This is a genomic window from Shewanella sp. SR44-3 (genome assembly GCF_014163735.1).
In the GTDB taxonomy this organism is placed as follows: domain Bacteria; phylum Pseudomonadota; class Gammaproteobacteria; order Enterobacterales; family Shewanellaceae; genus Shewanella.
Genome location: NZ_JACJDV010000003.1, coordinates 115344 through 173014 on the forward strand (window position 1 = coordinate 115344; position 57671 = coordinate 173014).

The following is a 57671-nucleotide window of genomic DNA, read 5'->3' on the forward strand; positions in this document are numbered from 1 at the left end:
CCTTTCGCAATGGCTTGGCCCATGGCGACACTGGCTTGTTCATCGGGAAGATCTTTTATCAACACTGTCATTTTCTTCTAGGCTCATTACCACTAAAAACTAAAGTGGCTAAATATACCAGAAACCCACAGTTAAAACCCACAGCAACAATGGATATTTCCCTCCGATATCCTTTCTTTAAAGTAAATAGACAAAACCAATTGCCATCTATTAATTATCTAATCACGCTGCGGGTATGCAAAGAGGGATTAAATGTCTTCCATCCGCTGCACGTTATGAACTAAGCGTCGCTGCTGGTTTTTTTCCACTGCGACTAATTCAGATAAGGCGCTACGAATTTCTTGAGTTGGGGCTAAGTCTGCTCCCTGTTGCAACAAAGCTAATAACCGATTTTCTAAATCCAAGTGTAATTCCAACACATCCTCATCGTTAGCGTTAGGCGCAAGGTTTATGGCTTTACAGCGCTTGGAAAAATCTTCAAACACAACGCCATCATACCAAGTACCTAAAATACGTGTAGGTGCCTCTGCGAGATAACGCGCCAGTGCATCATGGGCTTGCTGTTGGTTTTTTCCCAAATAGTCTAAAACCATTTTTACTCGAGTCGAATCCACATGCTGACTTAGGCGGCGATATAAAGTTTTCATCTCCAATCTACCGCTGGCAATAAGCTTAAGCAGTTCACTGAGCTGTTGAATACGCATGATTATGTTCTCATTAAGTTAAACTCAAAGGCGGACGTAAAACTCTTATCCTGCCTAACATCTCGTCCCCTTAAGTATCAGTGATTGCTCACATAATTGATTTGAAGCCGATCACGTTTAACCTACCACAAATCTAACCAACATCATCGCCATAGCTTTCACCTTTAGCATCGGCTGGCGACAAGCCTGGCCGCTACTCACATTTGCCAGCACAAGTGCTATTACCAAGTTCATTATCATCAACTTATTTCGCAGGGGCTTAGCCAATAAACAGGCACAACAACGGCGATTAACGTTCACGATTGAGAAATAGATGGAGCAGATTAAGTGTTAACTGAAGAAGGGGCTGAACTAATCTTGTGTATTTGGCAATTTAGATTAAAGGTTGTACTGAAGAAGATTGGAAACATAAGGGATTTTACATAAGACTGGAGCGACCTGCTCTTGTAAAGAGTGGTTCGAACTGATGACCTATGCCTTAGCAAACAGAAATGGTATCGACTATTTCAACAAACTCAACTGAGCTAATGACGTTTAACAGTGGTAATTAACATAGGAGATTAACATAAGATTGAGCGACCTTCTGTTGTAAAGAGTGGTTCGAACCGATGACGCTGTTATCACTTCTAGCTTGGCAAGAAAGAGGGTATCACACTTACAACAAACTCAACTGAGCTAATGACTTTTAACAGAGGTAATTAACAGAGGCAATTAACAAGAGATTGGAGCGACATATCGGGTTCGAACCGATGACCTATACCTTGGCAAGGTATCGCTCTACCAACTGAGCTAATGTCGCATAAAACTTGGTATTTTGGTGCGACCAGCTCTTATAAATAGTGGTTCGAACCGATGACATGAAGATCACATCATTAAAATTTGGAGCGACATATCGGGTTCGAACCGATGACCTATACCTTGGCAAGGTATCGCTCTACCAACTGAGCTAATGTCGCAGATCTATCTATTTTCTAAAATTTGGAGCGACCTTCTCTTATTAAAGAGCTGTTCGAACCGATGACGCCGTTATTACTTCTAGCTTGGCAAGGTATCACTCAACCAACTGAGCTAATGTCGCGTATTTTTTGCTTTTTTAACTAATTTGCAAGGTATCGTCTTACAACCTATGCCAACTGAGCTAATGTCGCAGATCAATTTAACTTTCTAAAATTTTGAGCGACCATCCCTACTAAAGAGTGGTTCGAACCGATGACGCTTTTTATCACTTCTAGCTTGAAAAGAAAGTGGGTATCGGCACTTATAATCAACTCAACTGAGCTAATTATCGCTTTCAAAATTTGGAGCGACATATCGGGTTCGAACCGATGACCTATACCTTGGCAAGGTATCGCTCTACCAACTGAGCTAATGTCGCCTATCTTTGCTTCATTTATAGCAATTCGCAAGGTATCGTCTTTCAACCTATGCCAACTGAGCTAATGTCGCATTTCAAACTTTCAAACTTTCAAACTTCAGTTTTCTATTATTCAGAGTTGCCACTCTGTAGAAAGTTGAGGCCGCATTATAGGGAATATTTACTTTGCTGCAACCCCTAATTTTAAAAAAACTGTCTGATTGGTTAAATTTTAAATACTTCCTTGCGATAAAACTGCAATTCGGCGATAGACTCTTGGATATCTTGCAATGCTTGGTGAGTGCCCTGCTTGGTAAAGCCTTTCATGGTTTCTGGTGACCAACGCTTAACCAGCTCCTTAATCGTGCTTACGTCCACATTGCGGTAATGGAAGTATTCTTCTAGCTCGAGCATGTATTTGTTCAAGAAACGTCTATCTTGACCAATACTGTTACCGCACATAGGTGAGGCGCCTTTTGGCACATACTGGGCTAAAAATTCAATGGTTTGTGCAACAGCGTCAGCTTCAGAGAACTGACTTGCTTTAACTCTATCAATTAAACCTGATTGACCATGGTGCTTTTGATTCCAGTCATCCATTTTCGCCAACGTTGCATCGCTTTGATGAATCGCTATCACTGGACCTTGGGCTAAGATATTAAGTTCAGAGTCTGTCACTATTGTGGCAATTTCTATGACAACATCTACCTCAGGCTCTAAGCCTGTCATTTCAAGATCAACCCAAATCAGATTATTTGCATCCGCTGTCATAAGTCCGCCTATATATGTCTATGCCTAAATTCAGGCTTTTTTACCAAAGAGGGTGTATCATACTGTTTTTTTGAAGCACAAAAAAACCTATTTGGTGAAGATTAGCCTGTGAGTAAAAAGAAACCCCTAAGCCAAGGCCAACTGCGACGCATGCGTGATAATCAAAGCAAGCGACTTAAACGCAGCCAAACTCAAGATAGCACCAGTGAATTGCAAGACAATTTGCTAGGTCCTGAGCAGGCTGGCGTTGTTATCTCGCGCTTTGGCCAACACGCCGATATTGAGACTCAAGATGGTGCAACTGCGCGCTGTAATATTCGCCGCGCTGTCACCAGTTTAGTGACTGGCGATAAAGTGATTGTGCGTCTTGCGACTGAGCAACATTCAAGCTCAGGCATTGGCGGCATAGTTATCGCCGTGCATCCGCGAACCTCTTCACTGACGCGCCCCGATCTCTACGACGGCGTTAAGATTATCGCTTCAAACATCGACCAGATTTTAATTGTCTCGTCTGTGTTACCAAGCTTTACCACTCAGATCATCGACCGCTATTTAGTTGCCTGTGAAGATACCGATATTCCTGCGGTAATTATCTTAAATAAAACCGACTTGCTGACCGATGAAAACCGCCCTGAAATCGAAGCGGCCTTAGCAAGATACAAGGCCATTGGCTATCCGGTGTATTTCATCAGTAGTCACACAGGTGAAGGCGTCGATGACATAAAAGATTTACTCAAGGATAAAGTCAGCGTCTTTGCGGGGCAATCCGGTGTGGGTAAATCATCGCTTATCAATGCTCTCATGCCAGATGCCGAGCTAATAGTGGGCGATGTGTCAGGTAACTCAGGTCTGGGTCAACACACGACCACCACGGCTAAATTATTGCATTTCCAAAGTGGCGGCGATTTGATTGACTCCCCAGGGGTGCGAGAATTTGCCCTGTGGCACTTACCTGCGTCCCGCGTTGGCTGGTGTTTTGTAGAGTTTCGTGATTTTATCGGCACTTGTAAGTTCCGTGATTGCAAACACGGCGACGATCCCGGTTGCGCCCTGCAAGAAGCCCTTGCTGCGGGTAAAATCACCCAAGACAGATTCGATAATTACCATAAAATCATTGCTAGTTTAGATGAACAAAGACATGCAAGACATTTTCGTAATGCCGACGAATAATACTTAATCTCAATTTAAAAGATAGAAAGGGGATCCAATTGGACTCAGTAAAAATTGCATTGCAGTACATAATGCCAAAACACTTAGTGTCTCGCCTTGTAGGTAAATTCGCCGCAGCCAAAGCAGGCGCCCTGACTCAAGCCTTTATCAACTGGTTTATCAAGCAATACAAAATTGATATGTCAGAAGCAGCTCAGAGCGATCCTAAAGCCTACGCCAGCTTCAATGAATTTTTTACTCGTGCCTTAAAAGACGGCATTCGCCCTCTTTGCCAAGAAGACGGCATCATGGTGCATCCCGTTGATGGCGCTGTAAGCCAACGCGGTCCCATTGAAGCGGGCCAAATCGTGCAGGCTAAAGGTCATCAGTATTCATCGGTTGCGCTATTAGGCGGCGATGAGAAAGATGCGATGCGTTTCGACAACGGCGACTTTGCTTGTATCTACTTAGCACCGAAAGATTACCATCGTATCCACATGCCAATCACTGGCACCCTGTCTAAGATGATTTATGTCCCAGGTGAGCTGTTTTCGGTTAACCCATTAACGGCGCAAAATGTGCCAGGGTTGTTTGCCCGTAACGAGCGCGTGGTGGCGATTTTTGAAACCCAAGTGGGCCCACTTGCCATGGTATTGGTCGGTGCGACTATTGTTGCCAGTATAGAAACTGTGTGGGCTGGCACTGTGACGCCGCCTGCGGGTAAGCAAGTCTTTACTTGGGAATACCCAACCACGGGCACTGAAGCACTAACCTTAGAAAAAGGCGCCGAAATGGGCCGCTTTAAACTTGGCAGCACAGTGGTAATGTTATTCGCCCAAGATGCTATTGATACCTTCGCCCCAGGCGTTGCCCCAGGTGAGACCACTCGCATGGGCCAAAAATTTGCCAATCTAAATAAAAGTAAGTAAAGGCTAATTAAGCTGTTCACACCCCGCAGCCGCTGTGGGGTGTTTTCATTCTCACGTTAACTCCCACTGAAACTCCGATAATTAATACTTTGGCTTTTGTTTGCCAGTACTAAGCACTTCACTTAGGATAAGCAAATACCTTCATTAATCTAACTCATATTATGCTGATATTCGCCCATCGCGGTGCCAGTGGTTATGCACCTGAAAACACTCTCATCGCCTTCGATAAAGCCCTCGCTCTTAATGCTGAAGCCATAGAGCTCGATGTGCATAATGTTGAAGGGGAATTGATGGTATTTCACGATCGCCACTTGGCAGGGAAAAGTAATGGCAAGGGGTTAATACATCAGCAAACCTTAAAAAATTTAAGCAAACTCAGCGTGCAAGGCGAGCCAATCCCTAGCCTGTGGCAAGTGCTAACCCTTGTTGCAGCCCGTTGCATAGTCAATATTGAGCTTAAAGGGATAGGCTGCGTTGGCCCTTTTATTGCCATGTATACCAAGGCCATCGAGGAGCTTAATTTCAAGCCAGAGCAGCTGCTAGCCTCTTCTTTTAATCATTTGTATCTTGCCCAAGTGAAACAGGCCCTGCCTCAGTGTCACGTTGCCCCGCTACTTGCTGGCATTCCGCTCAATTTAGCCCAAGTCGGCACTGAGCTTAACGCTTACTCCATCAATCTCGACATTGGCTTTATCAATCAAGCTTTAATCGCTGACGCCCACGCCAGAGGACTTAAGGTGTACGTGTATACCGTCGATGATGGCGATGATATTCGCGCACTCAAACACTTAGGCGTCGATGGTATTTTCAGTAATTACCCCGATAAGGCCAAACTTGCGCTAACGCAAAAAACACCGGCTGATTATCGCCACTGGTTTGAATAATCTCAATTTCAATTAAGGTTAATTCAAACTTATGCTCAAAAAGTTCACACTCAAAAGACTCATGCTAAATCATCAGTCCTCAGCCGTTTATACTTGGTTATTGCGCTGCGCCCATGCACCAATGGCAATAAAGGTAGCCAGGATAACCAATCCTAACCATTGGCTCGGTATCGACTTTAACTGTCCTGCTAACATTGGACTCAGTGCCACAATCGCCACACCATAGCCAAAGGCATTAACCAAGATAAACACTAACGTCCGCACCATAAAGCCCGAACCCGCAAGGGAGCTTCTCAATAGACGGTTTATTCTGCTGCCAAAAATCACAATCAAACACGCCACAATCGCCACTGCGATATCATTCATGTACGGATATAAAAATCGTCCAAACTGGCTTAACAACCTGATCAAACTGTCAAACATACTGCTGCTTCCCCTATTTTTTATTCAAGCCAATACTAATAACCGCTTTATGACAAAAAGTCGCGTTTTCTACCTAAAAAGTTATTAGCAATGATAACTGTTTTCATTTAGAATGCCATTACTGTCAATAAGCGCTTATTTAAAAACCGTTTATTATCACTTGTTACCTATGTTTAAGGACCTGATATGTACGTTTGCCTTTGCCATGCGATAACTGATACTCAGATCAAACAAGCCGTTGGTCAGGGTGACAGTTCATTGGCCGATGTAAAAAAACGTCTAGGTGTTGCCGATCAATGCGGCAAATGTGCTCGTATGGCGACGCAGATCATCCAAAACCAAGTGGCAATCGAGCCTCACTTCTACGAAGTCGCTTAAGGTTTACCCAAACAATCAAATCGCTCGCTTTGCTTTAATGGCTTCTAAATATCTCCAAGCTTCATTGTCTCCACGCCCATCCCCCACAGTAACGATGATATTATCGACTCACGTTGCTTTATCAGGTATTTAACGTCACTCTTGCATGCCATGAACTCAGATTTATTCCAATAAAAATGCTGCCTTAGGCAGCATTTTAAGTGTTCAGCAAAGAGCTGAATAAATCTTAGCTTGGGCTATCATCGCTAATGTGTGGCTCGCCGTCTTCAAGTTCAATGGATAGCGATGACGCTTCAATATCCACACTATCGACTCGCTGTAAGCCTCTTGGCAGTTTAGCGCCTCTTCGGCCACGTTCGCCGCGATAATGCTCTAAATCACTGGGTTTCAAGGTGAGCTTGCGCTTACCTGCCCACAAGGTCACGCTGCAATCTGCAGGGACTAAACACAGATGCGCTAATAGCTCCTCACGGTTTTTTGAGCGCTCCGATGGAATGCCGATAATTTTATTGCCCTTGCCTTTAGACAACTGCGGCAATGCATCCAGCTCAAACATCAACATCCGCCCTTCATTGGTGATGGCTAAGATACTCGGTGATTGACTGCTATCGATACGTTTTGGCATCAAGGACTGGGCATTTTCTGGCAATGTCAGTAGTGCCTTACCGGCTTTATTGCGGCTAGCCATATCGGAGAAGCTACAAATGAAACCATAACCTGCATCTGATGCCATCAAATAGCGCTGGTCGTCATCGCCCATGAGAACGTGTTGCATGCTCTCACCTGGCGCCATATTAAAGCGGGTGGTGATCGGCTCACCTTGGCTTCTGGCGGAAGGTAAAGTATGGCTGTCTGTCGCGAATGAGCGGCCGCTGGAGTCAATAAACACCGCAGCTTGATTACTCTTACCTATGGCGCTGCCGAGATAACTGTCACCACTCTTATAGGACAGCGCTTGGCCGTCCACATCATGCCCCTTGGCACAGCGCACCCAGCCTTTTTCCGATAACACTACTGTGACCGCTTCTGTTGGCGTAAGCTCCTGCTGGGTTAATGCCTTTGACTCACTGCGCTCGACTATGGGTGAGCGTCTGGCATCGCCATAGGTTTCGCCGTCAGCAATCAGCTCTTTTTTCACTAAGGTTTTTAGGCGCCGCTCTGAACCTAGAATAAGCTGCAATTTGTCTCGCTCTGCGGCTAATTCTTCTTGCTCAGCAGTAATCTTAAATTCTTCAAGCTTGGCTAAGTGACGCAATTTTAAATCTAAAATAGCCTCAGCTTGCTTGTCGGTTAAATTAAAGCGTGCCTTAAGTTCACTCTTAGGATCTTCTTGATGACGAATAATTTCTATCACTTCGTCTATGTTCAAGAAGGCAATCAATAAGGCATCAAGAATGTGCAGTCGAGCCAGTACTTTCTCTAAACGATATTCCAGTCTGCGGGTGACAGTAGCCACACGGTAAACTAGCCATTCGCTGAGCATTTCCTTAAGGCCTTTGACTTGCGGACGGCCATCTAGGCCCAGCACGTTAAGGTTGACTCTAAAGCTTTTCTGTAAATCCGTGGTAGCAAAAAGGTGCGCCATCAGTTGTTCACAATCAACCCGATTTGAGCGTGGCACTATCACTAAGCGTACAGGGTTTTCATGATCTGATTCATCACGTAAATCAGCCACCATAGGCAGCTTTTTGGCGATCATTTGGTTGGCGATTTGCTCGAGAATCTTACCGCTACCCGCCTGATGTGGCAGTGCAGTAATAATGATTTCGCCTTGCTCTAAGGTATATACAGCGCGGGCTTTAATAGAGCCGCGGCCTGTCTCATAAATCTTGGCGATATCAGCACTTGAGCTGATGATTTCAGCCTCTGTGGGATAATCAGGCCCAGGGACGATTTCCAATAAACGGGCAAGCTCTGTCCTAGGCTCATCCAGTAATTCAACACAGGCAGCTACCAATTCACGCACATTGTGTGGCGGCACGTCAGTTGCCATGCCTACGGCGATGCCGGTAATGCCATTGAGTAGGATATGCGGTAAACGTGCCGGTAAGGTCTTAGGCTCTTTCATGGTGCCATCGAAGTTATCACCCCAATCCACAGTGCCTTGGCCTAGCTCGCTGAGTAACACCTCTGAAAATTTAGACAACCTGGCTTCGGTATAACGCATGGCGGCGAAGGATTTTGGATCGTCCGGTGCTCCCCAGTTACCTTGTCCGTCTACCAAAGGATAGCGATAAGAAAACGGCTGCGCCATCAACACCATGGCTTCATAACAAGCACTATCACCGTGAGGATGATATTTACCCAATACGTCACCAACAGTTCTAGCGGACTTTTTATGCTTAGATTGTGCCGATAACCCCAGCTCACTCATGGCATATATAATACGGCGCTGCACCGGCTTTAGGCCATCACCTATATGAGGCAGGGCCCTATCCATGATGACGTACATGGAGTAATTCAGGTAGGCTTCTTCGGTAAAACGGCGTAGTGGCATTTGCTCCACGCCATCAAGGCTTAAATTTATCGCATCACTCATTTTCTATTTCTTCCTGCGGTGCGTCTGAACCTTTGTAATACAAGCGATAGACATTGCCTTTCAGATCGTCTGAAATAAACATAGCACCATCTGGTGCGGTCAATAACGCGTAAGGCCTTGCGACTGGGAATTCACCATCTAGAAAACTGACTACAGTTTCTCGAGAGCGAATAAGCCCATCTTCCATATTTAACATCACAATTTGATAACCGACTTTGCTGGAGCGGTTCCATGAACCATTCTCGGCGACAAAAAGCTTACCTTGGTAACGTTTAGGGAATTGGGTGCCGCGGTAAAAATGCAGCCCTGTAGGGGCGACGTGAGCGGGCAACTCAAATTCTGGCAAACTGATATTGAGGTTTTCGGGTTTATCGTAAGCAGGCTCAACCACGTTTTTACCGTGCAGATAAGGGAAACCAAAATGACTACCTGTGACTTCAACACGATTAATTTCATCAAATGGCAGGTTGTCCCCCATCCAATTGCGGCCTTGATCGGCAAACAATAACTGCCCTGTGCTCGGTGACCAATCAAAACCTGTCACAGTACGAATGCCTAAGGCGATTTGTTCACTGGCACCAGAGTCGACATTGACCGCAATAATACTGCCAAAAGGCGCTGGCGACTCACACACATTACAAGGTGAACTGATGGCAATATATAAGCGGCCATCTGGGCCAAAGCCCATGGCCCTGGCGTGCTTTTTTTCCATGCTTGGCAAGCCAGAATAAATTTCTCTTGGCCTTGCGGGACGGCGCAAGCGGCTTTCAATATCTTCAAAGCGCAGTACTCGCTCTTCATTGGCAACATACAAGTCACCTTTATAAAAAGCGATTGCCTCTGGGTATTCAAGTCCCTTAGCTATCACATAACGTTTATCGACTTGACCATCGTTATCGCTATCTACCAGTGCGTGTATGCTGCCATCTTTTTGTGAACCCACAAACAAAGTGCCTTCATCACCGAGCGCCATCTGCTTAGCATCACCAATATCTGAGGCATACAAAGAAAGCCCGAAACCTTTAGTGACGGTTATCATCACAGGTTGCGAGGCTAGGGCTAGACTGCTCTGAAATAGACCCAATAACAAACAGGTGACACTGGTATATATTGTATGCCACTGGTTATGGTCTTTAGTCGTTCTTTGACCCATATGAATATTCTACTACCTATATAAAATTCTGTTTTTATTAAGTTAATTAGGGGATTATTAAACCTTGCTGAGTAATATTTGAAAAATCAACAGGCCCTAATTAATCAGAAAAACACTTATACCTGCGCCAAATCGCCCTTATTCTCTAACCAGAGTTTGCGATCAGACGAGCGCTTCTTCGCCAACAGCATATCCATCATGGCGTCAGTCTGCAGCGGCTCATCTATGGTCAATTGCACCAAGCGACGAGTATTGGGATCCATAGTGGTTTCCCGCAGTTGCAGAGGATTCATCTCACCTAGTCCCTTGAAGCGAGTAACTTGAACTTTACCTTTTTTCTTTTCGGCGGTGATCCTGTCTAAGATCCCCGCTTTTTCGCCTTCATCTAAGGCATAAAACACTTCTTTGCCGATGTCGATACGAAACAATGGCGGCATGGCAATGTACACATGGCCTTTCTCAACCAACACCCGATAATGCTTTAAAAATAAAGCACATAACAAGGTAGCAATATGAAGTCCATCGGAGTCAGCATCTGCAAGTATGCAAATCTTACCATAACGCAGCTCTGAAATATCATCGCTATCAGGATCGCAACCAATAGCAACTGAAATGTCATGGACCTCTTGAGAAGCCAGCACTTGTGAGGCATCGACTTCCCAAGTATTTAAGATTTTACCTCTTAGGGGCATGATAGCCTGAAACTCACGGTCTCTGGCCTGTTTGGCGCTGCCGCCAGCCGAGTCACCTTCCACTAAAAATAGCTCACCACGCATGGGGTCTTGACCGCTACAGTCAGTGAGTTTACCCGGTAGTGCGGGACCCGAAGTCACCTTCTTGCGGGCGACTTTCTTAGCGGCTTTTAAACGTTTCTGCGCACTGCTGATGCACAACTCTGCCAGTTGCTCAGCCAGTTCAATATTGCTATTGAGCCACAGCGAGAAAGAATCGCGCACTATGCCTGAAACAAACGCCGCACATTGACGACTGGAGAGTTTTTCTTTGGTCTGCCCGGCAAATTGCGGGTCTTGCATCTTGATAGATAGAACGTAAGACACCTTGTCCCAGATATCTTCTGGTGACAATTTAAGCCCGCGAGGCACTAAGTTTCGGAACTCACAAAACTCGCGCATCGACTCAAGTAAGCCCTGCCTAAAGCCATTTACATGGGTGCCGCCAAGAGGTGTCGGAATAAGGTTTACATAGCTTTCAAAGATACTTTCGCCGCCTTCTGGCAGCCAAGTTACCGCCCAATCTGCGGCTTCCAAATCACCTTTAAAGCTGCCAACAAATGGGTCAGGCGGCAATAACACTGAGCCTTTAACCGCTTCTTGCAGGTAATCTGTTAAGCCACTTTCATAGCACCACTCGTGGATCTCACCATTTTGCTTATTGGTGAACTTAATTCTAAGTCCAGGACAGAGCACGGCTTTAGCACGCAATAAATAGATAAGTTTAGTAAGGGAGTAGTTCGCAGAATCAAAGTAGCTTGGGTCTGGCCAAAATTGCACCCTAGTACCAGTATTGCGCCGTCCACAGGTGCCCGTAATCGTTAGCTCTTCAACTTTAAAGCCATGTTCAAATGCCATCTCATAGACTTGAGCATCACGCCTAACAGTGATTTCCACTCGTTTAGACAAGGCGTTCACCACAGAGATCCCTACTCCGTGCAAACCACCTGAAAACTGATAATTTTTATTGGAAAATTTACCGCCAGCATGAAGCTTAGTTAAAATCAGCTCAACCCCTGACATGCCTTCTTCTTGATGAATATCCACCGGCATGCCACGACCATCATCGGTAACTTCTAAGGAATTATCGCTGTGAAGTACCACTTCAATTTTGCTGGCATGACCTGCTAAAGCCTCATCGACGCTGTTGTCTATGACTTCTTGGCCTAAGTGGTTAGGACGAGTGGTATCTGTGTACATACCTGGACGGCGTTTTACAGGGTCAAGTCCATTGAGGACTTCAATAGCGTCAGAGGTATATTGATTGGTCATAGTCTACACATTCGCTCGTTAGGGAATTAGGTCCCTGGGTTAATGCTTAGTCAAGCTGTAAAAACTGACATATTTTTTTAAGATGTTGCTGATAGCCCACGAAACTGTGATCGCCGCCGGGCTGACAATATAATTCACAATGATGATATTTATGTAATGCTTGACGGTAATCTAACACTTCATCGCCAGTTTGTAATAACACTAAAAAGCGCTCAGGGTGACAAATTACTGCAGTATCATACTTGGCGACATCATCTTTATCATCCATAGACAGATAATAATGCTCATCGGTATAAGGATTATATTGAGGGCCGACAAACTGTTCAAACAATTCAAAAGGTTTTATCGCGGGATTAACCAATACCGCCCTTCCCCCAAAACGTTCAGCCAAATAAGAACTGAAATACCCCCCCAAAGAAGAACCAATAAAGGCCAAAGGCTCACCTTTTGCAATAGCGCTAAGGCAAAGACTTTCTAATAGTGCCATGGCCGCAGTGGGGGATGAAGGTAATTGAGGTTGATGCAAGGTCAACTGCGGGTAATGTGTACTTATATATTCAGCGGTAACTCTGGCTTTATCAGATTGAGGAGAGCTATTAAAACCGTGAATATACAACAGCATACTAATTTAACCTAGCTCCAAATTGGCGTTAATAAACTTCCCGAATGGAAATGTTAACTCGATTGTTTAGCACTTAACAGAGGCGAAATCTGCAGTTATTGCCACCGGCAACGATTAGATTTAGTAGCCGTTGGCGTGATTATCCGCTGAAAAATCATCGCCTTCTAAGCGGTAAACTTGAGTGTGAATGCTACCATCACTGGCTAAATCCAGCAAACGATAACCCGGTTGCAAACCGTCAAGAGCAAAATTTGCCGACTGAGGCTTGAACTGGATACATGTAGAAGGGGTGGCCATAAGTTGAAGCGGCCCAAATCGACCAGGAACTTGACGGTCTAAGGCTTGGTGCACATGGCCCCAAACTAAACCTTTGATTTGCTTGAATTGGCCAGCAAATTCAATTAAATCTTCACCGTTTGCCATGCAATGTTGATCAAGCCAAGTGCTGCCGACTAACACCGGATTATGATGCATAGCTAATAACACATGTTTATCGGGTGTCTGAGCTATAGCTTGCTCAATCAGTTCAAACTGGCGTTGACCTAAGTAACCACCAGGCTTTCCAATCAAGGTAGAGTCGAGCATCAAAATCTGCCATTTACCTATGACAATTCGCTGCTGACCAAAAACGTGGTCACCTTGAACACTGAGGTTCATTAACCTAGCATCATCATGATTACCGGGTAAATAATGGCAAGGCACGGGAACACGTTTCACGGTATTGGCAAAAAGCTGATAAGACTCTGGGGAGTAATCTTGACTCAAATCCCCCGTGGCCAACAGTAAATGCTGACCATGGTTAGCTTGATTGATCATCGCCAAAACGGCACTGAAACTCTGATAAGTGGTAACACCTAACAATTGTGCTTCGAGATCGGCAAACAGATGAGGATCAGTCACTTGTACCAATCTCACTGTGTCACTTTCTGCTATCGAATAAGATACAGGCTCGTTAAGCACGCTTTTTTCCCAAAAAAGATGATGTAATCACTGTTACTCTAGGTCCATAGATGCCATTGGATGGCAGCCTATTTTAAGAAGTTCCTCTAAAAATGCATTGATGCGATATTTCTCATCAATTTGATGCATATCTGAATTCGGATAATTATATACTGGTTTCAAATGGCAAATCTGTCGGCTAGTTAACACTTCTGCTAATTGAGCATCATGATAAATACGTACTAACACCTTAGGTGGGTTTAGAAAAAAGCTTGAGGGTACATCGCGAGATATCTCAACTAACTGTGTATATTTAGTATTTTCTATAATACTGACAGCTAATATACCGAACTCACCTTGCACCAGCCAGGGCACAATGACATCATCATTGGGTAACCATTTGAGAATATATGCATAATTTCGTCCACACAGGGCCAAAAAAGCACTGATATTGGGCTGATATTTAGCTTTCTTACTGGTGTCTAATCTAGCCAATGAGCTACTGCCTTTTTCTACCACTCACTTGAGCCTTCATCCCCTTGGGGAGTGCCCAGTTAATCACCTCAGATACTCGTCAATTTATGACGATTCAACGCTAACCATTGTAAACCTATCACTGTGGAGGCGTTATCGACCAAGCCCTGCTCTAACAAGTCTAAGGCATGTTGCCGAGTTAACACTCTCACGCGAATATCTTCATTTTCATCTTCAAGGCCATGGATCCCACTCGCTTGACTGGCATCAACTTGAGCCCAATAAAAATAAAATCGTTCAGTGGATCCCCCAGGACTTGCAAGATAAGAACTGACTTGATGCAATTGCATTGCCTTTAAGCCGGTCTCTTCAAATAACTCTCTTGCGGCCACCTCTTCGGGTAATTCTCCGGGCGCAATCATACCTGCCACCAGCTCAAGAAGCCAAATTAATTTAGTAGTTGCTAATGCAGGCAGCCGAATTTGCTCAATTAGCACCACTTGATCTGTGACAGGATCGTAAGGCAGAACAGCAACAGCATGACCGCGTTCAAACACTTCACGCTTAATTTCACCGCTCCAGCTACCATCAAATAAGCGATGCTTAAAGCGGTATTCATCTAAACGAAAGAAGCCTTGGTACAAGGGATTGACTTCAAGTAACTCGACATCATCTTGACCATTAAGTTCAGTTAATTGTGCTTGGGTATCCATGTTTTATCCTCGACTTCTAAGGCAAACTCATTGCCATACAATGTTTATAGTCGCCATTTGAAGAATTATTTTACTCAAATTCTTGCTTAAGTTCATTTACACTCATCCCGACTAGGGATGAACACCACAGAGCAGGCTAATTAGATTTAATTTTAAACAGATTTAAAATAGAATCTGTTACACTTCAAATTTGACTTAAAAATGAAAGTCTTCGTACTATCTAGCCTAGTTTATTCTCGTTATCAGGCTAGACTTGCCTAAGCTGTTATTGTGGGCATTTAGTTAATTGGCACAGCCAAGTTTATACCTTAAAACGCCCCAAAATGGGGAGCATTGTCGAAAAGGGCAGAACATGAAATTCAAAATAGGTTCTTTATACGCAGCATTGACGCTAGCAATAGTAGCGCCAAGCACTCAAGCTGATGATCTAATGCAGATTTATCAACAAGCACTCACCAGCGATCCTATCGTACTGCAAGCACAAGCGCAGCGTAATACCTTGTATGAGCAAATCGAAGAAAACCGCGCACCATTACTACCTTCTTTAAGTGCTAATGTTGGCTACTCCAAAAGCTGGCATGATCTTCAAGGCGACAACGATGGTTTTTCTGGTCGTTTATCATTATCACAACTTATCTATGACCACAGTGCATGGGTAGGTTTAGACTTAGCAGAAAAAGCCGCCTCACAAGCTGACTCTGCTTACGCTTCTGCAATGCAAAGCCTGATAACTCGTGTTACCAGTGCTTATTTTGATGTGCTAACGGCCAAAGATAACTTTGAATTCAAAGGTGCTGAAAAACGTGCCATTGAACGTCAACTTGAGCAGACTAAGCAAAGATTCGCTGTTGGTTTAACTGCGATTACTGATGTGCATGAAGCTCAAGCTCAGTACGATTTAGCCTCAGCGTCAGAAATCTTAGCTGAAAACACTTTAGCCAATAGCTATGAAGCGCTACGCGAAATCACAGGTATTGATCACAAGACCATTAATGTTCTTGATACTGAGCGTTTCTCTGCCAGTGCGGTGAGCCCAGCAAGTTCAGCGGACTGGTTAAAAATGGCAGAAAGCCGCAGCATAGATTTAATGACACAGCGCATTGCCAAAGACATAGCTCAAGAGACTATTACCTTATACAAAGCTGGCCACATGCCTACGGTTAGCTTAGATGGTAGCTACACCAAAGCCTTTGAGCAGTCACAGACTCCAGATTTTGATAGCAAAGAAGTTGGCATCAGCATCAAGGTGCCTATTTTTGAAGGTTTCAAAATTGACTCTAAAGTTAAGCAAGCACAATACCAATACATTGAAGCCAGTGAGAAGCTAGAACAGACTCACAGAGCTGTGGTGAAAAACGTGCGTAACAACTTTAACAACGTTTCTGCCTCTATCAGCTCAATCCGTGCCTATGAGCAATCGGTGGTATCATCTGAAAGTGCGTTAAAAGCCACTCAAGCAGGCTTTGAAGTGGGTACTCGTACTATCGTTGACGTGTTAAACCGTACGCGTGATTTGTATGACTCTAAGCGTCAGTTGTCTGATGCCCGCTATGGTTATATCAAATCAATATTAGCCCTTAAGCAAGCGGCTGGTACGATTAACGAAGACGATATTATCGCCATTAACAGTGGCCTAAAAGCCCCTGAATAATCGCCGAGCTTAACGATGAAAAATAAAAAACCGCCAACTTGGCGGTTTTTTTATTGTTTACTATTTGTAATTAAAAGTCTAACTCAACCCCAGCGAATACACCGCTAAGCTGAGTATCTTGTGTGACGCCTGAGAAGCGGCTGACATCAAAACTCATGTCGCGATAACCGACACGGACTTTAGTATCCACAGCCACCCCATCAAATACCCAGCCAAGGCCCACTGAGTAGTCATGTACATTTGATTCACTCACGCCATGAAGCAGTTCAGCAAAGGCGAATAATCCCATGCCAGGTATGCCCACTTGACCACTGGCGTAACCCATAGCAATACCACTATCTATATCGATTTCCTCAGGGTGGCCGGCATCACTTACTCGCAATGAACCATTCATCTTCTTATACGCAGCTCCCACATCAAGCTCGGCTAAGTCGCTGTCTAGAAGCTCGTAGTACAACACAAAATCTGTGTTGTTAAGCGTATTATCGATGGCGACCTTGCCAGAAAAAGCATGACCATTGAAGTTAAAGCCAGCGCCATCTAATGCCGATGTCGCAGAAATACGGTTTTCACGGATTTTAACATTGGGCACCAAAGGCAACATGTGCTCGACTGCAAACCATAGGCTTCCTTGGGCATCAGCGTCTAAATTACTGTTCACTTTAGCGCCGCGGTCATCAGCAAAATAACCACTGGCATCGCTATGCCAATAGTCTGCGCCCACTTTAAAACCGGCAAACGTGTCACTATGAGCTGAGCTAGACACAGCCATTAAACAAGCGGCAGCGAGTAAGGTCTTTTTCAAATGAAACATATATATCCTTTATAAAATAAAAACTTAACATCTATAAATACTACTGGTGCTGAGACATTTTAACAGTAAAATTGAAAGCGTTAGCCTTGAGATAGTAAATTCGTCAAATCAATCACAGCAGCATTAGCACGAGAAATATAGTTAGCCATCACTAAAGAATGGTTAGCGACGACCCCAAAACCACTGCCGTTGAGAATAACCGGACTCCACACCGTTTGTTGGGTAGCTTCCAATTCACGAATAATTTGTCGTAAACTCACTTCGGCATTTTTCTTCTCAAGCACATCTTTAAAATCCACTTCGATGGCACGCATGAAATTTAATAATGCCCAAGCAGAACCGCGGCTTTCATAAAACACATCATCAATTTGCCACCAGCTGGTTTTCACTTCACTGGAGGATGAATTGGGTGTTGATTGTCTGGCAGCTGAATCACCGGCTAAATCTGTGTTGACTCGCTCCTGGCCAACGCTGGCCGATAAACGCTGTGACATACTGCCTAAGCGCTTTTGGATTTCTTTAAGCCACTCATTCAAGTTATCGGCTCTGGCATAAAACTGCGCATCACCTTGGTTGGTGTCGCTGATTTTAGCGCGGTACAATTTTAAGAGTTTTACTGCATCGCTATATTCACTCTCAGCACTTGGCACAAGCCAGCTGGTATGGGTAATATTGAGCTTTGAGTGGGCAGCAAGTAAGTCAGTGTCAGCGGTGGACTGCGATTGTGAACGGCTAAATTCTTTACGCATAATCAGGGCTAAATCTCGTACCTGTTCAAGGGCGCCAAATTCAAACGCTGGCATATTATCCATAAATAATGACGGTGGCAGCACATCATTAGATAACCAGCCGCCTTGCTTGTCGAGCAAGCTATCTAAGGTATTAATAAGTGAGCTAGTTGTAGCATAACCCACAACCATACGGCCGTTGTCAGCTTCAAAATACACAGGTTCTAAGCTATCTGGCTCAACACTCCACCAAACGCTGATGCCATAACCCATTAATGCAACGGCCGCTAAGCCCCCTATGAGTTTATTTTTGGTCATTTGCATCTATATTATCTCCTAGTGGTGATGATGGTGCGTATGGGACGAGTCTTGTTTCTCTGACTTGTCGGCACCTTGGACTTGCAGTTCAATTTGCTGAGACTCACCTTGTTCAAAAATGAGTTCTAATGCGACTTTGTCGCCGATAGCGAGGGGCTTTACTAATGAAAGCAACATAAGATGGTCCCCTGTTGGCGCTAAAACTAATTGCGACTTAGCCTGGATATCAAAACCACTGACCTGGCGCATTTTTACCATGCCATCTTCTTCAAGTAAGGTATGTAACTGGGCTTCTTTAGCTGCAACTGTCTTAACGGCGACTAAGCGCTGCAATTTATCCGTTGGGTTCGCTAACACAAAATATGCGGCGGTATTGGGCACGCTAGCTGGCATGGCGCGTACGTGGCCTTCGATGAGCACCACCTCTGCAACGGCAGTGAATGATAATGATGATAGCACTAAAAAATTAAACAGATGTTTGAATATTACTTTCAATGTCTTAAACTCCATGTAATACCCTATCGTGTCTATAAGGAAACAACGAATGAGTCATATTCAGGTTCAGGATGATCAAGGTGTGCGTATCATCAGTTTTAACCGCCCTGAAAAGCGCAATGCCTTTGATCTTAGTATGTATCTTGCACTAACAGAATACCTGATCCAAGGTGAGGCCGACAATGACATTCGCGCCTTTATGCTTCGCGGTACGGATAATTGTTTCACTGCCGGTAATGATATTAGCGATTTCTTAAAAAGTGGCAGTTTAGGGCCCGAGCATCCAGCGGTTAAGTTTCTCTATTTATTACTCGAATTAAAAAAACCTGTGGTTGCTGCCGTTGCAGGCTCTGCTGTAGGTATTGGCACCACAATGTTGCTGCATTTTGATTTAGTCTACGCCGATAGCAGCGCTAAATTTCAGCTCCCCTTCGTTAACCTGGCTTTAGTGCCTGAAGCGGGTGCCAGTTTATTGCTCCCTCAATTAGTAGGGCCACAAAAAGCTGCGGAGCTGATTTTACTTGGCGAGAGTTTTGATGCTAATACTGCCTATGAACTTAAGATAATTAATAAGATCATTGATGCTGAGCTTTTATATGATTTCGCCTTATCTCAAGCTAAGAAGCTAGCCGCCCAGCCGCCACAATCACTGCAAGCGTCACGCAAATTACTGCGCAGCAATAGCGACCAAGTCAGATTGCAAATGCAAACTGAGTTAGCTTTATTCGATGAACGCTTAGGAAGTGATGAAGCTAAGGCAAGATTTCAGGCTTTCTTAAAAAAATAATCTGTATTGGTTTTTAACAACTGTCTGAGCCAACTTTTTGAGCCATAATGTTAGCCTACTCAAAGTGGATATAAACAAGGCGGCAAGTGCCTTTGCCGCGATTACACTTTGGGCTTATTTTTAATCAATAGTGCAAGCACAAGGTAGACCAAGCCGCCAATGAAAGGGTTAAACACCACGACCATTGTGCCTATGACTCGAGTCCACAACAAAGACCAGTTAAACTCGCCAGCAATATGCGCCGCCACCCCTGCAATAATCGTCTCATGCGCTGATAATCTATCAATAACCTTATCCATTTAAACCTCCACATTCTTAACTTAAATGACACTCAAGTGGGCTAACCCGCCACTAATTCAGCGTCATTCTGTTGGGTTTCACTTCTTCAGAGTGATAACGGCGCTCAAACCAGCTAACACATGATGCACACACTGCAAAACTAACCACAGGCAGTAACAACAAAGACATCAACGGCAGCGCAAGCTGGGTTAAGGCTGCCCACAACATCATTTAGCCTCAGAGCGTTGAGTCACAACTAGGTTTTGCTCATTAATCTCAAAGGCGATAGCCGCTTCATCAATCTCAGTGACTGAGTACAACTGTTGCGAAATTTGCTCTTGCAAAGACAAGATTAATTCTTGCTTCGCATTAATCAGTGCATCTTGGCTGGCTTGAGTGATATTTTGCTCTACCGCGACTAAAAGCTCTGATGCATCGATTTCAACCGCTTGGCTTGAAAAACTCGCTAAGGTTAATGTCGCAGCAACTAAGCCAGTTTTTACTAATGAACTTGATTGCGTTGTTAGTCGTGATGTTAATTGAGTTAAGTTGAACATGGTGCTTTCCTTTTCAGTAGTGAGTTACATCTAAGGTATTGCGAACAGCGTGCCAACTTTTCAAAAAAGCAATTTAACAATTAAATATCAGCAACTTAAAAACAAAGCATTAGTGTTCCCAAGCATTATTTGTGTGTTCGATAAACATACGACAGCTAGCTATTAGTAAAAATAACCACTGCGATGGCGAATTTCACTAACCCTGTTATTTATATCTTACTCTAGGGTTATTTACGCTAAAAATAATGGCCATAGAAACAAAAAACGCCCCGAGGGGCGTTGTTAGCAATAAGTCATTTACCTTGATTTAATCTTGCATCGACTCTGCGGTAGTCTGCATCTTAACCACGGCCTCGCGCACCACTTCAATCCCCGCATTAGGCTTGTGGGCATTCTCACTTAAATGACGGCGCCATTGGCGAGAACCCGCCAAGCCTTGATATAACCCGATCATGTGACGAGTGATGTGATTCAAGCGGCCACCGGCTTTTAAGTGGGCCTCAATATAAGGCAGCATCTTCTCAATCACCTGCTCACGACTGATGATGTCACTCTCTACACCATACAATTGTGTGTCCACCTCGGCCAATAGGTATGGATTCTGATAGGCTTCGCGGCCCACCATCACCCCATCGAGCTGAGCTAAATGCAGTTTGGCTTCGGCTAAGGTTTTAATGCCGCCATTGATGCCGATATTAAGCTTAGGAAAATCACGCTTTAACTGATAAACCCTGTCGTAATCTAATGGCGGAATTTCACGATTCTCTTTTGGACTCAGCCCCTGTAGCCAGGCTTTACGAGCATGGATAGTAAAATCATCACAGCCTTTCGCCGCCACGGTTTCAATAAATTTCGTTAAAAACTCATAGCTGTCCTGCTCATCGATACCGATCCGCGTTTTCACTGTCACAGGGATATCAGCCACTTGTTTCATCGCATCGACACACTCAGCCACGAGCTCAGGCTCTGCCATTAAGCAGGCCCCAAAGCGGCCGTTTTGCACTCTGTCTGACGGGCAACCCACATTCAGATTGATTTCATCATAACCGCGATCAAAAGCAAGCTTAGCGCAAGCAGCAAGATCCACAGGATTTGAGCCACCCAATTGCAACGCCAGCGGGTGTTCCTCGGTGTTATAGGCAAGATAGTCCCCACGGCCATGCAATATCGCCCCAGTCGTCACCATCTCAGTATAAAGCAACGCCTTAGTAGACATGATACGAGCAAAGTAGCGGTAATGTTTATCCGTCCAATCCAGCATGGGCGCGATGGAGAAGGTTGAATCTGGTGTCTTGGTGGTTTTAGTCATATGACGTGCACAGGCCTATCTTAAACAGGAAGGAAAACTACAAAAGGAATATTTATCGCTATTTAAACACGCAATGCTTAGCGTAATCAGCGGCTTCATTTACAGTCCAGTCGCCCTTAGGCTTTTCTTCCATTTGCTTACACCAAGCATCACTGCCCACTTCCGGTGCGCAAGCTGACAAGAATACTAAAGCTAACAGCGCGGCATAAAATTTAGTTGAAATGTTCACTATGAGTGCTCCTTAAATGAGATAAAAAATAATGGCTAAGCTTGCGAGCGCTTTGCGACCCAAGCTATGGCTTCTTGTTTGCGCTCTAACGGGAACCACGCGACTTCGCCTTGCATGAAAGGGCCTAACAAACGTACTGAGTTACCCACCCAATCTGGCCCACCCACGAGCACTAGCGCATCAAATGCAGGCAGTTGTACTTCTCCGCTACCTGTCAAGGAGCCAAACTCCCAGCCTTCAAGCAAGACGTCGGCTTCAATATAAAGGCACACCTGACCCCAATCATTGCGATAGCTTTTTATCGCTGGCTGTAAACGAATGCGGTAATCTTGTGCAGATAAGCGGCCACTGGCAAATAAACTAATAACGCCTTTCGCAATATCTGGAATTTGGCATAACATAAGGGGAACTCCGAGCCGAATAAGGGCTGAGTGCGATAGACTAAGGCAATAAATAGTCGATGCAACTCAATAATGGCAAGGATGATAGCAAATCTCTGCCCGAACCATAAAGCGCTTAATCGCAATCTTGTCAATAATCAGGCTAAATAACTGGCCTACATCACAACCAAGTCATAGGAAATTATCACCCGAATCAATGATAAAAATTTCATATAAAGTCGAGTTACTAGATAACGAAATTGAATGGCAGTTTGTACGCTCAAGCGGTGCTGGCGGCCAACACATCAATAAAGTGTCCACCGCAGCGCAATTAAGCTTTGATATTGCAGAGTCATCCTTGCCTGATTTTTATAAAGAAAAACTACTCGCCAAGGCGGATCACCGGATCACCAAAAGCGGTAAAATCTTAATCAAATGCCAACAAAGCCGCAGCCAAGATTTTAATCGCCAGCAAGCCTTAGCTCAGTTTATAGAATTAGTTGCCAGCGTTGCCCATGTGCAAAAAAAGCGCGTGGCAACGAAAGCCACTAAAGCCAGCCAAAAACGTCGCATTGAAGGTAAAAAACAGCGCGGCGCCACTAAAGCGATGCGACAGAATAAAAGTGACTATTAGTTCGTAGTAAACCTTATTTTTTCTAGCATTAATCTCATATAAACAGCGAATTAAACATGCTAAATTAACAGAAATAATTTCTCTAAGGACTGCACCATGAGCGCCACAGCTAAAATCCTATTACTCAACGGCCCGAACTTGAACCTACTTGGTCGCAGAGAACCGGGTCTCTATGGTCACCAAACATTAGAGACTATAGTCAGCGAACTTAACGCTCAGGCCCAACAAGCGAGCGTCACCCTAGAACACCTGCAATCTAATGCCGAGCACGAGCTTATTGATGCTGTTCATGCAAGTGATGCTCAGTTTATCATTATTAACCCTGCGGGCTTTACTCACACCAGTGTTGCCCTGCGTGATGCTCTGCTTGGCGTTGCGATTCCTTTTATTGAAGTGCATTTGTCTAATGTCCACGCCCGTGAGCCATTTAGGCAGCATTCGTACTTTTCAGATAAAGCCGTTGGCGTGATTTGTGGACTTGGGCCTCAAGGCTACAAGTTCGCCTTACAAGCCGCATTGAGTCATCTCAGCGATAAACAGCTGCAAAGCTAACCGTTAACCAATCAGATAAGCTCAAGCACTAGCGAGCTCAGCGCCAAGATGGGGCGCGCTGGGAGGTCAATTTTGCTATACTCCCCCGCCTACCCGCTTTGGGGTCCATAGTTAACATTAATAGTTAAGAGCAAGCATACATGTCAGTACACTCTTTGTTAGTCACAGCGTTAAGCCAGCGTGCAGCTTTTTTATCTCAAGCCAAGCTTGATAATACAGATTGCTATCGCGTTTTTCATGGCACAGTTGAAGGCGTCAGTGGTCTTAACATCGACAGATATGGCAATGCTTGGTTAATTCAAAGCTTTCATCAAACGTTGACCGCTGATGAACTTGCGCTTATCACCCAGGTTTTGCAGCAAGCCATATTGTTACCAGTTATCTATAACGATAGAGCCACTAGCCATTCGCGCATCGACAATGAATTAACCCCAGAGCTGCTAGACATAGCCACAACTGAGCAAATTATGCATGAAAATAGCATTAAATTTAGCTCTAAACTCCGCCATGAAGGTCAAGATCCTCTGCTGTTTTTAGACATGCGTATTGGCCGTGAATATGTGCGCCGCCACAGTAACAACAAAACGGTACTCAACTTGTTTTCTTATACTTGCGGCATAGGAACAGCTGCGGCCATGGGCGATGCCAGTCACGTTGTGAATGTGGATTTTTCTTCATTTGCTTTGGCTGCGGGTAAGAGAAACGCCGAGTTAAATCAAGTGGATAACGTCTGTGAATTTATTCAAAGTGACGCCTTCCCAGCACTTAGGCAGCTTGCTGGACTTAACGTTGGCGGCAGACGTAATCAAAAGCTTCCCAACTACCCAAAACTCAGTGCAGCCCAGTTTGATTTAGTGTTTTTGGATCCGCCAAGGTATGCCAAAAGTCCTTTTGGCATTGTCGATTTAGTTAATGATTACCAAGGTTTATTCAAGCCTGCCATGTTGGCCACTAAAAGTGGCGGCACCATAGTGTGTTGCAACAATGTCGCCAAGGTCGAGCGCCAAGAATGGTTTGCAAGCCTAGTGCGCTGCGTTGAAAAACAAGGCCGTAGTGTAAACAAGATAGAATGGCTCGATTGCCATCCTGACTTCCCTTCTTTTGATGGTAACCACCCATTAAAAATGGTCGCGCTGACATTAAGCTAGCCACAAAATAAGACATGAAACAGCCAATAAAAAACAGCTCAAATGAGCTGTTTTTTATTATCCTGATACTGGCGTGCTAAACAGAAGTAATACTAGGCACACCGATTTTAGTCACTGCACTATAACTTCTGTCACTGGCAAGTTTAAAATCTTTGCTGAGTATGCTATCCACATAGTGCCAGTCACTGCGCACTTCTTCAGGAGTGAACGTCAGCATCATGTAACCCCTGTCTTTGAGATTGGCATACTTCAAATGTTCTACCATGCCTACAATTGCCGCTTCTGTCGCGGGGATTTGCTCAAGGGGGATGTTGAGGTAGTACTCAAGTCCAGGAGATGATACTGAACTGGTCGCAAATTCGACACCAATGGCATTGCCTTTATAATCCTTAAGCTCATTTGCCCAAGCATTATGGGTATCGCCAGCAATCACTACTAAGTTGTGGTTCGCAGCTTTTGCAGTGCTTAGAATCACTTCACGCTCGTAAAAGTAACCATCCCAAGAATCCAAGTTATAAGGAATCGCTGGAAGCTGTAACTGCGCCAGCACTTCTGGTGTTAACTTAGCTTGATTGGCTTGTAAATAGGTCAATTCCTCTACAGTCAAACTTGGATCACCCGCCTGCGCGCGGCCAGCTAACTGCGCCAATGCGCCTAATTCGGCGAACTGTGGAATAGATAATTGCTGAGTCGCAATTGCCGCAGGCAATGACATCTGCCCCATCAACACTTGCTGGCCTAATACCTGCCACTTAGCCGTTGCCTGCAATAAGGTGCCTTGCAACCATTCAAGCTGAGTTTGACCTAACATAGTGCGGTAGGGGAAGGTGACATCGGCTTTGAAGGCTTTATCGTTAAATGCGCCTGTATCTGGGTGCATATAATCGGCGTAATCAAGCTGCTTATCACGACCAACAAGGCGAGTATCAAGCATGTGTAAATCAACTAAATCACCGAAGCTGAAACTTCTGTAAATGTCTTCATGATTACCTTCACGCCATGGACGAATAGGCAACCATTCAAAATAGGCTTGCAGAGCTGATTGTTTACGAAGGTCATAATCCCCTTCATCAGCTTGATGATTTTCAGCCCCTTCACGCCAGGCATCGTTAGCCACTTCATGGTCATCCCACACGGTAATAAAGGGGACCTTGGCGTGAAGTTTTTGCAGGCTAGCGTCCTGATGGTATTGACCATAACGAGTACGATAATCCGTAAGTGAGATTAGCTCGTTAGCAGGCAGTACTTCACGATTAAGTGAAGCTGCGTGCTCGCTGGCATAACCGCCTCTGGCGTATTCATATAAATAATCACCAAGGTGAACCACCGCATCTAAATCATCACGCTGCGCAGCCAGTTCATAGACATTAAAATAACCGGCTGGAAAGTTAGCGCAAGACATAACGGCCAATTTAACTGAGTCCACGGCGCCTTCTGGTAGGGTGCGGGTTTTGCCTACTGGGGATAGCTTATCGCCACATTTAAAACGGTAGAAATATTGCTTGCCTGCTTCCAGCTGAATGGCATCAACTTTAACGGTATAGTCACGACCAATATTAGTCAGCATACTGCCAGTCTGGACTAAACTACTGAAAGCATCATCTGTGGCCAACTCCCAAGAAACCAAGACTTCACCATCATATTCAGGGGTTACACGAGTCCAGAGGATCACTTCTTTGTGAGTCGGATCACCACTGGCTACACCATGCAAAAATTCACCTGGTGTTTTTTTTTCTTCGCTACCGCAGCCCATTAGGCCATAAGAAATAGCTGCAGCACCAACACCTTTGGCGGACATGGCCAAAAAATCACGACGAGAAACACTATAAGTCATCATTAATCCTTTAAATTATTATTTCACTTGATTTGTTGAATTTATTATATTTTTTATTCACCCCTAGCTGAGGAGTTAACAGGTTAACGCTAAGATCATCTGGTATGAGGTCTAATGAGAGGATCCTGCAACAAGAGTATTACAATTTAATGACAAAATGATAGTGTTAAATCCATCACAATATTAGTTATTGTTTACATTCATACTGTTATAAATATATTTACGACAAACATTGCTAGCTATGTTAAATAGTTTTGATTAATATTTCAGCATCACCAGTTCAAGGAGCGATCGAATGAAAGTCAGCGACATCATGACCCCCAATCCAGTGTGCATCAGCAATGAGGCTAGCCTTAAAGATGCCCATCAATTAATGCAAAGTCGTAGCGTACGCCATTTACCTGTCATATCTGAACTAGATGGCACCCTAGTGGGCATGCTGACACACAAGAAAATGATCGCCAGCGTATTGAGCATGCTCAATAAATACGGTCAAGGGGCGCTAGACAGAAAAGAGCGCTACAAACCCATTATTGAAGTAATGGAAACCCAAGTACAAAAATTGGGTCTAGATGAACCATTATCTGTTGTAGTGCAGTATTTTATTGATAATAAATTAGGCTGTTTACCGGTTGTAGATGGCAATAACAAAGTGATAGGAATAGTGACTTCATCGGATTTTGTTAAGCTGTGCCAGCGCTTACTACTCAAGCATCCCTCATAAGTAAATCAGTTATTAAACAAAAAAATCCAGCCTAGGCTGGATTTTTACACATCAATTAACTAAAAATTTTTGATGTTTAGTTGCATGAGCTGCTGTACAGCGCCTCTGCCCACATTGGATTATCAATGAAGGGGTTGCGATTTTTCTGCCATTCATAAATACGGTTGTTGCGGCGACGCTCCCAATCACTGACGGGATCTTGGATATGCCAACTTAGCAGAGTACATAAGTCACCTAACAGCGCTTCACCAGTGCCAGTGATGCCTTTAGCCACGACTAAATTAGGTGTACCACTATTATCCCCCCCCTCATAACGCACGTCCATGTAGAACACCATACGCGCAACGTCACCTTTGACCATATTCGCTGGCTCAAAGCTGTCACTGTCAGATTTGTTATTCGGCGCTTCAGCCAATACATCACCGCCCATAGCGAAATCTTTATTACCACGGGTACTATTCACAGTGACATCTGCTGGACGCAAATGATGCAAATCAGTGTAAGCATGTTGGCCACTGTTTGGGAAACCATGGCTCTTAGCCCACACGTGTTCACGGTTCCATGCATCTAACGAATTACTCATACCAGCACGGTTAGTTTTAGGCTCAGAGCGGCCAGTATAGAGTAAAATCACATTGCTAGTGTTAGCTGGATCTTCATCTGCATAGTTAAGGCCATCCCAAACTTGATCGTAACTGAAGCGAGTGTGATCGCGAATGATCAGATTAAGGCTCGCCTTTAAGGCTGCACCTGTTTTGCCATTAGCGTTAGCATAATAGGTATCGAAGGCATAATCACCTGAGTTTCCCGTTCCACCAGTTCCGCCAGTACTTGCTGCGGTATAGCTTGCAACAAGACTTACGCCGCTAAAGCCTTGATAAGCTGTGATATTTACAAAGTATCGGCCAGCAACGACTGCCGCAATAGGACACTGCTCATTATTACCTGTTAAGTATGGACGACAATCCGATACGCTCGCGGTAGGCTCTTTACCCTGACTCACGTACAGATCAGCATCCCCTGTGCCGCCACTCATGGTAAAGCTTAAGTTAGTCGCCCCCGCTGGTACATCTGCCACAAACTTCAATGTTTGCCCTGTGCTGGCGCTAAGGCCTGTCTTAGCTTGACCATTTTCTAGTAAGTTTTCACTTACTGGTGGAGGAGTTGGGGTGGCGCAGCCAGTGCTTAAACTGCCAACACCAGGATTACCTGCAGAACTACCTACACTCCAATCTGCTTGCGAATGAGTATTGGTGCTAGTAGTGCGCACTAACGATACATTAGTGGCATTGAGTGACCAGCCAGAGATCCCACCTTCCCAGGCGACCACATCAAGCTCAGTAGTCCCCTTAAGTAACTTGACATAATCACCTGAGTTACCCAAAGACAACGACATTGGCGCAAGATCGGCCTGACGAGAAAACAAACTATTCAAGCCTGCCGCATCTTTAGCGACAGTAAAATATTGACCAGAAGCTAAAGTGCCAGTTAACCCATAGCTGGCACCATTATCACTGATTGAATATTGGCTTAAATCAATTGCAGAGCAACTTGCGTTAAATAGCTCGACAAATTCTTCAAGATTATCATTATTAGGTGCATCATAGAGGACTTCACTTATCATTAGTTCAGCATTGGCTGTAAATGCCAAGCCGACCAAAGCTAAGGTAATTGCTATTTTTGATTTATTTATCATCAACATAACTCTCATTAATTATTATTTTTAGGTACTTTCATGGATGACTTCCACAAAAGTCCGACCCCATTCAATTCCCTTTGAGTTTTGTTAAAGCGCGCGGAGTATGCCATAGAGTGAGTGACACAATTGTGATGAAATTGTTATTTCTGAAATAAAGACAATGTTTTTAAATGATATGGATTGACATGAAAAACATAAGCACATGTTAATAAACAGATTACTACTATTCACAATGCTAACACCTTAGTGTTTCGCTCTAGAGAAACCCTATGATTGCTCTGATAAACAGGTCTTATTGAGGCAGCAATATCCCTATAACGCAATCTGCTTTAACATCTAGATGAGCAATAAATTCATCTTTCCACAATAAAGCTAAGCTGTAATAGCTACAATAAGGATTAGCCTGAGGTGATATAAGCAGCAAAAAAAAGAAAGACAAGCACCATAGCTGTCTTTCTATTCGGTTAAAACGGTAAATGAAGCCAAGGTTAAGCGTGGATCCACACCAATTTAGGTAGCTTATTAAGATCTAAACAATCTTGGTGCCCTGCGATGGCTGCAGCTTGTGGAGCCGTTGCCGCATGTTCACTTAAGGCTTCAATGAGCACAGCTTGCGCTTCTTTTTCGCCATGGACCAACACCACTGGTGGCGCATTATCAAAATGTTGATACCAGCGCAACAATTCAGCTTGATCTGCATGGGCCGACAGCCCACCCACAGTATGAAGCCGCGCTGCAACTTTAACTTTTTGGCCATGAATAGTAAGGTCTGTAGCACCATCCACCAAAATACGCCCGGGGGTACCCACAGCCTGATAGCCACAAATGATGACATCAGCATCCTTACGCCACAAGTTATGGGCTAAATGATTGCGAATTCGACCACCGTTACACATGCCGCTACCGGCGATGATAATGAGTCCTTCATGGATATCATTAAGCTCAATCGACTCCTCTGTGCTACTGATAAATTCCGCGCTAGCCAGCAGTGGATGCTTGCCTGGAGACAGCTGAGTAAAGCGTTTAAAGTCTTCATCCATTAAAGGGTAATTATTGACATAGACTTGAGTGGCTTTTATCGCCATAGGGCTATCCAAGCAAATGCGCCAACGGGATAAATCCCACTCTTTGGCGTACAAATGAAACAAATATAATAACTCTTGTGCACGTCCAACTGAAAATGCCGGCAATAAAATATTACCGCGGCTTTGCTTAATCGTAGTGGCAAAAATAGCTTTAAGTTCGGTTAAAGTATCGTCCCAACTGCGATGTAATCTATTACCGTAAGTACTTTCCATCAGCACCAAATCTGCACTATCAATGAGCGTAGGATCATCAAGTATAGGCATACCTGCACGACCCAAGTCACCACTAAACACCAGTTTCTTGGCCTCTTTCCCCGCCCCTAAGAAAAGCTCTACTATCGCCGAACCAAGAATGTGGCCCGCATCGGACAAGCGAATACTCACATGGGGGACAAGCTGTGTTTGCTGACCATACTCAAGGGGAGTAAACAATTTAAGCACAGCTTCAACATCATCTTCATCAAACAATGCCTCTATAGGTTCAAGATCCTGTTTGGCGCGCTTACGATTTTTACGATCTGCATCTTTTTCTTGTAACATAGCCGCATCTCTTAACATGATGCCGCACAATTCAGCTGTGGCCTTATGGGTAAAAATAGGCCCCTTAAAACCTTGCTTAACTAATAATGGCAAGCGCCCAGAATGATCAATATGGGCATGACTTAAGATCACGGCATTTATACGAGATGGTTCAAAATCAAATGGCTCGTGATTGCGAAGCTCGTCAGCTTTACCTCCTTGAATGAGGCCGCAATCCAGTAACAATTGCTGACCGTCGACTTTGAGTAAATGGCAAGACCCAGTCACCTCTTGAGTCGCCCCTAAAAACTGTAAGCTCATTTCCATAACAGCATCCTTGTTTATCATCAAGCTAACACTCAAGCACAATACTTGAGCTATTCACTTTAGATTATGCTGTTTTAATGCTCAATAATGGAACCCAGATCAAATAAACGCCTATCGCACAAATTTTGCCATCAGGCTAAATACTTTTTATTGCAACACTTTGTATGAGCATTTATTTTTTTGCTCTTTTGCAAAACAGTAAATGTTTCCTACACTCAATGAACGCCGCTGATAAAACACGCACATAGCAATAATGTTATTCACTTGACGTTAATGCCAGCGTTAAACAGCGCAATTTATCAGAAATAATCACAAATATTTAGTCAAGCGATTAATTACGCCCTCTCGATAAACACAATAAAGGGTCAAGGAGTGTTAATGCGTACAGGAGTTCATATTTACCCCCCATTATTGGGTCTGCTAGGCAGTATATTACTGCTATCTTTTTCCCCAATTGACACCAGCAGTAGCTTAGCGGCTTTAGTATTGTCCGCCTTAGGTGTACTTTTCGGCTATTGGATAAATCAAAATCAAAAAGAACTCACAGAGCAATTAGCTCAATCACAGCTAAGCTGCAAACTACTCAAAGATGCAAATCAGAATGTCAGTCATATAGACGCCCTTTGCTTGCAAGTATTTCCCATTTGGCGCCGTCAGGTGGAAACCACTCGGGTGCAAACCGAAACCGCCACCACTGACTTAGCGTTGAGTTTCAGCAATTTGGTCGAAAGATTAAATCACTCGTTTTCCAGTAGCACTGGCGGTAATAAAGAAAAAAACACCATAGAAAGTACCTTCGATTTTGCTGAGAAATCCCTCCAGAGCGTCATAGGCTCTCTGCAAACAACTCAGCATGACAGAGCCGCTATTTTAGATGAAGTGCGTATGCTTACCTCTTACACAGAAGAACTAAAACGTATGGCCGCTGAAGTGGATGCTATCGCAGGGCAAACTAACTTATTAGCATTAAATGCCGCCATTGAAGCCGCCCGAGCTGGTGAAGCTGGCCGCGGGTTTGCGGTCGTTGCCGATGAAGTGCGCAAACTATCGTCACTCTCTAGCGCCACAGGCAAAAACATGACGGAGAAAGTCAACGTGATTAACAATGCCGTTAATAATGCTTTTGCTGTCGCAGAAAAAGCCACATTAGATGACGATGGCATAATGGATAGAGCAGAAAACTCTATTAAAGAAGTACTTTCAAGCTTTGGCACTACAGTCAAAGAGCTCGCCCAATCAAAGAGTGTGATGCAAGAAGAAGGTCGTCACATTCAGCAAGAAATAGAGAAAATGCTAGTGTCGTTACAGTTTCAAGATAGGACCAGCCAAATATTGGCACAAGTAAATAACAGTATGGGTGAGCTCAGTGAAACCATGGAGCACGCCCATAGCAATCAACAATTAGGGAAAGCATTTAGCGAAAAGGATGTCAGCCACTGGTTAACTAAAATGGAAAAAGGCTACGCCATGCTGGAGCAGAGAAGCAATCACGACTCGCACCAAAAAAAGGCGGACCAAGTTGAAGAAATCACCTTCTTTTAACACAACAAATTTCCCCCAAAGGCTAGGATAATTAAAGGAATACTCTATGTCTAAAACAATAATGATAGTGGATGACTCGGCAAGTTTAAGGCAAGTGGTCAGTATTGCGCTAAAAGGCGCAGGCTATAACACTATTGAAGCCTGTGATGGTGTTGATGCGCTAAAAAAGCTTACTGGCGCCGCAGTTAACCTCATCATAAGTGACGTTAATATGCCTAACATGGATGGCATTAGTATGGTTAAGGAAGTCAAAAAGCTCCCCGCCCATAAATTTACTCCCATCATTATGCTCACCACGGAATCTCAGGCTGATAAAAAATCTGAAGGCCAAGCGGCAGGTGCACGAGCATGGGTCGTAAAACCCTTTCAACCGCAGCAAATGTTGGCTGCCGTTGCCAAGTTGATTTAAGGCGCACGTGACAAGTAAAAGGATGTTGTCCCCATGCTAACGTTTTCACAAATCGATAATTTGTCCCAAGCAAAAATTGAAGGGGCTATGACGATTCACAATGCATTTGAACTCAAAAATCAGCTAATGGAAGTACTTAATGTCGCCCACTCTATAGAGCTAGATTTATCGGCGGTAACAGAAATCGACGCTGCTGGGTTACAACTGTTAATCATGGCTAAAAAGCAACAAGCCATGACTCAACTTGAGTTGACTCTTATTCATCATAGTGAAGCCGTTGTCGAAGCAATGGAACTAATGGGCTTGGTCAGTTGGTTTAATGATCCTGTCATCATGACCAGGCAGTAAGCTCAGCTAGGATAATGTTTGTTTTAGATTAATAGGGATATGGCATGGATGAATTAGAACAAGTGTTAGGCCTGTATATCTCAGAGAGCCGTGAGCTACTGGATGAGATGGAGTCATTGTTACTCAATCTTGAGAATGAAGAAGATAAAAGCGAAAGCCTTAATGGTATCTTTCGCGCAGCCCATACTATTAAAGGCTCAGCAGGGATTTTTTCACTGGACGATGTGGTGCATTTCACTCATGGAGTGGAAAGCTTGCTGGATAAAATGCGGGACGGCAAGATAGCGCCCAATACCGAGCTCACCTCTTTATTGCTTGACTGTAAAGATCATATCAGCCAGCTTATCGACAACGTAGAAAGTAAATCTAGCCTCACTGAAGAAGCGGCATTAAATGGTAAAACCTTACTACAAACCCTGGTTATTGTGGTTAAGCAAGGGGGGACCGATGGCCCACAAGATGTTCCGCCTATAACAACACAAGTCACGACCACTCAGCCTGTAGAGCGAGTCAACAGCCCTAAAGTTGAAAGTGATAACTGGCATATTTCGGTACGTTACCATGAAGACTCATTTCGCTTTGGCATGGATCCTTTAGCCATACTGCGCTATTTGGCTACTTTAGGCAGTATAGAGACCATTAACACTTTATTTCCAAACCTGCCAGATGCCCACAACATGGATCCAGAAACCTGTTACTTAGGCTATGAGATTAACTTTAAGAGCATGGCAGAGAAACAAGAAATTGAGGGTGCATTTGAATTCATTAGAGAAGACAGTCAGGTCCATATTCTGCCTCCCAGTAGCCGAGTTAGCGACTATATATCCCTGATTAAGTCATTGCCTGAACAAGACTTACAATTAGGTGAAATATTAGTCAAATGTGGTTCACTTACCCCCAATGAACTTGAATATGCCCTCGGGCTCCAAAGAGAGCTTAAAAGCCAATCCATCGATGTGCCATTAGGCTCAATAGTTGTCAACAACGGCCTTACACCACAGCCTGTGCTAGAGTCCGCCATTGCCAAACAGAATCAAATAAGGGATGGTAAAACAAAAGAAATTCAATCTGTTAGAGTTGATGCAGACAAGTTAGATCAACTCATTAATTTAGTGGGAGAGCTAGTCATTGCAGGTGCTAGCTCAAGCCTTCATGCCCACAGATCTGGAGACCGGGTGCTAATGGAGTCTTTTTCACTACTGACTCGATTGATGGAAGAAGTTCGTGATGCAGCGCTGCAACTTCGCATGGTACAAATTGGTGCCACCTTCAACCGCTTCCAGCGAGTCGTGAGAGATGTCGCCAAAGAGCTAGGTAAAGATATTGAGCTTGTGATCACTGGTGCTGAGACTGAACTTGATAAAACTGTGGTGGAAAAAATCAGTGATCCGCTAATGCATTTAGTACGCAACTCCATGGATCATGGTATCGAAGCCCCTGATATACGCATGGGGAAAAACAAATCCCCCAAAGGTAAGCTTAATCTCAATGCCTATCATGATTCAGGCATGATAGTTATAGAAGTCTCTGATGATGGCGCAGGCCTAAATCATGAAAAGATTTTGAGCAAAGCCTTGGAGAAAGGCTTAGTTCAAGAAGCTGAGCAACTCGATATCCAAGAAATTAATAACCTCATATTTGAGCCAGGCTTTTCCACTGCTGACGCTGTTACCAACCTCTCAGGCCGCGGCGTTGGCATGGATGTGGTGAAACGAAATATCACCGCCCTGCGAGGTTCTGTCGATGTCCAAAGTACCTTTGGTCAAGGGGCTCTTTTTAGCATTCGCTTGCCACTCACACTGGCCATTATTGAAGGTTTCTTAGTTGAAATAGACACCTCATCTTTCGTTATTCCGCTCAACATGGTGCTCGAATGTGTTGAACTTAATGAATGCGATTCAGACATAGATATCAATACCCAGCAGAGTTACATCAATTTACGAGGCGAAGTGCTGCCGTTTATTCGCTTGCGGCGCTTATTTAACTTAGGTGGCAAAGCCCCTAAACGTGAAAATGTGATCGTAGTGTCTTACTTAGGCAGCAAAGTTGGCTTAGCTGTCGACAAGCTAGTGGGAGAGTTTCAAACCGTCATTAAACCTCTAGGTAATATTTTCAGTCACATTCAAGGGATCAGTGGCTCGACAGTATTAGGCAGCGGTGAAGTGGCGTTAATTTTAGATGTACCCAATTTAGTCCAAAAAATATTAACAACAGAATCAGCCAAAGCCCTCTACAGCCAAGCTTGATTTAGGATTTATTTACTTTAAGGAATATTCGGATGTTTAATAACATGAAACTAAGCATGCGCCTCGGAGTGACCTTTGCGCTTCTCATCATTTTGATGTTAACCATCATAGGTATAGGCTTAAAAGAACTCTCAACCGTCAATGGCATTACTTACCGCATCGTTACTGACGATTGGCGAAAAACAGTGTTGGCCAATGATATCATTGACTTAGCAAACAATAATGCCAAAGCACGTCTTGAGCTACTGCTTAATGATGATCTTACCGCTCAAAAGCGCTTACACGATAGACTGACAAGCAATAGAACAACCTTAGATCAAAAAACTGCTGAACTCGAATCCATGATTAAACTGCCCGATGGTAAGGCTAAAATGGCTGCTCTTAAAGAGATGCGAGTGAGTTTTCAAACTGAATTTGCTCAAATTAACGAACTCATTGATAAAGAGCAAAAACAAGAAGCTATCGCTGTCATGCTCAACGAGGCCATGCCCGTTCTTAACGCTTATTTGGCGGCGGCTGCAGAGTTGGTGACATTTCAAGGGACAGTGCTCGAAGGTTCGGCTGAAATTTCACAGCAAAGTTATGAGGATGGCGTACTGGCCATGAGTATTGCCGGTATATTAGCGTTCATTGTCGCTATTGGGGGTGCTGTTTTGGTCACCAAGTCCATTACCCGTCAACTCGGTGGCGAGCCCAGTTATGTCACCGAGGTAGTGAGCCGCATCGCCAATGGTGACTTGCAAATAAAAGTCGATGTAAAAGCTAATGACACCAGTAGCATGCTATTTGCCGTCAATACAATGGTAAGCAAGCTCTCAGAAATTATCACCAGCATTCGTGTATCAGCAGATAACCTATCTAGCGCCTCTGAAGAAGTGTCAGCCACAGCCCAAAGCATGAGCCAAGGTGCCAGTGAACAAGCGGCGAGTGTTGAAGAAACCTCTGCATCCATTGAGCAAATGTCAGCATCTATTAGCCAAAATACTGAAAATGCCAAAGTCACTGACGGCATGTCATCAAAAGCGGCAAAAGAGGCTGATGAAGGTGGCGCAGCGGTGCAACAAACAGTTACAGCAATGAAATCAATCGCAGATAAAATCAGCATTATTGATGATATTGCTTATCAAACTAACCTATTAGCCCTTAACGCAGCCATCGAAGCCGCCAGAGCTGGCGAGCACGGTAAAGGCTTTGCTGTAGTCGCCGCAGAAGTAAGAAAGCTTGCAGAGCGCAGCCAAGTTGCCGCACAGGAAATTGGTGGGGTTGCCACCAACAGCGTTAGTCTTGCGGAAAAGGCCGGTAAGTTATTGGATGAAATCGTCCCTTCAATTAAGAAAACTGCCGATTTAGTACAAGAAATCAGCGCCGCATCTGAAGAGCAGTCTTCCGGTGCTGCCCAAATTAATACCGCAATGGAGCAACTGAGCCAAATCACCCAGCAAAGCGCTTCTGCATCGGAAGAGCTTGCAGCAACAGCAGAGGAAATGAGCAGCCAAGCAGAATTATTGCAAGATGTGATCAGTTTTTTCAAAGTAGGGGCACCCAGCCGCCAAATGAATCAAACAAGCAAATCGGTAGCCAACACCGATAAAATCACGTCCCGTAGTAAAGCTAAACCTGCAACGACCAGCGAACATGATTTTGTCCGATTTTAGGAGCCACTGATGAATTTATCCAACAAGAGAAGCTCACAGTCGGCCCAGCTGAGTGTCGCCGATGAGGATAAGCAGTATTTAACCTTTAATTTAAAAGATGCTATGTATGCCATCGGGATATTGCACATCAAGGAAATATTGGAATACAGCAATGTCACTCCTGTGCCTATGATGCCAAATTTTATTAAAGGCGTGATTAATCTACGTGGTGCTGTGGTTCCAGTAGTCGATTTATCTGCCCGCTTTGGCGGCAATCAAAGCAGCATAGTTAAGCGAACTTGTATCGTCATCATAGAAGTCTTAAATGAAGAAGGCATGCAAGATATTGGCGTTGTTGTTGACGCCGTATCAGAAGTCATTGAAATCAGCCACACCAATATTGAACCTGCACCTGCGTTTGGTGCCCAAATTCGAGCCGATTTCATTCAAGGAATGGGCAAGATAAATGGTGATTTTGTGATTATTTTACAGGTAGATAAGGTGCTTTCAGTAGAAGAAATGTCCATGGTTAGTCACTTGGCTCAAAGTCAAGGCAGTGCAAGTAAGCCAGTGCCCGAGCAAAGGGCACTGTAAACCTAAATAGCTAAGTCAGCTCAATAGGAGCTGGCCTAGCTAGGCTGACGTAATTCTCAATTAACTTCAACTCTAGTGTTAGAGAGAACAGGTAATTCATAACGCTATGATTAACTCTGTGAGTATCAATATGGATGTTTTAAGCCTCAGCGATAAAGAATTCACTCTGTTCCAAAATATGATCTATGACATTGCAGGCATCAATCTTTCAAGCAATAAAAAAGCCTTAGTTAGCAGCCGCCTAGCAAAAAGAGTCAAACATTTTGGCTTAAAAAGTTATAGCCAGTATTTTGAACTCCTTAAATCCAAAGCTCATAATGAGCACCAAATTGCCATCGACTTACTCACCACCCACGAAACCTTCTTTTTTCGAGAGCCTAAACACTTTGATTTTTTGCGGGACAAAATAACCCCAAACTGGGACGCTTGTCCTCACAGAGTCTGGAGTGCCGCCAGCTCATCCGGGGAAGAAGCGTACACCTTAGCCATGGTACTGGCCGAATATGCCACTAACAAAAATTGGGAAATTATCGGCACAGATATTAGCACTCAAATTCTTGAGCGGGCTCGAAGTGCTCACTACGCCATTGAAAGAGCTGACAATATTCCCAAACAATACCTGAGTAAATACTGCCTTAAAGGTGTAGGTCACCAAGAGGGAACCTTTATTATGAGTTCAGACATTCGTAAAAAAGTGCAATTTATCCATGCAAATCTTAAGGACAACCTCAGTCATCTCGGAAGTTTTGAAGTGATTTTCCTGCGTAATGTATTGATTTACTTTGACGTTAAGACCAAACAACAAGTGGTATCGCAACTATTAAAGCAATTGAAACCTAAAGGTTATTTTATCGTCGGCCATTCAGAAAGCCTTAATGGAGTAGTGGATAGCCTTAAAGCCGTTGTACCTTCCGTGTATCAAAAAATATGATTACAGTCTTAGATAAGTACATATTCAAACAGATCACCTTACAACCGGGAGAATTTCACTTTGATCAAGGTAAAGTAAGGATAAACACTCTATTGGGCTCTTGCGTGGCAATTACCTTATGGCACCCTAATAAACACCTAGGTGGTATGTGTCATTATATGCTCCCCAAAAGCAGTCACGCGAGGCGCTTAGAGCAAGGCTTTTTTGCCGATGGAGCGATGAAATTATTTCTCGATGCCATTAAGCAGCACCACACTCGCCCCGAGGACTATCACGTCAAACTTTTTGGCGGCAGTAATATGTTTCGCCAACTCAACAGCAATCACCACTTCCTTAATGTGGCTGAGAAAAATATTGCTGCAGGACTTAAATTACTAAAACAACATGGCTTTCATATACAGAATATGGATTTAGGCGGTACGGTTCACAGGCAAGTTTACCTAGAACTCTGGAATGGTGATGTGTGGGTAAAATATGGCGGCTTAGAGCCCAATAGAGAAACACTATGACAAAAATAAAAGTAATGATCGTTGATGATTCAGCCATAGTAAGGCAAGTATTACAGACAGTGCTCAACAAGGATCCTGCAATTGAAGTCATTAGCGCAGTTGCCGACCCTTTATTTGCGATGAACCGCATGGCAATCCAATGGCCTGACGTCATAGTGCTCGATATCGAAATGCCCCGCATGGATGGGGTGACTTTTCTGAAAAAAATCATGTCTGAGCGGCCAACACCAGTGGTAATTTGCTCAACCTTAACTGACAAAGGCGCTGAAACTACGATGCAGGCGCTATCAGCTGGTGCAGTTAGCATAGTCACTAAGCCTAAAATTGGCTTAAAAGACTTTATTCAAGATGCTGCCAGCGATATCACAAACGCAGTTAAAGCCGCCGCCAAAGCGAATATGAGTAATATTCGTGCGCCAAAAATAGCGGTTAAAGTACGCGAAAAGAATGGAGTTGAGAGCTTAATCCCCTGTGGTGCTAGCGCTATGTCTAAAACCACTGAGCATGTCATCGCCATTGGCACTTCAACTGGAGGCACTCAAGCATTGGAATTTCTCCTAAAAGCCTTGCCAACCAACGCGCCAGGTATCGTCATTGTGCAGCATATGCCGGAGAAATTCACCGCATCCTTTGCTGAACGACTCGACGCTATTTGTGATATTCGCGTCAGTGAAGCCCGTAATAACGACCGTGTTCTACCAGGTCACGCCCTAATCGCGCCCGGTGGTAAACACATGATGCTTAAACGCAGTGGTGCCCAATACTTAGTGGAAATTATTGATGGTCCTTTAGTCAACCGCCACAAACCTTCAGTCGACGTGTTGTTTCGCTCAACAGCTAAGTGCGCCGGAAAAAATGCCGTCGGTTTTATCTTAACTGGCATGGGCGATGATGGGGCTCGGGGTCTGAAAGACATGTGTGATGCTGGCGCCCCTACCATAGCTCAAGATGAAAAATCCTGTGTAGTGTTTGGCATGCCAAAAGAAGCCATTGCACTGGGCGCTGCAAATAAGGTGTTATCTTTAGCGCTGATCCCCCAAGAAATCATGCGCTACGCCCATTTAAAAGATTAACTCATCGAATCAAGATAATTATCTCTACTCTAATCAGCTAAGCCGCTAAGCCGCTAAGCCGCTAAGCAATGTTGCTAATTCAATCAATTAGCGTGACTTTCTTAATCACAATCGGCGTCACCGGTACATCTTCATGATCACCTTTAGTGGTGGTTTTCAGCTTTTCTATCTGCTTAATGATGTCCATCCCCGCAGTCACCTTGCCAAAAACAGCATAGCCCCAGCCAGCATTGGTGGTGGCCACATGGTCTAGAAAATCATTATTACCCACATTAATAAAAAACTGCCCAGTCGCAGAATGAGGCGCATCGGTGCGGGCCATCGCAATAGTGCCAATCACATTACTCAAGCCTTTATTAGCCTCATTGACTATGGGGTCATGAGTAGGTTTTTCATCCATAGTTTCAGTAAAACCACCCCCTTGGATCATGAAGCCTTTAATGACTCGATGAAAAATAGTGCCTTCATAAAAGCCTTCTTTGCAGTACCTTAAGAAGTTCTTCGAACTCACTGGCGCCCGCTCCATATCAAGCTCTATGCTGATATCACCAAGATTGGTACTAAAAATGATCATCACTATTCCTTAAAAATGAAGCAAACTGCCTCAATGAATTGTTCCGCAAGGCAACATAATAAAAAACCGCGCTAAGCGCGGTTTACAGTGTACCTCAAGCTCAGCTACAAGGTTTAGTTTATGCTGTAATCCAATCTTACTTGGCTCTTGGCTGCAACCGCTTTGCCATCAACAAATTTAGGCGCATAACGCCAATCTTTAAGCGCTGCCAAGCTGGTTTTCTCGAACTGCTGGCCACCGTGTGAGTTGAGGATCACCGGCTTGCTCACAAAACCACTCTCGCTAACAGTGAACTCCATCACCACCCAACCTTCCTTTCTATTTTTAAGATAAGAGGAAGGGTATTCAGGATTCACCCTGTATATAGGCTGCTGTTCTTGAGCATCAGCCCAAGGTTTCATGCTGCCGATGGCAATACAATGTGCCGTTGACTTTTCACTGTCCGACTCGCGCTCATAAAGCTCCACAAGACGAGAATGTGCCACAAGCTTGTATGGATGGTCGAAACTTAAAACACTGTATTGTGTTACCAGCTCTTCATATAAAGCTATAGCTCTATGGTTCTTATTCTCAGCAAAATAGATACCCGCAACGCTGGCCGTGACATTAAGTCTATCGATGCTATCCGCTGGGAGGGTTTCGCGATAAATATCCAAGGCATCTATGGCGTAATTACGTATTGTGCGGCTATAGACTTCAGTCGGTGACAACCTATTAAATGCGCAGGCTTTTACAAGCGCTAATAAATTTGGATTGCTATCATCTTCAGCAATTTCGATAGCTCGCTCAAGTAATTTTTTGGCCGATTTAGCATCTATCTCAGCCTCGCTGGCACCGAGTAATAGGTCAATTAACTCAATGGCTTCATTGCCAAATTCAGCCTCATAAACTGGAATTGCATTGAGGAATAAACTCAAAGCTTTAGCTTTATTAGCTTGCTTCTGTGAATGTTGTTTAGCTTCAGCAAGCAAAGCGTTAGCCCAGTTAAGGCCGAGGTTACTGGCATCGATACTGTGCTCGCCAAACTTAACTGTTCCCAATTTAAATGCTTGCTCAGCATGTAACACCATACTAGCGACATCATTAGTGGTAACGGCTGCTTGATAGTCGCCATAAGCTTGTTTAAAGTCCACTTCAGCTGATGTAGCAATTGGGGCGTTCAACATGCCAACCACTAACAAAGCCGTTAAGCGGGTTGAATATCCATATTTCATTGTCTCAATCCTTATTTAAATGATAACGCTATGAATATTACAAGCTTACCGCTTAGAGTTCACTAAACTTCCTCGTTATTCGATGCTCACACTAAACCACATCGCCCATCCAGCGCTTTAGCAGCGGCGACATGATGAAGGTCAACAAGGCGCCTCCCAAGGCAATCCACATGATGTCTTGATAGAGTAGGCTGAAACTTTGATGCGAAGTGATGCCTGCTATATTCATGCTCGCTTGACCTGCAAGCAAGGCTGCGATGAATTCGGCAATCGCAGAACCAAGAAACCATAATCCCATCATAAGGCCCACTATCTTAGGCGCTGATAATTTAGTGATCATTGAGAGCCCTATGGGGGAAATACATAATTCCCCTGTAGTGTGCAGCAAGTAAGCCAGCACTAACCAACCTAAGGCCACTTGCTCACCACCTTCTGCGAAATACAAGCCAACCACCAAAGCCAAAAAGCCCAAACCCACTTGCAATAGCCCTAGCGAAAATTTTATCGGCGTACTAGGACAATAACCATGTTGCGCTAACCATTGCCATAACTTGGCAAAAACTGGCGCTAACATAATGATAAAAATGGCGTTAAGTGATTGCAACATGGGCGCCGGTATCGTCACCCCAAAAACGAGGCGATCGGTTATCCTATCGGCAAACAGGTTCATCGAACTTCCCGACTGCAAGAAACACAGAAAAAACACCGTCGACATCATGATAAGGCTGACGGCGGCATAGAGTTTTTGTTTAACCTCAGATGACACTTCATTGAGGCAATACCACACAAGCCACAGGCCAATAGCCACAAATGCCAGCCCCAATACTCCGGCCACCAGCTGATGATTACCGATAAGCAGCATAACTACCGCCACCAAACCTAAACTGCCCAGATAAATCAGCTTCTCTCGGCTAATGCTAAACCACACAGACTCAGTTAATTTGTCTTCATCCGGTGCATCAGCAACCCCAAGCAGGTGCCTATGTCCTCGCAGAAACACCACCAGCCCAAGTAACATGCCAAAACCTGCCAAACCAAAGCCATAAGCCCAGCCATAGGTGACACCCACATAGCCGCATATTATCGCTGCCAAGGCTGAACCTAAGTTAATACCCATATAAAACAAGGTAAAACCCGCATCTTTTCTTGGGTCATTCACTTGGTACAGCTTACCCACTATGCTGGAAATATTAGGCTTTAAAAAACCGACCCCGACGATAATAAACGACAAAGAAAGATAAAAGGCCGTCAAACCTGTGCTAGCAACACGTTCGCCCGACTCATTGATGTAAGCGGCGCTGCCTTCAAATGTCATTCCAAAGTGACCAAAACACAACAAGACGGCGCCCAAGACCACGGCCCGCTTTGCGCCTAAATAGCGGTCGGCCAAGACGCCACCCACTAAAGGCAAGGCGTAAACTAAAGCAAAGTAGTTACCAAAGATGCTGGCTGCCTCTTGGTCACTAAACAAAAAATGCTCTGTCAGATAAAAAATCAGTAAGGCCTTTAAACCATAGAAGCTAAATCGCTCCCACATCTCAGTAAAAAAGCACACGTATAAGCCCTTTGGGTGTGCTTGACTAGCCTCTTTCTCGTTATTAATCACACCCACTCTATTTTCCACAGCAGCGCTATTGTCCATGATGTTCTCAGTGTTAGTTTTATACTTGCCTTAAGCTAACCCCTTGTCTTGTAAAAGACTTGAAGCTTAGGTGAACCCTAGCGGAATATTTGGTGAAGCTGGGTGAAGGGGATTGCTAAAGGGTGAAAGCGAGGTAAAGTAAAGGGGAATTTACCGGATCATCACACTAACCCATATACAGGTGACGCTATCTACTACCGCTACCAATTTATCGACCTCACGCTAAATACCCGCTTAGGTACCTTAATGCGGGATGACAAACTCGAAATTAAGCTGCCATGGCTTAGCTATCGCCTGTTATCTGTGCTGTGTGAAGCCGCCCCCGGGATTGTGAGCCAAGAGCAGTTGCTGGAAAAAGTCTGGCCCGATGTGGTGGTGGGTGATGAAACCCTAAAGCAGAGAATAAAGTTACTCAGGCGCGCACTGCATGATGATGCCCAAAACCCGATTTATATAGAAGCTATTCGAGGTCGAGGCTATCGACTACTGCCTCAAGTCATAGTGATCAGCGAGCCCAGTTCGGCTCGAATGACAAGTTTAGATTTAGCCAATGACACCCATGTGATGCCTGAAGATGGCAAGAGCTATCCGCTATTTTGGAAGCTAACCTCTTTGAGTTTCGCGGCCTTAATGCTTATTTTGGCTGTTGTGGCACTATTCATTTCATCGGGTAATAAAGTGTCAAGCCTTGACGAAAACGCACAATCATCACTAGCCTCACAAGGTTTTGATTTTGAACTCTACCTCAAGGGGCTGGAGTACTATCATAGGTACCGAGAAGCCGATAATCTCCATGCCATAGAGCTATTCACTTCGGCTCTTGCCATCAACCCAGATTTAGCCTTGGCCTATAGCGGTCTATCCGATGCTTATAGCCAAGGTGTATTTCAATTTAACGCCCCGCCACTGTGGCAACAAAAAGCCATCGACGCCGCCTATAAAGCCATTGCCTTAGATCCTAACTTGGCGCAAGCCTATAAATCTTTGGGCCTGGCTTACTACAACAAGGGCTGGCTCAATAAAGCCATCAATGCCAATCTTAACGCATTGCAAAAACAAGCTAACTATCATGAAGCCATGACAAACATAGGCTTTATCTATCGGGAAATGGGCCAGCTATCCAAATCAATAATCTGGATTAATAAAGCCCTCACTCTCAGCCCTAACCATAGCGTTAGCTGCGTGCATAAGGCGCAAACCTTAATCGCCTTAGAAGACTTCCCCAAGGCTCAGCTGTGGCTAGACCGTGCATTAACCTTACAGCCCGATTCATTACTGGCCAATGACGCACAGGGACAATGGTATCTTCATCAAGGGCAATTCCTGCAAGCCAAGGCCCATTACTTTAAGCTAGTGCAAAGCCAGCCGTTGCAAACTCACTTTATTCACGGCCTAGCCTTAAGCCAGCTTTACCTCGCAGAATTTCAACTCACCATAGATACCAGCAAATCTCTATTGAACTCACAAAATCCCCAAATTGCCTTACAAGGTCGGTTACTTTCAACTCTTGCAATGTCGGCATTAAAAGAGAATGACAATCAAAAGCTTGAAGATGAAATTTCGATGAGTGATGATAATGTTTCCGAGGTATCAAGTGAGCATAGCATTGCACTAGAACTGCTAGCCCAAGAATTTAAACAGCGGTTACTGCAAGGCTCAGATAGAGCAGCAGATAGCTTAACGCTGGCATTGCTCTATAGCGCACAAAATGAACCAGAGACCAGCTATCGTTATTTGATCCAAGCAATAAACCAAGGCTACTTAGCGCAACAATTACTGACTCTACATCCTAGTGTTAACACCTTGCGCAAAGACAGCCGCTTTCAACAATTAACCCATGAGTTACTACAACAGCTTAGGCTTCAGCAGCAAGCTGTAAATCAACCTTAAGCCAAATATAGACAGGCAAAAAAAAGAGCAGAGCGAACAGATAAACAATCACTTTCGCAGCAACGGTTAGCTAACAAAATGGTTAACTATCACGCCACTGCAATTAGAGATTGTCTCTAATACTCATTGCTTGATACTGTAGTGGCCGTTAAACATGCATTGTACTGCTTACATTAGCCTTGTTGAGTTGCACTATGACTAACCTTGCTCAGCCATTAGGCTCATGTGACTAACTATCATCTCACTCAATGAACTAACAATAATTAGGGTCAACCCAAGGATATTTTAATGCGTAAATCTCTTATCACAGTCACCGTGAGCGCCGCGCTTATGTTAAGTGCCTGTCAAGATAACTCAGTAGCGGACAGCAATATGACCACTCAAGCTCCAGCAAGCCAGACAGCAAGCGCCGTTAATGTGCTATTAACCGCCAGCTCATTGCAAGATTTCGCGCCGCAATTTGATCAAATCAAAACCGCTGATTTTGTGCCCGCATTCACCCAAGGTATGGCCGAACACAAAGCCGAAATCGACGCTATCATCAACAATAGTGAGCCAGCTAGTTTTGAAAATACTTTAGTCGCACTAGAAAAGTCTGGCGCCTTGCTTAATCGCACCCAAAAAGCCTTTTTTACGTTATCTGGGTTGATTTCTGACGATAACTTTATCCAAATAGAACAAGATATGGTGCCGTTATTAACCAGCCATAATGATAATATTTATTTAGATGCCAAGTTATTCGCCAAGATTGATGCCATTTACCAAGCAAAATCGGCCTTAAAAGACGAAGATCTGCGCTTAATTGAAGTCTATTACGATCAATTTGTGCGTGCGGGTGCCAAGCTTAATGCTGACGACAAAGCTAAGATGCGTACCCTCAATGGTGAGCTGGCAAAGCTAGAAACCAACTTTTCACAAAATATACTTAAGTCTTTTAAAGATGACGTAATTTTAGTGCAAGACAAGGCGCAACTTGCGGGCTTATCTGCTGACACTATTGCCTCACTCGCCGCTGCCGCCAAAGCAGCTGGCAAGACTGGCTACATGATAACCTTAGTGAACACCACGGCTCAGCCACTACTGTCTAGCCTTGAAAACCGTGAGTTAAGGCAGAAAATCTGGGAAACCTCGGCTTATCGCGCCATGGATACCAATGCACCATTGAATATAAAAATCGCTCAGCTTAGGGCAGAAAAAGCCGCCTTACTTGGCTTTAAAGATTGGGCCAGCTATTCGGTAGCCGATCAAATGGCTAAAACCCCAGAAGCGGTTTATGGAATTTTAGATGACCTAGCCCCTAAAGCACTGGCTAAAGCCAAAATTGAAGCTTTGGATATTCAAGCTGAAATCAAAAAAGACGGTAAAGATTTCACCTTGCAAGCGTGGGATTGGGCCTATTACGGTGACAAGGTTCGTCAAGCCAAATACGATTTAGATGAAAACCAAGTTAAGCCATACTTTGAGTTTAATACTGTATTAAACGATGGGCTATTCTTCGCCATGAACAAGCTTTACGGCATTACAATTACAAGCCGTAATGACCTGCCGGTATGGCACAAAGACGTGCTCGCCTATGAAGTTTTCAACCAAGATGGCAGCTCAATCGGCTTATTCTATCTTGATGCTTACGCCCGTGAAGGCAAGAGCGGCGGCGCTTGGATGGACGAGCTCGTCACTCAATCGACTCTACTAAACACTAAGCCTGTGGTTTACAACTCACTGAACATTCCAAAGCCTGCGGCAGGTCAACCAACACTAATGACCTTTGATGAAGTGTCGACCTTATTCCATGAATTCGGTCATGGCATTCACGGCTTATTCTCACAGGTTAAATACCCAAGCCTTGCAGGCACAGCAACCCCACGGGACTTCGTCGAATTCCCCTCTCAAGCCAATGAAGATTGGAGCGTAGAGCCGCAAGTTATCGCCAACTATGCTAAACATTACCAAACTGGTGAAGCCATCCCTGCAGAGCTGCTAACAAAAGTATTAGCCGCACAAACTTTCAACCAAGGTTTTGGCACTACTGAATACTTAGCGGCTGCACTGCTGGATATGGAATGGCACTCCATTGCTCCAGGCACCGAAATCAAGGATGTGAAAGCGTTCGAGCAGCAAGCGCTAGCAAAACACGGTTTAGATTTTGATCCCGTGCCTGCGCGCTACAAAACCACCTATTTCAGCCATAGCTTTGGCGGCGGATATTCAGCAGGGTATTATGCTTACCTGTGGACCGAAGTGTTTGCCGCCGACTCATTCGCCCATATGGACCAACAAGGCGGATTAACCTTAGAGAACGGCAACAAGTATCGTCAAACCATTTTGTCTAAAGGCAATAGCCAAGACTTGATGCAAGACTATATCGACTTTAGTGGCAGCAAGCCCACCACAGATGCATTACTCAAACGTCGCGGTTTAGTGAACTAATACTCACTCACTGAACGCTGCAAACCTAAGGGGACTCATGCCTAATTGAGTTCCCTTTTTTAATATCATGTTCAAGATATCCCCCTCGCAAACTTGTTTGTAAATTGCACATCTAATACCGATATTTAATCATTTTTCTATCCCATTCTACGATCCGCATCTATAGTAGATCTAACAAGAGATACCCACTCATAGGGATAACAGAATACTGGATGTAATGGCTCTCATCTCATATTGATAACAGGTAGAATTTACCAATGAGTAACGCGAATATTCAGTTGCAGCCGTCACCTTTATGGCTAACGATAATAAGACAAGCCTGCGTGTCTGCATGGCTAGTATTGTTAGGAGTATCAAATTATGTTCATGCTCAAGAGCTTAAAGTCGGCGTCAGCTTCTCCATCCCCCCTTATGTTATTCAAGAAACCAACAGCGGTATCGAGCTTGAGCTGCTGCGAAGCGCACTCGCAGTAAAAGGCCACAGTGCCGACATCAAATATCGCCCTTTTGCACGCACCTTTCATGAGTTTAAAAAAGCAAAACTTGATGCGATTCTCAACACTAAAAAAGGCATGTTAGAGGGAGTGTTTTATTCAGATATCGTTATCCGTTTTCAAAATTGCGCCATCAGCCTTAAGCGCAATAAATTCGCACTAACCAAGATGAATGATATGCAAGGGAAAAGTATTGTTGCCTTCCAACGTGCAGCGAATCTATTGGGGGATGAGTTTGCCCAAATGGCAAAAAATAATCAGGGTTACAGCGAAATATCTCAGCAAATTTTACAAGTTTATATGTTAATGAAACACAGAACCGATCTTGTCATCATGGATAAAAATATTTTTATTTATTATCTCAAAAAATCTTACCAAACAGGCAAGCTAAGCGCTAAAGAGGTACAACAAGCTGCTGTTTGTCATAACGTATTTCCACCGACAACTTACCGATTCGCATTCTTAAGTGAACAAATTCGTGATGACTTTAACTTTGGTCTAGCTCAAATAAAACAAGATGGCACCCTGCTTGCTATTGAAACTAAATACCAGAGGTTGCTATCACTCACCTTAGATGAAGACGTCGTCATACAACTCGCGGCACCCACCAACTAAGAGTGACTCCAGCCTTTGTGCATATAACTAAGAGGTTAATCCTCTTAAAAAACAGGTATAATACTGGCCTCACTGCAATCAGTAGTGACAGCAACGTTACCAAGACAGCAATTAGAGACTCACATGGCCAAAACCGCAGCAGCACTTCACATCTTAGTCAAACACCAAACTCAAGCCGAAGACATTATTAAACAGCTACAAAATGGCGCTAAATTTGATGTTTTAGCCAAGAAGCACTCCACATGCCCATCGGCCAAAAGTGGCGGTAACCTAGGTGAATTTAAGAAAGGCCAAATGGTGCCGCAATTCGACAAAGTCTGCTTTAGCGGTGAATTAATCACTCCGCATCTGGTAAAAACCAAATTCGGCTGGCACGTGATCAAGGTACTCTACCGCACTTAAACGGCAACTCAGCTACCCATGACAGTTAACTGTTCGCATGAGATTCGTTCATAGATACGCGTACACTTCTCTTAAATCAATAAGGGCCAACAACTCAAACTATCTTCGAACATAATGATGCTGGCCTGAAATTCCGCCATACTGGCTTATCATGGCATTCACTCACCGACACGCGTGAATATGGTACCCAACACTAAAAGGGTGAACTAGGACACTTTACGAGATGACCGTCCGCCCCATGGCCGCTCTTTGGCATCCATGCCATCGCGGCATTTGTGAGTCCTTTACATCAGAGGGGGCGTTCGAGCATCCAAGGATGGACTTGCTGCGTGTCATCAAGTGAGGTGTCATAGCGAGCCTGTACAGCAGAAAACTACAGAGTATTGCTTGATGTTATCTAGCCAAACATTAATGTGCCAAATGTTAATGGTAGGGCATCTTTTTACAGAACAAGCGACGGCGCCACGCGGGACTTAGTGCTATGACCGAGCTCACTGATTGAGCTTATTCCAATACGCTTTGGAGCATAAAAAAGCCTCGCATTGCGAGGCTTTTAAACGACTTAATCTCTCGTCCCAAAATGAGTCTCAAGATCAGCTGTAGAATGCTAGAACGGGATATCGTCATCCCAACCATCGTCCAAATCTGGAGTGAAGTTTTGCTGCGGCTGCGCTTGCGGCGCTGGACGCTGAGCAGGGGCTGCTTGCTGATAACCGCCTTGCTGTGGTGCTTGCTGCGGCTTAGGCGCATAGTTTGACTGCTGCTGTGGTGCCTGCTGTGGCGGCTTATTATAAGCACCTGCTGCCTGCTGCTGCGGGGCATTGTACTGCTGATTTGGCGCAGCTGCTGGACGTTGCGCCTGTGGTGCAGGAGCTGCATACTGGTTCTGCGCAGGGGCGCTATACCCCCCCTCTTGTGAACCTTGTGAGCCCGCCTGGCTTGGCCCCTGATTTTGGTTACGGCTACCTAGCATCTGCATGCTGCCGCTTTGATCGACAACAATTTCAGTGGTGTACTTGTCTTGACCGCTTTGATCTTTCCACTTACGGGTTTGCAATTTGCCTTCTAAATACACTTGCGAGCCTTTACGCAGGTATTCACCAGTGATTTCAGCAAGTTTGCCGAACATGACCACACGGTGCCATTCGGTACGCTCTTGCTGTTGGCCTTGCTGATCTTTCCATGACTCGCTGGTTGCGACAGTAATATTGGCAACCGCATTGCCGTTAGGCATGTAGCGCACTTCTGGATCTTGGCCTAAATTGCCTACAATAATGACTTTATTAACACCGCGACTGGCCATCGAAATCTCCTGAATTTCTTGTTCTCACTAATAGCGAATAAGCTAAGTTTAGCGAAATATATACTAACAATAATGATCGTTTAAAATCTAATGTGCAGAGCCTAACACAGCTCGGGCTTTGCTTAAATCGAAATGAGAGTCGACCTTTAAATAAGCCACCTTCTCTTCTAACACCACCATGGCCTCAATCACACCCTCAAGTTGGGACAATTGAGCAGCCATAGTTAAGGCATGGGGTTTATCAGTAATATGGGCTTCGAGAGTAACACTCTTTAATAACACGGGTTTTTCCATGCCTAGACTTAATAAAAGCCAAATAACCATCAGCACACTGGCAACAAAAAACACCCCTTCAGCGCCTAAATATTGATAAGCACCACCACCTAACATACCGCCGCAAAATGCCCCTAAAAATTGACTGGTAGAATACACGCCCATAGCAGAACCTTTCTCGCCTACTGGGCTAAATTTGGCAATTAAGCTTGGCAATGATGCTTCTAAATAATTAAAGCCGGTAAAAAACAGCACCACTGCCGCGCTCAGTAACCACAAGTTGCCCGCAAACAGGGCCATCAACAACAAAGACACCATCATAATAACCAAAGACAACTGGAACATGGTCTTAGTATTATTGCGCTTAACCCCTATGATGATCATCGGCACCATTAGCATAAAAGCGGCCACGAAAGCGGGGAAGTACAATAACCAATGCTGCTCTTTCAGTAAGCCTGCATCCACCAAGTTAAATGGCAAGGCAACAAACACAGCCGTCAACACTAAGTGTAAGATAAAAATACCGGCATCGAGCCTGAATAATTGCGGGTCCAGCAACATACGCTTAAGCTTGGCAGGTGCGGCTAAGGTGTCCCCCTTTGGCGCTTGTGAAATAGGGTTAGGTACTAAAAAATGCACTATCGCCATGCCCAAGATTGCCAACATCGCCGTCAACCAAAAAATGCCACTTAAACCTAAATATTGCGCCACTAATGGCCCAACTAATAAAGACAAGGCGAAAGAAAGGCCGATACACATACCAATCACAGCCATGACTTTAGTGCGCTGCTCATCACGAGTTAAATCCGCAGCCAATGCCAGCACTGCTGCTGCAATCGCGCCCATGCCTTGCACCGAGCGGCCAAACACCACGCCATAAATATGGTCTGCATTGGCGGCGATAACACTACCAATAGCGAATAACACTAAACCAATCAGTATGATAGGTTTGCGGCCATATTTGTCAGACAAGATCCCCATGGGGATTTGCAACAGAGCTTGAGTTAAGCCATACGCACCAATAGCAATACCCACCCATAGGGGTGAAAAGCCTTCTAAATGCTGACCATAGAGAGCGAAAATTGGCATGATCATAAACAAGCCCATCATTCGCAGGCCAAATACGCCAGCAAGCGAAAACGCGACTTTTTTCTCTAGACTCGATAGTCCTTGATTGCTCATGCAGTTAGCCTCTAATTCACGCCTGATAACTTGATAAAATTTGAATCGATCAAAATCGAGTGGCGCATATTAACACAGGGCGAAGATGTTGCTCAAAAGGAAATAAATATCTTATCGCCTAGGTCTACTGCCTTTGCAAAAAATGGCAAAATTCGGCAAAGTTTCGGCTAAAGTTGTGCGATACTCACAGCCTTGCTTGTGGTACCTAGTGGTACCTGTGTTTATGCCTTCCTTTTAAAGCAGCCAAGAGAATCACTGATGGATACGATTGAAATACGCGGTGCTAGAACCCACAATCTCAAAAATATTAACCTGACAATACCAAGAGATAAACTTATTGTTATCACAGGTTTATCTGGTTCAGGAAAATCTTCACTCGCCTTCGATACCTTATATGCCGAAGGTCAGCGCCGCTATGTAGAGTCCCTGTCAGCTTATGCGCGTCAATTCTTAAGCATGATGGAAAAGCCCGATGTGGATCATATCGAAGGCCTAAGCCCAGCGATTTCTATCGAACAAAAGTCCACCTCCCACAACCCGCGCTCAACCGTGGGCACTATCACAGAAATTTACGACTATTTACGTTTGTTGTTCGCCCGTGTTGGCGAGCCTCGCTGCCCTACCCATGGAGAAGCGCTTGCAGCGCAAACCGTAAGCCAAATGGTAGACAAGGTGCTCAGCTTACCTGAAGGCAGCAAACAAATGCTATTGGCTCCTGTAGTCAAGGCCCGTAAGGGCGAGCATGTTAAGTTATTAGAAAGCCTATCGGCCCAAGGTTATATCCGTGCCCGTATCGATGGTGAAGTGTGTGACTTAACTGATCCTCCAACTCTTGAACTGCACATTAAGCACACCATAGAAGTGGTGGTCGACCGCTTTAAAGTACGCGAAGACATGAAGCAACGCCTTGCAGAATCATTCGAAACCGCCTTAGAGCTTTCTGGCGGTATCGCTGTCATCGCCTCCATGGAAGATGACAACAAAGACGAAGAGCTGATATTTTCGGCTAATTTTGCCTGCAGTCAATGCGGTTACTCCATGGCAGAACTTGAGCCAAGAATTTTCTCCTTTAACAATCCAGCTGGTGCTTGCCCTACCTGTGACGGCCTTGGAGTACAGCAATTCTTCGACCCTGAACGCATCATTACCGATGATAAGCTGTCCTTAGCGGGCGGCGCTATTCGTGGCTGGGATAAACGCAACTTCTATTATTTCCAAATGCTCACCTCCTTAGGCGAGCATTATAAATTTGATGTGGATACCCCTTACGCCAAACTCAGTGACAAGATCAAAAAAATCGTCCTCTTTGGCTCGGGTAAACAGAGCATCGCCTTTAAGTACACCAATGATCGCGGCGATATTGTCAGCCGTAATCATCCCTTCGAAGGCATACTCAATAACATGGACAGGCGCTATCGTGAGACCGAAAGCAATTCGGTGCGCGATGAATTGGCTAAGTTTATGAATAAGCAACCCTGCAGTAGTTGCCAAGGCTCGCGCCTGCGTGAAGAAGCCCGCCACGTATTTATCGGCGATATTAACTTGCCTATGCTGACCACTTGGTCAATTGGCGAGGCCACAGACTATTTCAATAGCGTCACCTTTGAAGGACAGCGAGCCCAAATTGCCGATAAAATCCTTAAAGAAGTCTGCGACCGTTTAGGTTTCCTGGTCAATGTAGGGCTTAATTATTTAAGCTTATCGCGCTCATCTGAATCACTTTCTGGTGGTGAAGCTCAGCGTATTAGGCTTGCCAGTCAAATTGGGGCTGGGCTTGTTGGGGTAATGTACGTGCTGGATGAGCCCTCTATTGGCTTGCATCAACGGGATAACGAGCGCTTACTGCAAACCTTGATCCACCTGCGGGATTTAGGCAATACCGTCATAGTGGTTGAACACGATGAAGATGCCATTCGCATGGCGGACCACATTATCGATATCGGCCCTGGCGCAGGAGTACACGGCGGCGAAGTCATCTGCGCCGGTAATCTTGAGGATATTATCAACTGTGAGGCTTCCGTCACTGGTCAGTACATTTCTGGCAAGAAGCAAATTCATGTGGGCGATAAACGCACCCCAATTGATGAGACCAAACAAATAAAACTCTTTGGTGCCCGTGGTAACAACCTGAAAAACGTCGACTTAAGCATTCCTCTTGGTTTATTTACCTGCGTGACTGGCGTCTCTGGCTCTGGAAAATCCACCTTAATTAACGACACTTTCTTTAAAATAGCCCACAAGATGCTCAATGGCGCCACTGTGGATGAACCGTCCCCTTATGATCGCATCGAAGGTATGGAGCAGTGCGACAAGGTGGTCGATATCGACCAGAGCCCCATTGGCCGCACGCCGCGCTCAAACCCTGCCACCTACACAGGTATTTTCACCCCAATACGTGAGCTATTTGCTGGCACCCAAGAATCGCGCACCCGTGGCTACTTAGTTGGCCGCTTCTCCTTTAACGTCAAAGGCGGTCGCTGTGAAGCCTGCCAAGGCGATGGTTTAATTAAAGTAGAAATGCACTTCTTGCCCGATGTGTACGTGCCTTGTGATAACTGTAAAGGCAAGCGCTACAACCGCGAAACCTTAGACGTGAAATACAAGGGCAAGAACATTCATGAAGTGCTGCAGATGACGGTCGAAGAAGCTCGGGTATTCTTCGATGCTATCCCCTCTATTGCCCGTAAGCTGCAAACCCTGATGGATGTGGGCTTGTCTTATATTCGCTTAGGTCAAAGCGCCACTACCTTGTCTGGCGGTGAAGCCCAGCGAGTCAAGCTTGCCAAGGAGTTATCTAAGCGCGACACAGGTAAAACCTTATATATTTTGGATGAACCCACAACTGGGCTGCACTTTGCCGACATTCAGCTATTATTGGATGTATTACATAGGCTTAAATCTCATGGCAACACCTTAGTTGTGATTGAACACAACCTAGATGTGATTAAAACTGCCGATTGGATTGTGGATTTAGGCCCTGAAGGCGGCGCAGGAGGCGGCAGCATTCTGGTCACTGGCACCCCAGAAGAGGTGGCCAAATGTAAGCACTCCCACACGGCGCGTTTCTTGAAGCCATTATTAGAAAATCAAAAGTTAGCAAATCAAAAGTTGGTAAATCAAAAGTTGGCTAGTCAAACTATAGCCAGTCAAAAAAAGCAGCCAAAAGCCAAAGCAAAAAAAGAAACTAAGTCGTAAAAAATTAAACTTGAGTCACAAATTTAGTAACAAATAGTGAGGCGCGATGAAAGGATTATTCACCACTTCGGGAATTACCCCATCGCGCGGCACTACACGCCATGACAACTGTTTAGCACCACAGTTTTTAGCCCCACTATTGCTGCTATTACTCATGCTAAATGGCTGCGTCTCTACCCCAAGTTGCAATCAGCCACTTCACACCCGCTGGGTAGACAAGGCGCAGCTCACCCAAGACTTGCAAGTATTAACCAGCAGTGAATTTCAAGGCCGGAAAACCCGTACTCGTGGCGCTAAACTCACTCAAGATTATCTCGCAAGCCGCTTTGAGGCGCTTAAGTTAACTCCCTGGCAAGGCAGTTATTACGCCCCTTTTAAATACGGTTTTTTATTCTCAACTCGAGAAGGCGTCAATATGATTGGGGTGTTCCCAGCCCAAAAGCCTTCTTCACGCTGGCGAATTATAACCGCCCATTATGATCATTTAGGCAAACAAGGCAGCCATTACTACCCAGGCGCTGATGACAATGCCTCAGGCGTTGCGGCGCTGCTGAGCATAGCCGCCCAGTGGCAGCGTGAACCTATGGAAGAAGTGAACCTGATGTTAGTGGCGACGGATGCAGAAGAGCCGGGCCTTTATGGGGCCTATGGCTTAGTAGGACAGTTAAAAACTATGCCTGAAATGCAGATAGAACTGGCGCTAAATTTAGACATGATAGGTCACCCCAGTCGCCCCCATGCAATCTACATGGAAGGCGAGAAAAACTTAGCTAATTTTGACACCTTAGCCCCGACACTTACCCAGCACAGCAAACTTTGCCTCAGGGTCAATCGTGCCAGAGTCAGAGGTGCGAGCAGCCTTAATATCGATTGGCTTAGGGCCTCAGATCATTACGCTTTCCATAAGGCTGACATTCCTTGGCTTTATTTAGGAGTACCACCACATAAGAATTATCACACAGTGAATGACACCTTAGAAACCATCAACCTCGATTTTCTAGGCGCCACTACAGAACTTGCGTTCGAGTTAATTAACTTGTCTAGTGAACAGTTAAAGCCACTTAAGCCCAAGATTAAAGAATAATCGGGAACTCAAGTCGTTCAAAAATGCAGAATAACTCACTCCAAGATTTAAATTTTAAAAATCAAAAATCAGGCCAGTTTTAGTTAAGTTTTGAAAATATATTCAGATTGGCATAGGCAAGTTTGTTAAACACTGCTATAATTCCTCCTTTCTGCGGGAAATCGACACGGGGTTGATTTTCTGTCTGTGAAACTTCCAGCGCGATATTATGCGCCATCCACAAGGCTACAACCCAATGTCATCCAATGAAAGAACTTTCCGCGAACTCGGCCTGTCTGAGAATTTGTTGCGTGCTCTTGACGAGCTAGGTTACGAAAACCCTACACCAATTCAATCTGCTAGTATCGATCCGCTTATGGCGGGTAAAGATATTATCGGTCAGGCACAGACAGGTACCGGCAAAACTGGCGCTTTCGCTCTGCCTCTATTAAACAAAGTGGACATGAAAATCAATGCTCCACAGATTTTAGTCCTAGCCCCAACACGTGAACTAGCCGTTCAGGTTGCCGAAGCATTCGGTAGCTACGCTAAACACATGAAAGGCTTCCACGTACTGCCTATTTACGGCGGTCAAAGCATGCATCAACAATTAAGCGCCCTTAAGCGTGGACCGCAAGTGATTGTGGGTACTCCGGGTCGCGTGATGGATCATATGCGTCGTGGCACGTTAAAATTAGATTCATTAAAAGCATTAGTGCTTGATGAAGCAGATGAAATGCTAAAAATGGGCTTTATCGATGATATCGAATGGGTATTAGAGCATAAGCCAAAAGACAGCCAACTAGCACTATTCTCGGCGACTATGCCTGAGCAAATTAAGCGTGTTGCCGCTAAGCATTTAACCGCTCCAGTGAACATCAGTATTGCTGCTAGCTCAACAACGGTTGACTCTATCGAGCAACGTTTTGTGCAAGTATCACAACACAACAAGCTTGAAGCGTTAGTACGCGTATTAGAAGTTGAAAACACTGATGGTGTTATCATTT

54 protein-coding genes and 3 tRNA genes (2 of these 57 cut by a window edge) are annotated in these 57671 nt (G+C 44.6%); 26 read left to right on the forward strand and 31 right to left on the reverse strand.

Going from position 1 to position 57671, the window contains the following annotated elements; genetic code table 11:
* From tsaE to orn, 6 genes are all read right to left on the reverse strand, one after another.
* Nucleotides 1–71, reverse strand: the 5' end (the start) of a protein-coding gene (tsaE, locus tag H5073_RS02865) for a tRNA (adenosine(37)-N6)-threonylcarbamoyltransferase complex ATPase subunit type 1 TsaE (RefSeq protein ID WP_182676786.1). The gene continues 388 nt to the left of window position 1, outside the view; 71 of the gene's 459 nt are visible here — the first part of the coding sequence; the start codon lies at nt 69–71; its stop codon lies beyond the left edge, outside the window.
* A gap of 177 nt (nt 72–248) precedes the next feature.
* Nucleotides 249–704 (reverse strand): hypothetical protein, encoded by a 456-nt coding sequence (locus tag H5073_RS02870; protein ID WP_182676788.1) that lies wholly within the window; start codon nt 702–704, stop codon nt 249–251.
* Between the two features lie 723 nt (nt 705–1427).
* Nucleotides 1428–1503: transfer RNA gene (locus H5073_RS02875), tRNA-Gly, on the reverse strand.
* A gap of 81 nt (nt 1504–1584) precedes the next feature.
* Nucleotides 1585–1660 (reverse strand) — tRNA-Gly (locus H5073_RS02880).
* A 343-nt stretch (nt 1661–2003) separates the two neighbouring features.
* Nucleotides 2004–2079, reverse strand: a tRNA-Gly gene (locus tag H5073_RS02885).
* A 204-nt stretch (nt 2080–2283) separates the two neighbouring features.
* Nucleotides 2284–2829, reverse strand: coding sequence for an oligoribonuclease (gene orn, locus H5073_RS02890; protein ID WP_182676790.1), 546 nt, complete (start codon nt 2827–2829; stop codon nt 2284–2286).
* 108 nt (nt 2830–2937) lie between these two features.
* Between orn and rsgA the strand changes: the two genes are divergently transcribed.
* From rsgA to H5073_RS02905, 3 genes are all read left to right on the forward strand, one after another.
* Nucleotides 2938–3999 (forward strand): small ribosomal subunit biogenesis GTPase RsgA, encoded by a 1062-nt coding sequence (gene rsgA / locus H5073_RS02895; protein WP_182676791.1) that lies wholly within the window; start codon nt 2938–2940, stop codon nt 3997–3999.
* A gap of 38 nt (nt 4000–4037) precedes the next feature.
* Complete coding sequence (gene asd / locus H5073_RS02900) at nt 4038–4907, forward strand: archaetidylserine decarboxylase (protein ID WP_182676793.1); 870 nt, start codon at nt 4038–4040, stop codon at nt 4905–4907.
* A gap of 161 nt (nt 4908–5068) precedes the next feature.
* The gene (locus H5073_RS02905) at nt 5069–5791 is read left to right on the forward strand and encodes a glycerophosphodiester phosphodiesterase (RefSeq protein ID WP_182676794.1); all 723 of its coding nucleotides are present in this window, start codon (nt 5069–5071) and stop codon (nt 5789–5791) included.
* Nucleotides 5792–5878: 87 nt separating this feature from the next.
* Here the strand turns inward: H5073_RS02905 and H5073_RS02910 are convergent, their stop codons facing one another.
* The gene (locus H5073_RS02910) at nt 5879–6214 is read right to left on the reverse strand and encodes a DUF3392 domain-containing protein (protein ID WP_182676796.1); all 336 of its coding nucleotides are present in this window, start codon (nt 6212–6214) and stop codon (nt 5879–5881) included.
* Between the two features lie 186 nt (nt 6215–6400).
* On the opposite strand from H5073_RS02910, the gene H5073_RS02915 reads away from it, so the two are divergent.
* The gene (locus tag H5073_RS02915) at nt 6401–6592 is read left to right on the forward strand and encodes a bacterioferritin-associated ferredoxin (RefSeq protein WP_182676798.1); all 192 of its coding nucleotides are present in this window, start codon (nt 6401–6403) and stop codon (nt 6590–6592) included.
* 226 nt (nt 6593–6818) lie between these two features.
* Here the strand turns inward: H5073_RS02915 and parC are convergent, their stop codons facing one another.
* The 7 genes from parC to nudF all read right to left on the reverse strand — a co-directional run bounded on the left by parC (nt 6819) and on the right by nudF (nt 15035).
* Nucleotides 6819–9131 carry a DNA topoisomerase IV subunit A gene (gene parC, locus H5073_RS02920; protein WP_182676800.1) on the reverse strand — a complete coding sequence of 771 codons (2313 nt, stop codon included), beginning with the start codon at nt 9129–9131 and terminating at the stop codon, nt 6819–6821.
* Nucleotides 9124–10284, reverse strand: coding sequence for a sorbosone dehydrogenase family protein (locus H5073_RS02925; RefSeq protein ID WP_182676802.1), 1161 nt, complete (start codon nt 10282–10284; stop codon nt 9124–9126). The genes parC and H5073_RS02925 overlap by 8 nt, the downstream gene beginning before the upstream one ends.
* Before the next feature lie 116 nt (nt 10285–10400).
* Nucleotides 10401–12287: a DNA topoisomerase IV subunit B gene (gene parE / locus H5073_RS02930; protein WP_182676804.1), complete on the reverse strand. Its 1887-nt coding sequence runs from the start codon at nt 12285–12287 to the stop codon at nt 10401–10403.
* Nucleotides 12288–12333: 46 nt separating this feature from the next.
* Nucleotides 12334–12909, reverse strand: a complete 576-nt coding sequence (locus tag H5073_RS02935; protein WP_182676806.1) for a YqiA/YcfP family alpha/beta fold hydrolase — start codon at nt 12907–12909, stop codon at nt 12334–12336.
* A 120-nt stretch (nt 12910–13029) separates the two neighbouring features.
* Nucleotides 13030–13869, reverse strand: a complete 840-nt coding sequence (gene cpdA / locus H5073_RS02940) for a 3',5'-cyclic-AMP phosphodiesterase (RefSeq protein WP_182676808.1) — start codon at nt 13867–13869, stop codon at nt 13030–13032.
* A 33-nt stretch (nt 13870–13902) separates the two neighbouring features.
* Complete coding sequence (locus H5073_RS02945) at nt 13903–14367, reverse strand: DUF1249 domain-containing protein (RefSeq protein WP_404948370.1); 465 nt, start codon at nt 14365–14367, stop codon at nt 13903–13905.
* A gap of 44 nt (nt 14368–14411) precedes the next feature.
* The gene (nudF, locus tag H5073_RS02950; protein WP_182676809.1) at nt 14412–15035 is read right to left on the reverse strand and encodes an ADP-ribose diphosphatase; all 624 of its coding nucleotides are present in this window, start codon (nt 15033–15035) and stop codon (nt 14412–14414) included.
* 352 nt (nt 15036–15387) lie between these two features.
* Between nudF and tolC the strand changes: the two genes are divergently transcribed.
* Entirely contained in the window at nt 15388–16686 is a 1299-nt protein-coding gene (gene tolC, locus H5073_RS02955; protein WP_182676811.1) for an outer membrane channel protein TolC, read from the forward strand.
* Between the two features lie 70 nt (nt 16687–16756).
* On the opposite strand, the gene H5073_RS02960 is transcribed toward tolC, so the two are convergent.
* From H5073_RS02960 to H5073_RS02970, 3 genes are all read right to left on the reverse strand, one after another.
* Complete coding sequence (locus tag H5073_RS02960; protein WP_182676902.1) at nt 16757–17491, reverse strand: TIGR04219 family outer membrane beta-barrel protein; 735 nt, start codon at nt 17489–17491, stop codon at nt 16757–16759.
* Nucleotides 17492–17580: 89 nt separating this feature from the next.
* Nucleotides 17581–18552, reverse strand: a complete 972-nt coding sequence (locus H5073_RS02965) for a DUF2333 family protein (RefSeq protein ID WP_182676813.1) — start codon at nt 18550–18552, stop codon at nt 17581–17583.
* A 12-nt stretch (nt 18553–18564) separates the two neighbouring features.
* Nucleotides 18565–19056 (reverse strand): copper chaperone PCu(A)C, encoded by a 492-nt coding sequence (locus H5073_RS02970; protein WP_182676814.1) that lies wholly within the window; start codon nt 19054–19056, stop codon nt 18565–18567.
* Nucleotides 19057–19090: 34 nt separating this feature from the next.
* On the opposite strand from H5073_RS02970, the gene H5073_RS02975 reads away from it, so the two are divergent.
* Nucleotides 19091–19828, forward strand: coding sequence for an enoyl-CoA hydratase-related protein (locus H5073_RS02975; RefSeq protein WP_182676816.1), 738 nt, complete (start codon nt 19091–19093; stop codon nt 19826–19828).
* A gap of 101 nt (nt 19829–19929) precedes the next feature.
* Here the strand turns inward: H5073_RS02975 and H5073_RS02980 are convergent, their stop codons facing one another.
* The 6 genes from H5073_RS02980 to H5073_RS03005 all read right to left on the reverse strand — a co-directional run bounded on the left by H5073_RS02980 (nt 19930) and on the right by H5073_RS03005 (nt 22603).
* On the reverse strand, nt 19930–20127 hold the full coding sequence (locus tag H5073_RS02980) for a PspC domain-containing protein (protein ID WP_182676818.1): 198 nt from the start codon (nt 20125–20127) through the stop codon (nt 19930–19932).
* Nucleotides 20128–20179: 52 nt separating this feature from the next.
* Nucleotides 20180–20338 (reverse strand): hypothetical protein, encoded by a 159-nt coding sequence (locus H5073_RS02985; protein ID WP_182676820.1) that lies wholly within the window; start codon nt 20336–20338, stop codon nt 20180–20182.
* Nucleotides 20335–20664: a hypothetical protein gene (locus H5073_RS02990; RefSeq protein WP_182676822.1), complete on the reverse strand. Its 330-nt coding sequence runs from the start codon at nt 20662–20664 to the stop codon at nt 20335–20337. The genes H5073_RS02985 and H5073_RS02990 overlap by 4 nt, the downstream gene beginning before the upstream one ends.
* 307 nt (nt 20665–20971) lie before the next feature.
* A complete protein-coding gene (gene dusA, locus H5073_RS02995) occupies nt 20972–21973 on the reverse strand; it encodes a tRNA dihydrouridine(20/20a) synthase DusA (protein ID WP_182676824.1) in 1002 nt (333 codons plus the stop codon).
* A gap of 58 nt (nt 21974–22031) precedes the next feature.
* Nucleotides 22032–22202 (reverse strand): DUF3012 domain-containing protein, encoded by a 171-nt coding sequence (locus tag H5073_RS03000; RefSeq protein ID WP_182676826.1) that lies wholly within the window; start codon nt 22200–22202, stop codon nt 22032–22034.
* Nucleotides 22203–22237: 35 nt separating this feature from the next.
* Nucleotides 22238–22603, reverse strand: coding sequence for an STAS/SEC14 domain-containing protein (locus tag H5073_RS03005; RefSeq protein ID WP_182676828.1), 366 nt, complete (start codon nt 22601–22603; stop codon nt 22238–22240).
* A 196-nt stretch (nt 22604–22799) separates the two neighbouring features.
* Here H5073_RS03005 and arfB point away from each other — a divergent pair, with 196 nt between their 5' ends.
* From arfB to H5073_RS03020, 3 genes are all read left to right on the forward strand, one after another.
* Entirely contained in the window at nt 22800–23216 is a 417-nt protein-coding gene (gene arfB / locus H5073_RS03010; protein ID WP_182676829.1) for an alternative ribosome rescue aminoacyl-tRNA hydrolase ArfB, read from the forward strand.
* A 96-nt stretch (nt 23217–23312) separates the two neighbouring features.
* Entirely contained in the window at nt 23313–23768 is a 456-nt protein-coding gene (gene aroQ / locus H5073_RS03015) for a type II 3-dehydroquinate dehydratase (RefSeq protein WP_182676831.1), read from the forward strand.
* Between the two features lie 140 nt (nt 23769–23908).
* A complete protein-coding gene (locus H5073_RS03020) occupies nt 23909–24916 on the forward strand; it encodes a class I SAM-dependent rRNA methyltransferase (protein ID WP_182676833.1) in 1008 nt (335 codons plus the stop codon).
* A gap of 76 nt (nt 24917–24992) precedes the next feature.
* Here H5073_RS03020 and H5073_RS03025 read toward each other — a convergent pair whose 3' ends face one another.
* Nucleotides 24993–26750 carry an alkaline phosphatase gene (locus H5073_RS03025; RefSeq protein WP_182676904.1) on the reverse strand — a complete coding sequence of 586 codons (1758 nt, stop codon included), beginning with the start codon at nt 26748–26750 and terminating at the stop codon, nt 24993–24995.
* Between the two features lie 295 nt (nt 26751–27045).
* Between H5073_RS03025 and H5073_RS03030 the strand changes: the two genes are divergently transcribed.
* Nucleotides 27046–27474, forward strand: a complete 429-nt coding sequence (locus tag H5073_RS03030; protein ID WP_182676835.1) for an HPP family protein — start codon at nt 27046–27048, stop codon at nt 27472–27474.
* Between the two features lie 76 nt (nt 27475–27550).
* Here H5073_RS03030 and H5073_RS03035 read toward each other — a convergent pair whose 3' ends face one another.
* Together H5073_RS03035 and H5073_RS03040 are read right to left on the reverse strand one after the other, a co-directional pair.
* Nucleotides 27551–29170: an endonuclease gene (locus tag H5073_RS03035; RefSeq protein ID WP_182676837.1), complete on the reverse strand. Its 1620-nt coding sequence runs from the start codon at nt 29168–29170 to the stop codon at nt 27551–27553.
* Between the two features lie 491 nt (nt 29171–29661).
* Nucleotides 29662–31104 carry an MBL fold metallo-hydrolase RNA specificity domain-containing protein gene (locus tag H5073_RS03040; protein ID WP_182676839.1) on the reverse strand — a complete coding sequence of 481 codons (1443 nt, stop codon included), beginning with the start codon at nt 31102–31104 and terminating at the stop codon, nt 29662–29664.
* 378 nt (nt 31105–31482) lie between these two features.
* Here H5073_RS03040 and H5073_RS03045 point away from each other — a divergent pair, with 378 nt between their 5' ends.
* The 9 genes from H5073_RS03045 (at nt 31483) to H5073_RS03085 (ending at nt 40390) form a co-directional block, all read left to right on the forward strand.
* Complete coding sequence (locus H5073_RS03045; protein ID WP_182676841.1) at nt 31483–32646, forward strand: methyl-accepting chemotaxis protein; 1164 nt, start codon at nt 31483–31485, stop codon at nt 32644–32646.
* 46 nt (nt 32647–32692) lie between these two features.
* Nucleotides 32693–33055: a response regulator gene (locus tag H5073_RS03050; RefSeq protein ID WP_182676842.1), complete on the forward strand. Its 363-nt coding sequence runs from the start codon at nt 32693–32695 to the stop codon at nt 33053–33055.
* 33 nt (nt 33056–33088) lie between these two features.
* Nucleotides 33089–33403, forward strand: coding sequence for a lipid asymmetry maintenance protein MlaB (locus tag H5073_RS03055; RefSeq protein WP_182676844.1), 315 nt, complete (start codon nt 33089–33091; stop codon nt 33401–33403).
* A 44-nt stretch (nt 33404–33447) separates the two neighbouring features.
* Nucleotides 33448–35649 (forward strand): chemotaxis protein CheA, encoded by a 2202-nt coding sequence (locus H5073_RS03060; protein ID WP_182676846.1) that lies wholly within the window; start codon nt 33448–33450, stop codon nt 35647–35649.
* Nucleotides 35650–35681: 32 nt separating this feature from the next.
* Complete coding sequence (locus H5073_RS03065; protein WP_182676848.1) at nt 35682–37304, forward strand: methyl-accepting chemotaxis protein; 1623 nt, start codon at nt 35682–35684, stop codon at nt 37302–37304.
* Between the two features lie 9 nt (nt 37305–37313).
* Nucleotides 37314–37877, forward strand: a complete 564-nt coding sequence (locus H5073_RS03070) for a chemotaxis protein CheW (protein WP_182676850.1) — start codon at nt 37314–37316, stop codon at nt 37875–37877.
* Nucleotides 37878–38007: 130 nt separating this feature from the next.
* Nucleotides 38008–38808, forward strand: coding sequence for a protein-glutamate O-methyltransferase CheR (locus H5073_RS03075; RefSeq protein WP_182676851.1), 801 nt, complete (start codon nt 38008–38010; stop codon nt 38806–38808).
* On the forward strand, nt 38805–39317 hold the full coding sequence (cheD, locus tag H5073_RS03080) for a chemoreceptor glutamine deamidase CheD (RefSeq protein WP_182676853.1): 513 nt from the start codon (nt 38805–38807) through the stop codon (nt 39315–39317). Before H5073_RS03075 ends, cheD begins: the two co-directional genes overlap by 4 nt.
* Nucleotides 39314–40390 carry a chemotaxis response regulator protein-glutamate methylesterase gene (locus tag H5073_RS03085; protein ID WP_182676855.1) on the forward strand — a complete coding sequence of 359 codons (1077 nt, stop codon included), beginning with the start codon at nt 39314–39316 and terminating at the stop codon, nt 40388–40390. Before cheD ends, H5073_RS03085 begins: the two co-directional genes overlap by 4 nt.
* 79 nt (nt 40391–40469) lie before the next feature.
* On the opposite strand, the gene H5073_RS03090 is transcribed toward H5073_RS03085, so the two are convergent.
* From H5073_RS03090 to H5073_RS03100, 3 genes are all read right to left on the reverse strand, one after another.
* The gene (locus H5073_RS03090) at nt 40470–40964 is read right to left on the reverse strand and encodes a peptidylprolyl isomerase (protein ID WP_182676858.1); all 495 of its coding nucleotides are present in this window, start codon (nt 40962–40964) and stop codon (nt 40470–40472) included.
* A 113-nt stretch (nt 40965–41077) separates the two neighbouring features.
* The gene (locus H5073_RS03095; RefSeq protein WP_259394798.1) at nt 41078–42178 is read right to left on the reverse strand and encodes an energy transducer TonB; all 1101 of its coding nucleotides are present in this window, start codon (nt 42176–42178) and stop codon (nt 41078–41080) included.
* 91 nt (nt 42179–42269) lie between these two features.
* On the reverse strand, nt 42270–43820 hold the full coding sequence (locus tag H5073_RS03100; RefSeq protein ID WP_182676860.1) for a peptide MFS transporter: 1551 nt from the start codon (nt 43818–43820) through the stop codon (nt 42270–42272).
* Nucleotides 43821–44066: 246 nt separating this feature from the next.
* Here H5073_RS03100 and H5073_RS03105 point away from each other — a divergent pair, with 246 nt between their 5' ends.
* From H5073_RS03105 to ppiC, 4 genes are all read left to right on the forward strand, one after another.
* Nucleotides 44067–45710: a winged helix-turn-helix domain-containing protein gene (locus H5073_RS03105; protein ID WP_220487872.1), complete on the forward strand. Its 1644-nt coding sequence runs from the start codon at nt 44067–44069 to the stop codon at nt 45708–45710.
* Nucleotides 45711–45998: 288 nt separating this feature from the next.
* Nucleotides 45999–48137, forward strand: a complete 2139-nt coding sequence (locus H5073_RS03110) for a M3 family metallopeptidase (RefSeq protein ID WP_182676862.1) — start codon at nt 45999–46001, stop codon at nt 48135–48137.
* A gap of 257 nt (nt 48138–48394) precedes the next feature.
* Nucleotides 48395–49246 carry an ABC transporter substrate-binding protein gene (locus tag H5073_RS03115; protein WP_182676864.1) on the forward strand — a complete coding sequence of 284 codons (852 nt, stop codon included), beginning with the start codon at nt 48395–48397 and terminating at the stop codon, nt 49244–49246.
* 123 nt (nt 49247–49369) lie between these two features.
* Complete coding sequence (ppiC, locus tag H5073_RS03120) at nt 49370–49648, forward strand: peptidylprolyl isomerase PpiC (protein ID WP_182676911.1); 279 nt, start codon at nt 49370–49372, stop codon at nt 49646–49648.
* 607 nt (nt 49649–50255) lie between these two features.
* Here ppiC and ssb read toward each other — a convergent pair.
* Together ssb and H5073_RS03130 are read right to left on the reverse strand one after the other, a co-directional pair.
* Nucleotides 50256–50951, reverse strand: coding sequence for a single-stranded DNA-binding protein (gene ssb, locus H5073_RS03125; protein WP_182676866.1), 696 nt, complete (start codon nt 50949–50951; stop codon nt 50256–50258).
* An 87-nt stretch (nt 50952–51038) separates the two neighbouring features.
* Nucleotides 51039–52406 (reverse strand): MFS transporter, encoded by a 1368-nt coding sequence (locus H5073_RS03130; protein ID WP_182676868.1) that lies wholly within the window; start codon nt 52404–52406, stop codon nt 51039–51041.
* A gap of 258 nt (nt 52407–52664) precedes the next feature.
* Here H5073_RS03130 and uvrA point away from each other — a divergent pair, with 258 nt between their 5' ends.
* The 3 genes from uvrA to H5073_RS03145 all read left to right on the forward strand — a co-directional run.
* Nucleotides 52665–55601: an excinuclease ABC subunit UvrA gene (uvrA, locus tag H5073_RS03135; protein WP_182676871.1), complete on the forward strand. Its 2937-nt coding sequence runs from the start codon at nt 52665–52667 to the stop codon at nt 55599–55601.
* A gap of 46 nt (nt 55602–55647) precedes the next feature.
* Nucleotides 55648–56685, forward strand: a complete 1038-nt coding sequence (locus H5073_RS03140; RefSeq protein ID WP_182676873.1) for a M20/M25/M40 family metallo-hydrolase — start codon at nt 55648–55650, stop codon at nt 56683–56685.
* Nucleotides 56686–56920: 235 nt separating this feature from the next.
* A protein-coding gene (locus tag H5073_RS03145) for a DEAD/DEAH box helicase (RefSeq protein ID WP_182676913.1) crosses the window boundary here: on the forward strand, nt 56921–57671 show its start. Its footprint extends 1082 nt past the window's final position; only the first 751 of its 1833 coding nucleotides appear in the window; it begins with the start codon at nt 56921–56923; its stop codon lies off the right edge, out of view.

Coding starts and splice junctions, on each gene's coding strand:
- H5073_RS02870 (WP_182676788.1), bottom strand. CDS start 704: ATGCGTATTCAACAGCTCAGTGAACTGCTTAAGCTTATTGCCAGCGGT.
- orn (WP_182676790.1), bottom strand. CDS start 2,829: ATGACAGCGGATGCAAATAATCTGATTTGGGTTGATCTTGAAATGACA.
- H5073_RS02905 (WP_182676794.1), top strand. CDS start 5,069: ATGCTGATATTCGCCCATCGCGGTGCCAGTGGTTATGCACCTGAAAAC.
- H5073_RS02910 (WP_182676796.1), bottom strand. CDS start 6,214: ATGTTTGACAGTTTGATCAGGTTGTTAAGCCAGTTTGGACGATTTTTA.
- H5073_RS02915 (WP_182676798.1), top strand. CDS start 6,401: ATGTACGTTTGCCTTTGCCATGCGATAACTGATACTCAGATCAAACAA.
- parC (WP_182676800.1), bottom strand. CDS start 9,131: ATGAGTGATGCGATAAATTTAAGCCTTGATGGCGTGGAGCAAATGCCA.
- H5073_RS02925 (WP_182676802.1), bottom strand. CDS start 10,284: ATGGGTCAAAGAACGACTAAAGACCATAACCAGTGGCATACAATATAT.
- parE (WP_182676804.1), bottom strand. CDS start 12,287: ATGACCAATCAATATACCTCTGACGCTATTGAAGTCCTCAATGGACTT.
- H5073_RS02935 (WP_182676806.1), bottom strand. CDS start 12,909: ATGCTGTTGTATATTCACGGTTTTAATAGCTCTCCTCAATCTGATAAA.
- nudF (WP_182676809.1), bottom strand. CDS start 15,035: ATGGATACCCAAGCACAATTAACTGAACTTAATGGTCAAGATGATGTC.
- tolC (WP_182676811.1), top strand. CDS start 15,388: ATGAAATTCAAAATAGGTTCTTTATACGCAGCATTGACGCTAGCAATA.
- H5073_RS02965 (WP_182676813.1), bottom strand. CDS start 18,552: ATGCAAATGACCAAAAATAAACTCATAGGGGGCTTAGCGGCCGTTGCA.
- H5073_RS02970 (WP_182676814.1), bottom strand. CDS start 19,056: ATGGAGTTTAAGACATTGAAAGTAATATTCAAACATCTGTTTAATTTT.
- H5073_RS02975 (WP_182676816.1), top strand. CDS start 19,091: ATGAGTCATATTCAGGTTCAGGATGATCAAGGTGTGCGTATCATCAGT.
- H5073_RS02980 (WP_182676818.1), bottom strand. CDS start 20,127: ATGGATAAGGTTATTGATAGATTATCAGCGCATGAGACGATTATTGCA.
- H5073_RS02985 (WP_182676820.1), bottom strand. CDS start 20,338: ATGATGTTGTGGGCAGCCTTAACCCAGCTTGCGCTGCCGTTGATGTCT.
- H5073_RS02990 (WP_182676822.1), bottom strand. CDS start 20,664: ATGTTCAACTTAACTCAATTAACATCACGACTAACAACGCAATCAAGT.
- dusA (WP_182676824.1), bottom strand. CDS start 21,973: ATGACTAAAACCACCAAGACACCAGATTCAACCTTCTCCATCGCGCCC.
- H5073_RS03005 (WP_182676828.1), bottom strand. CDS start 22,603: ATGTTATGCCAAATTCCAGATATTGCGAAAGGCGTTATTAGTTTATTT.
- arfB (WP_182676829.1), top strand. CDS start 22,800: ATGATAAAAATTTCATATAAAGTCGAGTTACTAGATAACGAAATTGAA.
- aroQ (WP_182676831.1), top strand. CDS start 23,313: ATGAGCGCCACAGCTAAAATCCTATTACTCAACGGCCCGAACTTGAAC.
- H5073_RS03020 (WP_182676833.1), top strand. CDS start 23,909: ATGTCAGTACACTCTTTGTTAGTCACAGCGTTAAGCCAGCGTGCAGCT.
- H5073_RS03025 (WP_182676904.1), bottom strand. CDS start 26,750: ATGACTTATAGTGTTTCTCGTCGTGATTTTTTGGCCATGTCCGCCAAA.
- H5073_RS03030 (WP_182676835.1), top strand. CDS start 27,046: ATGAAAGTCAGCGACATCATGACCCCCAATCCAGTGTGCATCAGCAAT.
- H5073_RS03035 (WP_182676837.1), bottom strand. CDS start 29,170: ATGATAAATAAATCAAAAATAGCAATTACCTTAGCTTTGGTCGGCTTG.
- H5073_RS03040 (WP_182676839.1), bottom strand. CDS start 31,104: ATGGAAATGAGCTTACAGTTTTTAGGGGCGACTCAAGAGGTGACTGGG.
- H5073_RS03045 (WP_182676841.1), top strand. CDS start 31,483: ATGCGTACAGGAGTTCATATTTACCCCCCATTATTGGGTCTGCTAGGC.
- H5073_RS03050 (WP_182676842.1), top strand. CDS start 32,693: ATGTCTAAAACAATAATGATAGTGGATGACTCGGCAAGTTTAAGGCAA.
- H5073_RS03055 (WP_182676844.1), top strand. CDS start 33,089: ATGCTAACGTTTTCACAAATCGATAATTTGTCCCAAGCAAAAATTGAA.
- H5073_RS03060 (WP_182676846.1), top strand. CDS start 33,448: ATGGATGAATTAGAACAAGTGTTAGGCCTGTATATCTCAGAGAGCCGT.
- H5073_RS03065 (WP_182676848.1), top strand. CDS start 35,682: ATGTTTAATAACATGAAACTAAGCATGCGCCTCGGAGTGACCTTTGCG.
- H5073_RS03070 (WP_182676850.1), top strand. CDS start 37,314: ATGAATTTATCCAACAAGAGAAGCTCACAGTCGGCCCAGCTGAGTGTC.
- H5073_RS03075 (WP_182676851.1), top strand. CDS start 38,008: ATGGATGTTTTAAGCCTCAGCGATAAAGAATTCACTCTGTTCCAAAAT.
- cheD (WP_182676853.1), top strand. CDS start 38,805: ATGATTACAGTCTTAGATAAGTACATATTCAAACAGATCACCTTACAA.
- H5073_RS03085 (WP_182676855.1), top strand. CDS start 39,314: ATGACAAAAATAAAAGTAATGATCGTTGATGATTCAGCCATAGTAAGG.
- H5073_RS03090 (WP_182676858.1), bottom strand. CDS start 40,964: ATGATCATTTTTAGTACCAATCTTGGTGATATCAGCATAGAGCTTGAT.
- H5073_RS03095 (WP_259394798.1), bottom strand. CDS start 42,178: ATGAAATATGGATATTCAACCCGCTTAACGGCTTTGTTAGTGGTTGGC.
- H5073_RS03100 (WP_182676860.1), bottom strand. CDS start 43,820: ATGGACAATAGCGCTGCTGTGGAAAATAGAGTGGGTGTGATTAATAAC.
- H5073_RS03105 (WP_220487872.1), top strand. CDS start 44,067: ATGCGGGATGACAAACTCGAAATTAAGCTGCCATGGCTTAGCTATCGC.
- H5073_RS03110 (WP_182676862.1), top strand. CDS start 45,999: ATGCGTAAATCTCTTATCACAGTCACCGTGAGCGCCGCGCTTATGTTA.
- H5073_RS03115 (WP_182676864.1), top strand. CDS start 48,395: ATGAGTAACGCGAATATTCAGTTGCAGCCGTCACCTTTATGGCTAACG.
- ppiC (WP_182676911.1), top strand. CDS start 49,370: ATGGCCAAAACCGCAGCAGCACTTCACATCTTAGTCAAACACCAAACT.
- ssb (WP_182676866.1), bottom strand. CDS start 50,951: ATGGCCAGTCGCGGTGTTAATAAAGTCATTATTGTAGGCAATTTAGGC.
- H5073_RS03130 (WP_182676868.1), bottom strand. CDS start 52,406: ATGAGCAATCAAGGACTATCGAGTCTAGAGAAAAAAGTCGCGTTTTCG.
- uvrA (WP_182676871.1), top strand. CDS start 52,665: ATGGATACGATTGAAATACGCGGTGCTAGAACCCACAATCTCAAAAAT.
- H5073_RS03140 (WP_182676873.1), top strand. CDS start 55,648: ATGAAAGGATTATTCACCACTTCGGGAATTACCCCATCGCGCGGCACT.